The 57,671-nt window shown below is 62.3% G+C and carries 47 protein-coding genes and 1 tRNA gene (1 of these 48 running past the window's edge); 14 read left to right on the forward strand and 34 right to left on the reverse strand.

The genetic code is table 11. The annotated features are described in order from the left end of the window. Positions 1-225 precede the first annotated feature (225 nt). The 8 genes from KBC96_04280 to KBC96_04315 all read left to right on the forward strand — a co-directional run bounded on the left by KBC96_04280 (position 226) and on the right by KBC96_04315 (position 7,839). The gene (locus KBC96_04280) at positions 226-1,119 is read left to right on the forward strand and encodes a phosphate ABC transporter substrate-binding protein (GenBank protein ID MBP6963607.1); all 894 of its coding nucleotides are present in this window, start codon (positions 226-228) and stop codon (positions 1,117-1,119) included. 10 nt (positions 1,120-1,129) lie between these two features. Then, positions 1,130-1,567 (forward strand): arsenate reductase ArsC, encoded by a 438-nt coding sequence (locus tag KBC96_04285; GenBank protein MBP6963608.1) that lies wholly within the window; start codon positions 1,130-1,132, stop codon positions 1,565-1,567. Beyond that, the gene (gene pstC / locus KBC96_04290) at positions 1,567-2,463 is read left to right on the forward strand and encodes a phosphate ABC transporter permease subunit PstC (protein ID MBP6963609.1); all 897 of its coding nucleotides are present in this window, start codon (positions 1,567-1,569) and stop codon (positions 2,461-2,463) included. Before KBC96_04285 ends, pstC begins: the two co-directional genes overlap by 1 nt. Before the next feature lie 3 nt (positions 2,464-2,466). Beyond that, positions 2,467-3,303: a phosphate ABC transporter permease PstA gene (pstA, locus tag KBC96_04295; protein ID MBP6963610.1), complete on the forward strand. Its 837-nt coding sequence runs from the start codon at positions 2,467-2,469 to the stop codon at positions 3,301-3,303. 26 nt (positions 3,304-3,329) lie between these two features. Further along, complete coding sequence (pstB, locus tag KBC96_04300; GenBank protein MBP6963611.1) at positions 3,330-4,109, forward strand: phosphate ABC transporter ATP-binding protein; 780 nt, start codon at positions 3,330-3,332, stop codon at positions 4,107-4,109. Positions 4,110-4,121: 12 nt separating this feature from the next. Beyond that, complete coding sequence (gene phoU, locus KBC96_04305) at positions 4,122-4,787, forward strand: phosphate signaling complex protein PhoU (protein MBP6963612.1); 666 nt, start codon at positions 4,122-4,124, stop codon at positions 4,785-4,787. Positions 4,788-4,883: 96 nt separating this feature from the next. Next, a complete protein-coding gene (locus KBC96_04310; GenBank protein ID MBP6963613.1) occupies positions 4,884-6,524 on the forward strand; it encodes a family 10 glycosylhydrolase in 1,641 nt (546 codons plus the stop codon). 16 nt (positions 6,525-6,540) lie between these two features. After that, the gene (locus tag KBC96_04315) at positions 6,541-7,839 is read left to right on the forward strand and encodes an RICIN domain-containing protein (protein MBP6963614.1); all 1,299 of its coding nucleotides are present in this window, start codon (positions 6,541-6,543) and stop codon (positions 7,837-7,839) included. Between the two features lie 5 nt (positions 7,840-7,844). Here the strand turns inward: KBC96_04315 and KBC96_04320 are convergent, their stop codons facing one another. After that, positions 7,845-10,427 (reverse strand): hypothetical protein, encoded by a 2,583-nt coding sequence (locus tag KBC96_04320; GenBank protein MBP6963615.1) that lies wholly within the window; start codon positions 10,425-10,427, stop codon positions 7,845-7,847. A gap of 154 nt (positions 10,428-10,581) precedes the next feature. Here KBC96_04320 and KBC96_04325 point away from each other — a divergent pair, with 154 nt between their 5' ends. Beyond that, complete coding sequence (locus KBC96_04325) at positions 10,582-11,847, forward strand: metallophosphoesterase family protein (protein ID MBP6963616.1); 1,266 nt, start codon at positions 10,582-10,584, stop codon at positions 11,845-11,847. A gap of 49 nt (positions 11,848-11,896) precedes the next feature. After that, entirely contained in the window at positions 11,897-12,754 is an 858-nt protein-coding gene (locus KBC96_04330) for a family 43 glycosylhydrolase (GenBank protein ID MBP6963617.1), read from the forward strand. 18 nt (positions 12,755-12,772) lie between these two features. Here the strand turns inward: KBC96_04330 and KBC96_04335 are convergent, their stop codons facing one another. From KBC96_04335 to guaB, 29 genes are all read right to left on the reverse strand, one after another. Next, the gene (locus tag KBC96_04335; protein ID MBP6963618.1) at positions 12,773-13,984 is read right to left on the reverse strand and encodes a Gfo/Idh/MocA family oxidoreductase; all 1,212 of its coding nucleotides are present in this window, start codon (positions 13,982-13,984) and stop codon (positions 12,773-12,775) included. Between the two features lie 9 nt (positions 13,985-13,993). Beyond that, positions 13,994-15,658, reverse strand: a complete 1,665-nt coding sequence (locus KBC96_04340; GenBank protein ID MBP6963619.1) for an N-acetylmuramoyl-L-alanine amidase — start codon at positions 15,656-15,658, stop codon at positions 13,994-13,996. Beyond that, positions 15,655-18,015, reverse strand: coding sequence for a hypothetical protein (locus KBC96_04345; GenBank protein MBP6963620.1), 2,361 nt, complete (start codon positions 18,013-18,015; stop codon positions 15,655-15,657). Before KBC96_04345 ends, KBC96_04340 begins: the two co-directional genes overlap by 4 nt. 39 nt (positions 18,016-18,054) lie before the next feature. Continuing rightward, positions 18,055-19,119 (reverse strand): Gfo/Idh/MocA family oxidoreductase, encoded by a 1,065-nt coding sequence (locus KBC96_04350; GenBank protein ID MBP6963621.1) that lies wholly within the window; start codon positions 19,117-19,119, stop codon positions 18,055-18,057. A gap of 32 nt (positions 19,120-19,151) precedes the next feature. Further along, a complete protein-coding gene (locus KBC96_04355; protein ID MBP6963622.1) occupies positions 19,152-19,919 on the reverse strand; it encodes an amidohydrolase family protein in 768 nt (255 codons plus the stop codon). Next, the gene (locus KBC96_04360) at positions 19,916-20,650 is read right to left on the reverse strand and encodes an amidohydrolase family protein (GenBank protein MBP6963623.1); all 735 of its coding nucleotides are present in this window, start codon (positions 20,648-20,650) and stop codon (positions 19,916-19,918) included. The genes KBC96_04355 and KBC96_04360 overlap by 4 nt, the downstream gene beginning before the upstream one ends. 1 nt (position 20,651) lies before the next feature. Continuing rightward, entirely contained in the window at positions 20,652-21,833 is a 1,182-nt protein-coding gene (locus tag KBC96_04365; GenBank protein MBP6963624.1) for a DegT/DnrJ/EryC1/StrS family aminotransferase, read from the reverse strand. Position 21,834: 1 nt separating this feature from the next. Next, positions 21,835-22,626, reverse strand: coding sequence for a creatininase family protein (locus KBC96_04370; GenBank protein MBP6963625.1), 792 nt, complete (start codon positions 22,624-22,626; stop codon positions 21,835-21,837). Positions 22,627-22,714: 88 nt separating this feature from the next. After that, positions 22,715-23,725 (reverse strand): hydrogenase expression/formation protein HypE, encoded by a 1,011-nt coding sequence (hypE, locus tag KBC96_04375; GenBank protein ID MBP6963626.1) that lies wholly within the window; start codon positions 23,723-23,725, stop codon positions 22,715-22,717. Further along, the gene (hypD, locus tag KBC96_04380) at positions 23,722-24,822 is read right to left on the reverse strand and encodes a hydrogenase formation protein HypD (GenBank protein ID MBP6963627.1); all 1,101 of its coding nucleotides are present in this window, start codon (positions 24,820-24,822) and stop codon (positions 23,722-23,724) included. Before hypD ends, hypE begins: the two co-directional genes overlap by 4 nt. Then, complete coding sequence (locus tag KBC96_04385; GenBank protein MBP6963628.1) at positions 24,809-25,030, reverse strand: HypC/HybG/HupF family hydrogenase formation chaperone; 222 nt, start codon at positions 25,028-25,030, stop codon at positions 24,809-24,811. Before KBC96_04385 ends, hypD begins: the two co-directional genes overlap by 14 nt. Next, the gene (gene hypF, locus KBC96_04390) at positions 25,030-27,306 is read right to left on the reverse strand and encodes a carbamoyltransferase HypF (protein MBP6963629.1); all 2,277 of its coding nucleotides are present in this window, start codon (positions 27,304-27,306) and stop codon (positions 25,030-25,032) included. Before hypF ends, KBC96_04385 begins: the two co-directional genes overlap by 1 nt. Then, positions 27,258-27,926 (reverse strand): hydrogenase nickel incorporation protein HypB, encoded by a 669-nt coding sequence (gene hypB, locus KBC96_04395; GenBank protein ID MBP6963630.1) that lies wholly within the window; start codon positions 27,924-27,926, stop codon positions 27,258-27,260. Before hypB ends, hypF begins: the two co-directional genes overlap by 49 nt. Beyond that, on the reverse strand, positions 27,895-28,266 hold the full coding sequence (hypA, locus tag KBC96_04400; protein ID MBP6963631.1) for a hydrogenase maturation nickel metallochaperone HypA: 372 nt from the start codon (positions 28,264-28,266) through the stop codon (positions 27,895-27,897). The genes hypB and hypA overlap by 32 nt, the downstream gene beginning before the upstream one ends. Continuing rightward, on the reverse strand, positions 28,266-29,825 hold the full coding sequence (locus KBC96_04405; protein MBP6963632.1) for an oxidoreductase: 1,560 nt from the start codon (positions 29,823-29,825) through the stop codon (positions 28,266-28,268). The genes hypA and KBC96_04405 overlap by 1 nt, the downstream gene beginning before the upstream one ends. A gap of 39 nt (positions 29,826-29,864) precedes the next feature. Beyond that, positions 29,865-30,524 carry an NADH-quinone oxidoreductase subunit K gene (locus KBC96_04410; protein MBP6963633.1) on the reverse strand — a complete coding sequence of 220 codons (660 nt, stop codon included), beginning with the start codon at positions 30,522-30,524 and terminating at the stop codon, positions 29,865-29,867. 4 nt (positions 30,525-30,528) lie between these two features. Beyond that, entirely contained in the window at positions 30,529-31,425 is an 897-nt protein-coding gene (locus tag KBC96_04415) for an NADH-quinone oxidoreductase subunit H (GenBank protein ID MBP6963634.1), read from the reverse strand. 13 nt (positions 31,426-31,438) lie between these two features. Then, complete coding sequence (locus tag KBC96_04420) at positions 31,439-33,436, reverse strand: oxidoreductase (GenBank protein ID MBP6963635.1); 1,998 nt, start codon at positions 33,434-33,436, stop codon at positions 31,439-31,441. A 75-nt stretch (positions 33,437-33,511) separates the two neighbouring features. Continuing rightward, complete coding sequence (locus KBC96_04425; protein ID MBP6963636.1) at positions 33,512-34,996, reverse strand: hypothetical protein; 1,485 nt, start codon at positions 34,994-34,996, stop codon at positions 33,512-33,514. 63 nt (positions 34,997-35,059) lie between these two features. Further along, positions 35,060-35,581 carry an NADH-quinone oxidoreductase subunit B family protein gene (locus KBC96_04430; GenBank protein ID MBP6963637.1) on the reverse strand — a complete coding sequence of 174 codons (522 nt, stop codon included), beginning with the start codon at positions 35,579-35,581 and terminating at the stop codon, positions 35,060-35,062. After that, a complete protein-coding gene (locus tag KBC96_04435; GenBank protein MBP6963638.1) occupies positions 35,578-36,108 on the reverse strand; it encodes a 4Fe-4S dicluster domain-containing protein in 531 nt (176 codons plus the stop codon). Before KBC96_04435 ends, KBC96_04430 begins: the two co-directional genes overlap by 4 nt. Positions 36,109-36,123: 15 nt before the next feature. Continuing rightward, positions 36,124-37,797 (reverse strand): NADH-quinone oxidoreductase subunit C, encoded by a 1,674-nt coding sequence (locus tag KBC96_04440; protein MBP6963639.1) that lies wholly within the window; start codon positions 37,795-37,797, stop codon positions 36,124-36,126. Beyond that, on the reverse strand, positions 37,797-38,348 hold the full coding sequence (locus tag KBC96_04445) for a hydrogenase maturation protease (GenBank protein ID MBP6963640.1): 552 nt from the start codon (positions 38,346-38,348) through the stop codon (positions 37,797-37,799). Before KBC96_04445 ends, KBC96_04440 begins: the two co-directional genes overlap by 1 nt. A gap of 4 nt (positions 38,349-38,352) precedes the next feature. Beyond that, positions 38,353-39,207, reverse strand: a complete 855-nt coding sequence (locus tag KBC96_04450) for an FAD/NAD(P)-binding protein (GenBank protein MBP6963641.1) — start codon at positions 39,205-39,207, stop codon at positions 38,353-38,355. Positions 39,208-39,240: 33 nt separating this feature from the next. Then, complete coding sequence (locus KBC96_04455; protein MBP6963642.1) at positions 39,241-40,323, reverse strand: 4Fe-4S dicluster domain-containing protein; 1,083 nt, start codon at positions 40,321-40,323, stop codon at positions 39,241-39,243. Further along, positions 40,320-42,278: a molybdopterin-dependent oxidoreductase gene (locus KBC96_04460; protein MBP6963643.1), complete on the reverse strand. Its 1,959-nt coding sequence runs from the start codon at positions 42,276-42,278 to the stop codon at positions 40,320-40,322. The genes KBC96_04455 and KBC96_04460 overlap by 4 nt, the downstream gene beginning before the upstream one ends. Positions 42,279-42,597: 319 nt before the next feature. Further along, positions 42,598-42,671 (reverse strand) — tRNA-Gln (locus KBC96_04465). A 54-nt stretch (positions 42,672-42,725) separates the two neighbouring features. Further along, positions 42,726-43,400, reverse strand: a complete 675-nt coding sequence (locus tag KBC96_04470) for a carbohydrate-binding family 9-like protein (protein MBP6963644.1) — start codon at positions 43,398-43,400, stop codon at positions 42,726-42,728. 16 nt (positions 43,401-43,416) lie between these two features. Further along, complete coding sequence (guaB, locus tag KBC96_04475; GenBank protein MBP6963645.1) at positions 43,417-44,895, reverse strand: IMP dehydrogenase; 1,479 nt, start codon at positions 44,893-44,895, stop codon at positions 43,417-43,419. Between the two features lie 158 nt (positions 44,896-45,053). Here guaB and KBC96_04480 point away from each other — a divergent pair, with 158 nt between their 5' ends. Next, positions 45,054-47,234, forward strand: a complete 2,181-nt coding sequence (locus KBC96_04480) for a tetratricopeptide repeat protein (protein MBP6963646.1) — start codon at positions 45,054-45,056, stop codon at positions 47,232-47,234. Between the two features lie 185 nt (positions 47,235-47,419). Beyond that, a complete protein-coding gene (locus KBC96_04485) occupies positions 47,420-51,544 on the forward strand; it encodes a family 10 glycosylhydrolase (GenBank protein ID MBP6963647.1) in 4,125 nt (1,374 codons plus the stop codon). A gap of 78 nt (positions 51,545-51,622) precedes the next feature. On the opposite strand, the gene KBC96_04490 is transcribed toward KBC96_04485, so the two are convergent. From KBC96_04490 to KBC96_04505, 4 genes are all read right to left on the reverse strand, one after another. Beyond that, on the reverse strand, positions 51,623-52,588 hold the full coding sequence (locus KBC96_04490; GenBank protein MBP6963648.1) for a DNA-processing protein DprA: 966 nt from the start codon (positions 52,586-52,588) through the stop codon (positions 51,623-51,625). Positions 52,589-52,655: 67 nt separating this feature from the next. Further along, positions 52,656-52,868, reverse strand: a complete 213-nt coding sequence (locus KBC96_04495) for a hypothetical protein (protein MBP6963649.1) — start codon at positions 52,866-52,868, stop codon at positions 52,656-52,658. Between the two features lie 81 nt (positions 52,869-52,949). Further along, on the reverse strand, positions 52,950-53,786 hold the full coding sequence (locus KBC96_04500; GenBank protein ID MBP6963650.1) for a hypothetical protein: 837 nt from the start codon (positions 53,784-53,786) through the stop codon (positions 52,950-52,952). Positions 53,787-53,802: 16 nt separating this feature from the next. Then, complete coding sequence (locus KBC96_04505; protein ID MBP6963651.1) at positions 53,803-54,171, reverse strand: methylenetetrahydrofolate reductase C-terminal domain-containing protein; 369 nt, start codon at positions 54,169-54,171, stop codon at positions 53,803-53,805. A 167-nt stretch (positions 54,172-54,338) separates the two neighbouring features. Between KBC96_04505 and KBC96_04510 the strand changes: the two genes are divergently transcribed. Together KBC96_04510 and lysA are read left to right on the forward strand one after the other, a co-directional pair. Then, entirely contained in the window at positions 54,339-56,336 is a 1,998-nt protein-coding gene (locus tag KBC96_04510; protein MBP6963652.1) for a transketolase, read from the forward strand. Between the two features lie 108 nt (positions 56,337-56,444). Further along, positions 56,445-57,671, forward strand: partial view of a diaminopimelate decarboxylase gene (gene lysA / locus KBC96_04515; protein ID MBP6963653.1) — the 5' portion only. Its footprint extends 99 nt past the window's final position; 1,227 of the gene's 1,326 nt are visible here — the first part of the coding sequence; the start codon lies at positions 56,445-56,447; its stop codon lies off the right edge, out of view.

Here is a 57,671-nt window from a genome sequence, read left to right on the forward strand (position 1 = left end):
CTCGAAGAAACCTGCCATGCTGACCTCCATGATACGGTTTTCCTATCATTTCGAAGGCTTCAGGCGTAGGTTCCTTCAATATTGTACCTACCACTACTTCGGAGATGTCAAAATGCGTTCGCCCTGTAGGTTAAGCGCCATGTAAGCATTCTGTAATCTCGATCGGGTATATTGTGTGAGAGACAGGCAGATACCTGTCGAAATCGGATCCAGGAGGGGAAACAGATGCGTGCCAAGGCAAAGCCAATCGTGACTGTGCTGTTGTTCTCGGCGATTCTTGCTCTGACAGGATGCGCAAAGCCACCTGCAAAGAGTACAGGACCCAGTGCCAAGATGGTTCAGATCAAGGGGTCCGATACGATGGTGAATCTCGGCCAGGCATGGGCCGAGGCATACATGAACGCCAATCCCGGATCGAATGTGGCGGTGACCGGCGGCGGCTCGGGGACGGGCATAGCGGCGATGATAGACGGAACCACGGACATCGCCGAATGCTCGCGGCCGATGAAGGATGAAGAGATCGCATTGGCCAAGGAGCGCGGCGTTGATCCCATCGAGCATGAGGTTGCACTCGATGCTCTAAGCATCATCGTCCACCCCGCGAATCCGGTAAGCAAGTTGACCATTGAGCAGCTCTCGGACATCTTCACCGGAGAGATCACCAACTGGAAACAGGTAGGCGGCCGCGATGAGAAGATCGTGATTCTCTCCCGCGATAAGAGCAGTGGAAGTCATGTGTTCTTCCTCGAGCACGTCGTCAGAAAGGGCCATGACAAAGGTCCAGAGGAATATGCCAAAACAGCGCTCATGATGCCTTCATCCGAGGCGGTTGCGGCCCAGGTGGCAACCGACACGGCCGACATCGGCTACGTGGGGCTCGGGTACGTTGATCCCAAGAAACACAAAGCGGTGGCGGTCGCCAAGACCGTGGCGGGGCCGTTTGTTATGCCCAGCGTCGGCGCTGCCATAGACCGCACCTATCCGATCTCCCGCCCGCTATACTGGTATACCGACGGACAGCCCGAAGGCGAGATCAATAACCTGCTGGAGTTCGCGCTGAGCGAAGATGGTCAGAAGATAGTGGACAAGCTCGGGTTCGCGCCGATCAGGAAGATCTGACGTGAAGAAGGTGCTCTTCGTCTGCGTTCACAACTCGGGCCGCAGCCAGATGGCGGAGGCGTTCACGAGAAGACTCGGCAACGGTGTCATCGAGGCCGAGTCCGCCGGCACGCTGCCAGGAGACAGTTTGAACCCGGCGGTCGTACAGGCTATGCGGGAGATTGGATACGATATGAGCGGTCACCACCCCAAGGTCATGACCGACGAGATGGCTGATTCCGCCGATCTGGTGATCACTATGGGCTGCGGAGTGAGCCTCGAGGATGCCGCTGAGGGCGCGGTCTGCCCGGCAGCGCTTGTCCCCAGCGAGGACTGGGCGCTAGACGATCCCAACGGGCAGCCCATCGAGAAAGTGCGGGAGATCCGCGACGAGGTCGCGTCACGAGTCGAAGAACTGGTAGAACGCTTCAAGACCTCTGACCAAGTGAGTCAAGGAGAGCCGTCCTGATGCAGACTCCAGATTCAGCCAGGAGGAGTCTTGCCCGTATCCGCGAGTGGGCGATGGAGAGGATCATTCTCTTGTGCGGCGCGATGACGATCACGATCGTCGTGCTCATCTTCGCGTTTCTCCTGAGGGACGGGCTTCCGACGTTTCGCCATGTAACGGTTCCGGACTTTCTTCTCGGCAGAGACTGGTATCCGCTCTCGGACAAGTTCCAGATTCTGCCGCTCATACTCGGATCGCTCCTGGTAACGGCAGGGGCGATACTGATCGCCGTTCCCATAGGGATTGCGTCGGCGGTCTACCTCGCCGAGGTCGCCCCGCTACGCGTTCGAGAGGTTCTCAAGCCTACAGTCGAGGTGTTGGCGGGGATACCGTCCGTGGTCATCGGGTTTATCGGGATGGTCGTCCTCGGGCCGTACATCAAGAGCATCTTCGACCTTCCGACCGGCCTAACCGCCCTGACCGGCTCCGTGATGCTGGCGTTCATGGCGATGCCCACGATCATATCCATCTCCGAGGACGCGATCGTCGCCGTGCCCAGGGACTACGGGGCGGGTGCGCTCGCTCTGGGCGCGACTCCGTGGCAGGCCATATCCGGCGTGACGGTGCCGGCTGCGAAGAGCGGCATCATCGCCGCCGTCATGCTCGGAATAGGCCGTGCGATCGGAGAGACCATGACCGTGCTGATGGTCACCGGCAACGCCGCTGTGATCCCGCATTCGTTCCTTCAGCCGGTCCGGACAATGACGGCCACGATAGCCGCCGAGATGGGCGAGGTTGCACAGGGGACGCCGCACTATTACTCGCTGTTCGCCATCGGAATCGTGCTATTCGGCATGACATTCCTGATCAACCTGACTGCCGATCTCGCGCTTCAGAGATCGGGACGGAGTAGTTAGCAGATGCGGAAGCAGAGGCTCGTGTTCGCGCTGCTAAGTATGTCCACGGTCTTCGTGGTGGCCCCGGTACTGGCAGTGGTCTACTTGCTACTCTCGCGCGGGCTTCCGGCGATCAACTGGACGTTCATCTCGCAACCCCCGATTAACATGATGAGGGAAGGCGGCATCTTCCCGGCTATCGTCGGGACCGTATACCTCATCATCGGCACTATCATCTTCGCCCTGCCGATGGGAGTGCTCTCGGCCATATACCTCTCGGAATATGCGAGACCGGGAAAGTTCACGAGGCTTATTCGGCTCTCAATAGTGAACCTCGCGGGAGTCCCTTCGGTGGTCTACGGCCTCTTCGGGCTGGGGTTATTCGTGATGCTGTTCCATTTCGGCGCGTCACTGCTGTCAGGGTCACTGACGCTCGCGATCCTGACGCTGCCCGTGGTCATCACCGCGTCGGAGGAGGCACTGTCGTCGGTGCCGCAGTCGTTTCGGGAGGCCAGCCTGGCCCTCGGCGCAACTAAGTGGCAGACGACCGTGAGGGTGGTCCTGCCGAACGCCGTGTCAGGGATCATCACGGGGCTGATTCTCGGGGTGGGCCGAGCGGCGGGGGAGACCGCGCCCATTCTGTTCACGGTCGCAGCGTTCTACCAGCGGGACCTGCCGCGTTCGATCTACGATCAGGCGATGGCGCTTCCTTACCATCTCTACGTGATCTCGACCCAGGTCCCGAACGCTTCACCAAAGATCCAGTGGGGAACGGCGCTCGTGCTGCTCACACTGGTCCTGGGCATGAACCTGGTGGCGGCGTCACTCAGAACCAGATATCGGAGGGCGAGGAAGTGGTAAGCACGCTCGGCAGAGAAGAGGCAGCAATGGAAGTGACGACTGACGCGGAGCGGGAGAGCGCGATCTCCGTCCGCGATCTCAACGTCTGGTACGCCGATACCCACGCGCTCAAGCACGTCAGCATTGAGATACCGCTGCGTGAAATCACCGCTCTCATCGGACCCTCCGGGTGCGGCAAGTCTACTTTCCTGCGCGCGATCAACCGGATGAACGACCTGATCCCATGCGTCAGGACGACAGGCGAGATATTCATAGAGGGCCGCGATGTCAACTCGGCCGGCACAGACGTGGTGCAGCTTCGCAAAGACATCGGGATGGTATTCCAGCGTCCGAACCCATTCCCGAAGCCGATCTTCGACAACGTGGCTTACGGGCCGAGAGTTCACGGCATAACGGACCGCGGCGCTCTTCGCGAGATCGTCGAGAAGAGCCTGAAGCGGGCCGCGATCTGGGATGAGGTCAAGGACGCCCTGCACAAGTCGGCCTTCGATCTATCCGGCGGACAGCAGCAGAGGCTGTGCATCGCCCGGGCGCTGGCCGTCGAGCCGGAGATCATGCTGATGGACGAGCCCGCATCGGCGCTCGATCCGATCTCGACCCTCAAGATAGAGGAGTTGATGCACGACTTGAGCAAGGAGATCACCATAGTCATCGTCACGCACAACATGCAGCAGGCCGCGCGGGTCTCCGCATGCACGGGCTTCTTCCTCCTCGGGGAGTTGATTGAGTTCGACAGATCGAATAAGATGTTCACGACGCCGTCGGACAAGCGGACAGAGGACTACATCACCGGACGATTCGGCTAGGACGGAGGATTGATGGATACCGGACATACGAGAAGAAACTTCGACGAAGAGCTGCAGGAGATGAAACAGGATATCCTGAAGATGGGGAGCGTCGTCGAGGATATGCTGTCGGGGTCGGTCAAGGCTCTGCGCGAACGGAATACGGCGCTGGCGGAAGAGATCATTGCCAGGGATGACATCGTCGATGAGTACAACCTTACAATCGAGCAACGATGTCTGGACCTCCTTGCGCTTCAGCAGCCGATGGCCCGGGACCTGCGAACCATCGCCGCCGGACTCTACATCATCAAGGACGTCGAGCGGATGGGCGACTACGCCCTGGACATTGCCAAGGCAGCGAAGAAGCTCGCGCCGATGGAGCCGATCACTCCGCTGGTGAAGATACCTCGAATGGCCCAGATCGTGCAGAATATGCTGCACGGATCGCTTCAGGGATTCGTCAACCGTAACGTGGACACCCTCTCCGAAGTCGCCCGCGAGGACGATGAAGTCGATGCCCTGTACCGGGAGGTCCGCGATACGATGATCGTCATGATAGAGGAGAAGCCCGAGGTCGCCCTCCGCGCGGTGGAACTGATCCTCGTCGCCCGTTATCTGGAGAGAATCGCGGACCACATCACCAACGTCGGCGAGCGGATTGCCTACATGGAGACCGGCGAGTTCCGCGAACTGCACTAGCCCTCATAGAGAAGCCACGGCGCTGGGACGCTCAGGGAGGACAGTCGGCCCCTCACGCGGAAGGTTGAGGAGCGAATACCTTCAGAGGAGCTGACCATGAAGATCATTCTGCCTCTCCTCGTCCTCGCCGTCGCATCAGTCCCATGCTGGGCGATCAACGGCCTGTGGGTGCACCCAGAGAACGTGGTTGACAAGGCCACGGCGGATAGGATGCTCGACCAGGCGCAGCGGTCGGGCATAGACAACATCTACGTCCTCATCTTCTACCGCCAGCAGGCGTGGTTTCGGACCGAGTTCTGTCCGATGTCTCCCCAAGTGAAGGACGGCTTCGACCCGCTGGGCTACTGCATCACGGCCGGCCACAAGCGCGGCATGAAGGTCCATGCCTGGTACGTCAACGGCGAGCCGGGCGGCGATGACAAGGGCTACTTCATGACGAAGCATTCCGACTGGATGGCCACGGACGCGCAGGGGAACTTGGTGAGCTGGTTCGACTTCACGAACCCGGATGTCCGCCGCTTCCAACGCGACCTGATGGTCTCCGCGGTGAAGAACTATCCCCAGCTCGACGGCATTCACTTCGACTACATCCGCTATCCGGCTGTCTCACTCGGATACGGCAAGTCGGCCACCGAGAACTTCCGCAAAGAGACCGGCGAGGAGTTGATCACCCCACCGACCTGGACGAAGTTCCCGATCAGGATAGATGTGAGCGCGAACGCACTGCACGGCGTCACCACGGCAGAGACACTCGCCAAGTTCGGGACCGGGATACCGGCGATCGTCGAGAACCGGCTCGGGAATGGGCGAGCGCTCTTCTTCAACTGGCATGCCGAACAGAGCATCGCGCCCGTGCTCGATTCCTTCCTGGCATCGAGGCTGAAGGCATACGGATCGGAGACGAAGACCGTCCGGCTGCTTGTGTCGGAGCTGAACGAGAAGCGCTACGGCGACCGACTGCGGAGCGGGGCCGCCGAGTGGCTCGCCCGTATCGGCGTCAAGGCCATGGAGTCGAAGCTCGATCAGTGTGCGGCGAATGACATTCTGGTAGTGCCTTGCGTATACCTGTGGAGTGCCGAGGAAGCGTCCGCCCTGCGCAAGTTGGTCGACGCCGGTATGAACGTGGTGTGGATCGACGGACTGGCGGAGGGGAAGCCCGATCTGCTCGCGATCCTCGGCATGGATCGGCCGCATGGGTATTTCTACTCGAGGCTGACGATCAACCCCGTAACCGATGACCCCACGAGGCCGATGTCCGCCGATTCCAAGGCAGTCGAGGAGATGGAGAAGCAGGACCTCGCGTGGCGGCAGTGGCCGATGGACAAGGTGACCGATGTGGTGCGGGACGTCTACCGTTCGGCGAAGAAGGTCCGCCACTCGGTAGTAGTGTCCGCCGCGGTGTTCTATACGAAGGCATCGGGGGAGAGCGTCCTCCAGGAATGGCCTCGGTGGATTCGAGAAGGGATCATTGATTACGTGATCCCGATGGCGTATGTAGACGATCCGGCGCTCTCGGCCGCGTTCGATGAATGGACGAAGATCCCGGGCTGGAAGAGCAAGATCATTCCGGGACTCTCGATCTACAGGATGGTCGAGGGCAAGCCCGCCCCCAGGACGGCAGAGGTTGTGCAGCGCCAGATCGAGATGTGCGCTAAGCGAGGGTCGAACGGGCAGGTATACTTCTGCTGCCACTACATCAGCCCGGAGCTCGAACTAGTGCTGAGATCAGGGAAGTAGGCGTTTGGGAAGCGCAATGAAACGATGGCTGATCGGTTTGTGCCTGATGGGATTGATGGTCCCATGCCACGCGACGACTTACGCCACGTGGATCATGATATGGTACGGCCACGACCAGGCGTGGTGGAGCGAGAAGAACCCGGATGCGACTCGCAACCTCGTCAATGGCAAGTGGAAGACGCTCGACTGGTCGGATGAGAGTCAGTACGGCGCTCATCTCGACGGGATAAAGGCAGCGGGCGTCACCGTCGTGATCGCAGACCTGACGAACGGTTGGGGATGGCTGGACGGCCGCTCTCGACTCATCCAGAGGCTCTGCGCCGAGCGGGGCATGAAGTTCTGCGTCGCGGAGAACAGCGGTGGGAATACGGCTTCCTTCGAGAGCCATGCCGCGGACATCTGGAAGAACTTCGCCGGACCGGATGCGCCCCACCCCGAGACCTACTTCCAGTACCGGGGCAAGCCGTTGATCGTCTGCTATGCGGTCCGGGATTGGTACCGGGCTTACCTCGAGATGGCCCCTCGATACACGCCCAGAGGCGCACCAGGGGTAGTCGGGAAAGAGGAGACCTCGCGGTTCAGCCTGGTGTGGGCCTCCGGGGAGGATTCGTGCATCAACAAGTGGGGCTGGCAGCTCGAGCCGTGGATGGGAAGCATCCCGTCCGACGATTCGATGTACGTGACATCGGCGGTCCGGTGGAATCCCGCCGACGGAGTGATGTGGCGGAAGTCCATCGCCTGGCTCGACTACAACTTCGCTCTGGCAAGGAAGAGCAACCCGGACTACGTAATCGTCGGCTCGTACGACGATCCCACGGAGCGCAACCAGTGGTGCATCTCGGAAACATCTCACTGTGAACTCGGGCGGCAGATCCGCGACAAAACCGGCGCGCTGAATCCCCGTGCACTCTACGATAGGGTCAGGGAGTGGACATCGAGGAAGGTGTCGGTAGTTCCGGGAGGACTGCTTCGCGACGGAGCGTACCGGATCATCAGCCGCTCGGGTGGGCATCTCGGCATCGAGAAGGGAAAGGAGGGAGCACCGGGGGCACTACTGGTCAAACGCTCGACGGAACGGGCACCGAACGGATTGTTCTGGCTCTATCACGTGGGAAAGAACCGATACCGAATCATTGCGGTCCAGAGCGGACTAGCGATCGAGGCATCGGACGCAGGCATCGTCCAGAACTGGGACAGCACGGACTTCCGCCAGCGGTGGGCAATCTCACGTGAGAAAGACGGGTTCTTTCGCGTCAGCAACGAATCCACCGGCTGGACGGATGAGTGGGACCTTCGACCTTCGCTGGTGCTATAGTCGCTTCACCTCATCGTAACCAGAGAGCCGAGCATCCATGCGGGAGGGTCGGGAATCCTCGCCGGCTTTGACTCGGACGGCATGGCCACCGAGATGAAGTAGCTGCGGCCCTTGTGGAACACGCCGATGTTCCATGTCATCACACCCGTGTCCTTGTCCCAGTCGGCGATCTGCACGGCCTCGGCCATCCCGAACTTGACGCGTGCGCTCTGGGCGGAAGGACTGTCCTTCAGCATCTTGGCGGCGAAGTTGTTCAGCACGGTATCGGCGGTCTTGCTCCCGTTATCCGTGAAGTCGCGCGCGCAGATGACGGCCATCCCCTCATCCGACGGGAAGAGCGTATCGTAGCCGGCGTCCTTCTCATCAAAGAACTGCTTGGCGAATACCTTCCAGCCTGGGGAAACCTTGAACTTGTAGTCGCCCGAAGGATGAGTGTACCACTGCTCAGGCGACTTGGGCTTGTCCGGCTTGGTTGGCGGCGGCGTCTCTTTTGTCACAGGTATCTTCACGACTTCTCCGGGTCCCGGCGGGACGTTGTCCATACCCGGCGGTTCAGGTTCGGGCTGAGGCTCCTCGGCCACAAGCGTCGCATCGGCCTTCCCGGGAGAGGAGTCGGAGGCGATCGGCTCCCATACGTAGCGGAAGTCCACCTCTACGGTCATCGGGCTGCTGAGGGTCTTGAACCGGACGATCAGCTTGTCTCCGGGACGTCCTTCGGGTATCGGCATCTGAATCGTCTTGCTCTCGGTGGACTTGGTCTGGTCGAGAGAGGCTGATCCCCCGGACGAGTCCTTGCCTCCCGACGTAGGGTGATCGAACAACCCGAAGCTCACGTGTCCGGTAGGGGGCTCTACCCAGGCTTCCAGCGTGGTCCAAGGTCCGCCCATATCACCGTCCTGCGTCACGGTGATCGTCACCGGCACCTTCGTGTCGGGAGTCAGCGTCGTCCCGGGGTGCGTCCATGTGTGCACACGATGCCACTTCACTATCCTGGGCGGCCTACCGTCAATGTTCTGCTGCGCACTGATCTCGGCGGTAGTGTCATCCACGGCCGCATCGCCCGTGATGTTCTGGTTGCTGAGGAAGTCGTCGAACTTCTTACCCTTCACGACGCCGTCGAGCCGCCATGCCCCTTTGGGCGTCTTGGGAGCCGCGGCGGACGACGCACCGGGCGCGCTCGTCGCAGGCGGGGCAGGCACCGACGCCTTACCCGATCCGGTCACGTCCACGTAGTAGACCGCCTTCGACGAGAGATAGAACGGCGGCTTCTGCACACCATCCACCATCCGGGGATCGGGCTCGTACTGCACTGAGATGTGATAGCGCCTGACACCTCGGAAGCTCGACAACTTGTTTCGAACGAGCGTGACCCGAATCGTGCCGGTCCGCTTGAACCCGGCGAGGTCTATCTTTCCGGAAGCCCCGCTCCGCTTGATCGGCTTGCCGTCAACCGACAGCTCGATGGTCGTGTCTGCGTCGGCGTTGTCAAGCGCTATCAGTACCTTCCCGTGGTTGAGCGAATCACTGCGCTCCTTGATCCTGTAGTTCTCCATCACGCGCACATCGAAACCGAAACGGAGCAGGTCGCCGCTGATGTTCTTGCCCTCATTCAGATGCCCGACGATGACGGCGCTCTTCATCGGATCGGGGTTCATCACCCACTCCGGGACCTTGATCGGCTTGCCGTCGGCCGCCTTCAACCCGCCGTCCATATAGAACTTGATGATCTCCTCGACGAAGCCGATATGAACCCCGCATATCTGCTCATAGTCCTGTCGGAAATTCAGAGGAAGGGGAGCGACGTTCTTACCGGCCTGCTCCCAGGCGCGGCAGTAGGCGTCGTGCGCCTTGGCCCAACAGAAGTTCTCCACAGCGTAGCTGAGCGACTCGCCGCGCGCAGAGTACTGCTTCATCTGCTCGTATGCGTCTCGCGCGTGTTTCTCGAATCCCACGGCCGCGCCGCCGGTGAGGGCCGACCTATCATGAAGCAACAGGTCGAGCCACTCCACGGTGTACTCTGCGAGGCCCTCCATGTAGATATGCTCTTCGTTCCTGTTATCTCCGGGCTTGGCGTAGATCATCCACGGCGAGCGGGGAATCGCCACGGGTCTCCCGCTCCGCTCACTCGCAAGGACGATGACGTGCTGGAACTCGTGAAAGCACGTATCCGGGTGGCCGTCTATGTAAGCATCCGACGCGCCCTGGGGGAATATGATCTCCGCCGTGTCTTCCATCGTGCTGGGAGCGCCGACGGTCGCGAATGTGATCGTGGTGGTTCCCGTGCCGGTCGGCGGGGCAAGGAGCGTCTTGAAGAAGCCGCTCCAGTCGCCGAGGTTCACGATCTTGGGGGTGGCCTTCCCGATGGCCGTGTCATCCAGGACCTGCTGGTAGTGCCTGATCTTGCCCATGAACCACTGCTGGAGACGCGTTTGGCAGTCGGAATCTCTCTGCCGCCGATCAGGTAGCAGGGCGTCCACCTTCACCTGCCCCCAAGGGCTCGGCGGGGCGGCGGCCCCGAAGCAGAGTGCCGAAGCGAAACAGGCGAGAAAGACCGAGGTGACGGCGGTTGCGCGAAGTCTGAACTGCATGGGTGCTTCCTCCACGGATAGTCGGCGACTGTCGCCCTTCATGGTTATTCCATACGAAGAGGCCGAGTTACCTGCTTCTCGAAATCAAGGGCGCGAGAACTGCAGGAATACACCGGCACGGCAAGTAAGAGTGAGTGGAGATAAGGAGGCACACATGAAGCGCACATTCACGCGCCTGATGTTCGCGGCGGTCCTTGCCCTGGCACTGACTTCCCCGAATATCGGCCAGGACAAGTCAAACGGCGCGACGGCCGTTCCCGACCACGTCACGCTCACATGGACGGGCGACCCGGCAACGAGTATGACGATCACCTGGAGAACCGATCCTTCCGTGACGACGGGGCTCGTCCAGCTCCAGGTGGGATCGAGAGCGACGCAGGCTAACGCTACCGCCGCGGACTTCGATACCGACCTCGGAAAGTGCAGGCTATTCACTGCGGCACTAACCGGCCTGTCCGCGAGCACGAGATACTCATACCGAGTCGGGGACGGCGAGCATTGGAGCCCGTTCCGCCGTTTCACTACTGCGGCACCGAAACCGCGGGCGTTCAAGTTCCTCGTGTTCGGCGACAGCCAGAGCAGTACCTCCGGCGACAATCCGTATGGGCAGTGGCGGACGACCGTGCAGAACGCTTACAGGGCGAACCCGACCGCGAAGTTCATGGTGAACGTCGGCGACCTCGTCAACACCGGCCAGAGCGCCGAACATTGGAACTGCTGGTTCGCGGCTGCGACCGGAGTGATCGACGCGATCCCTGAGATGCCTGTCCTCGGAAACCATGAGTACGCCGGCGGGGGCGGACCTTCGTACGCGACCAGGCAGTTCCCCGTCCCGCAGAACGGTCCCGAGGGGCTGAAGAGCCGGGTTTACTCATACGACTACGGGCAGGCGCACTTCGTGGTGCTGGACACCGAGAAGGCCAAGGGTGACAGCCTGGATGCGACTCGGAAGTGGCTCGACTCCGACCTGTCGGCCTCCAAAGCAATCTGGAAGATCGCTTTCTTTCACAAGGCTCCCTGGGAGGTGAAGGACGGGCGCACGAACGAGGAACTGAGAGGGGCCTTCTCGCCCACGCTCGAACAGCACGGGGTTGACCTCGTGTTCAACGGCCACGATCACGGAATCGGACGTACCTGGCCGCTCCGGAATGGGATGAGGATGGAGAAGCCGTCCCAAGGGACGGTCTACTTCGTCACCGGACGAAGCGGCGAGAAGACCTACAAGAACCTCAGCAAGCGGGAATGGAACTCATTCTTCTTCAATCCGCTCGATCAGCCGAACTATCTCGTCGTCCGCGTCGCGAGCGACAGGCTCACGGTCACAACCGTCAAACAAGACGGGACGCTGATAGACGACTTCTGCATTGACAAGACGAATGACACGACCTCCGACCACCTGTCCTCGGGCGAGACAGACTAGAACAGCCGCGCTGGCCCTGATGCTGTGCATCGCCGCAGAGGCACAAGCCATGCTCAAGACGGAAGACATCGGGATTCGAGATCCTTTCGTCCTTCCTGTAGCGGAGGAAGGAAGATACTATTTGTACGGCACCACGCGCGCCATGCCGGACGGACAAGGCGGTCCGTGCTTCGAGGCATACACGAGCAGCGACTTGAAGGAGTGGGAAGGGCCGATCAGGGTCTTCGGGGCGAGCATGGGTTTCTGGGGAACGAAGACCTACTGGGCGCCGGAGGTCCACCGATACCGGGGTAAGTACCATCTATTCGGCACCTTCAGCTCCGATACGAGACGGCGAGCCTGCCACATACTCGTCTCGGACGGCCCCCGAGGCCCGTTCAAGCCTCTGACGAACCGGCCTATCACCCCGCACGGATGGCAGTGCCTCGACGGGACGCTCTTCGTGGACGACGACGGCAAACCGTGGATCCTCTTCTGCCGCGAGTGGGAGCAGGTCGGTGACGGTGAGATCTGCGCCCTGCGGCTGACCGACGGCCTGAAATATCCGCTCGGCAAACCGATCGTGCTCTTCCGGGCTTCGGAAGCTCAGTGGGTGAACAGAGGGGCGACATACGTTACCGACGGCCCGTTCCTGCATCGAGCGAATGAAGGAAGGCTCCTCATGCTCTGGTCGAGCTTCGGCATAGGCGGGTACACGCAAGGCGTGGCGCGCTCGGAATCCGGGCAGATCACCGGGCCGTGGAGACAGGAGGCGGACCCTCTCTTCGCAGAGGACGGCGGACACGGCATGGTCTTCCGCACCTTCGAAGGTGAACTGATGCTTGTTCTACACGCCCCAAACGGGGGACCGACGCGACCGAGGTTCATCTCCGTTCGCGAGACAGAGAACGGACTGGCGGCCGAATAGGATCGTCCACGCCGTCGTCTACCGATCGAAGCTAGGGACCTTCATCTGCTTGCCGCCCTCGACAGCCGACTTGTGCGCGATGGTCCCCGGCACGGTGTACGCCAGCGCCTCGTGGATGTCAATCGCAGGCTTCCGGTCGTTCACCAGCGCGTCTATGAACTCGTGCGTCAGGAACGGCTCGGCGCCCTCATGTCCGCCACCGACGCGCATCGGCTCGGGTAGAAGCTGTTCCGCCCAGTTCGGCACGGCATACGGCTCGAATGTCGCCTGCTGAACATCGTACCCCGCGCCATCCTTTGCGAACTCGTGCGTCGCCCTCCGGATGACCGGCCCGACGCCGTTCGGGTCCGGCTCGAAGAGGCTCATCCTGCTGCCATACCACTGCGCCCGTTCGCACCCTCCGAACGCGCCTCGCCAGTTGATCGAGACGCGGAAGGCGTTGCCTCGGTCGGTCTTGAAGAGCGCGGTTTCGTTCCAGAACCGGTTCTCGTACGGATTGCCGTCCATGATCGGGTCGCCGTCGCCCCAGCCGATGCATGAGACTTCCGTCAGCCGCTCACCGGTCAGCCCGACCAGGAACGAAGTGCAGTGGGTCGGGTAGAGCATCGGCGGGTAGGCCCAGCGCCAAGTGTGCCCGCGCTGTTCGTCCGTCCAGAGCACGTACTCCATCCCCGCATGGTGGTACTCGGCCTCTGTGTAGTAGATGTCTCCGAACTTGCCCTCTGCATAGAGCTTGCGGGCCGAGATGAAGACGGGATGATAGTAGCTGGTCTCGGCCATCATGTAGGTGAGGCCGGTCTTCTTCTGGGCGGCGAGCAGCTCCTCGGCCTGATCGAGAGAGATGCAGGCGGGAACGGCCGAAATCACGTGCTTGCCGGCGTTCATGCATGCGACGGCGTGCTTCACGTGGTCCGGCGCGCCGGTGAAGACCGCGACTGCATCAACGTCCTTGTCCTTGATCAGCTCTTCCAGGGAGCTGTAGGGCTTGTTGCAACGGTAGACGTCCTGGAGATGCTTGCGCCTGTCCTCCCTGAGATCGCTCACCGCCTCGACGACACAGTTCGGGTCGAGATGCCAGTGGAACGCGGCCCCGAATCCGCCGCCGACCACGCCGATCCTGATCTTCTTGTCCATGCGTCTCTCCTCCTCCGCGCCGACCAACTCAGTCGCCAGAGCGACTCCCGCGAGTGCGATTCCACTCCGCCTCAGAAACTCCCTTCTTGTATGCATGTCTTATCCTCACTGCGTGTTCGACGAGGTGTCGGGGGTCTCGCCGAGGGGATACCAACCGTCCCAGATGGTGCTCTTGCCCGGCTCGCGCTGGACGCGGTACTGCACACTACCATCCGCTCTCCGCGCGAAGATCACGATTCGGCCGTCTAGGTTGCGTCCGGCCGCGAGACCTCCCGCGAACGCTCCGCCCAGCGATCGCCAGTCGGTCCAGTTGCCGTCGGAATCCTCCGAGCTATGGGATACCGCGCCGCCCGAATCGACAGCGAACAACTCGACGCGCCCGTCGGTGCCGGTGACAGCGACCGGGCCGGATGCGAACGAGCCGCCGAGGTCGTCCCAGACTCCTCCGTTCTTAGCCAGCACTCGTCCGCCGGACCCGAGGCAGAAGACGATAACTCGGCCCTCTCGATCTCTCGCCAGGACAGGGTCGCTCGCGACCAGGTCGTCCTGATCGTTCGACACGACCCAATCGTCGCCAGACTGAGATGCTACAATGAGTCCGTGCCCTGGGGCCCGGCATGCGACCGTGAGTCGCCCGTCCGCGTCAGCGCAGACCGAGAGTCTGCCGACCACCTTACCACCGAGATCGCTCCAATCCTCCCACTGCAGCGCGCTCCTTACCGAACGCTGCATCCTGTACCGCAGATGCCCGTCCAAGCCCACGGCAAAGACGATGAGCCTTCGTTCGTCGTCAATCCCTACCACGGGATCGGAGCCCGCGCTCCCACCCAGATCGTACCAGCCATTCCAGCGATCGCTCCCGGCAGATGATTGAACTTTGTGCCGGATCCGCCCGTCACGGCCCCTGGCGAATGCCTGCAACCTGTCCTGCGGATTCCGAGCAATCACCGGCTCACCCTCGATCAAACCGCCAAGGTCGGTCCAAGTGTCCGGCCACGCGCCGCTGATGCCCGTCTGCCTGATCACACGCACATCACCCTTCGCGCCGCGAACCACTAGAGCGAGGTTGCCCGTCGAGTCGTTCGCTACCGGGCCGGCCGGATGGAGAATCGGCGCGTCCGGGTAGTAACTCCATCCGAAGTAATCGCAAACCGCCTCGTATACTCCCTGCGCGTAAGCGTCCCGACCCTCCTCGGTCTTCAGGACTGCGGTGTCGGCCTCGTTGTCGTGGAACAGACCTTCGACGAGCGTGCCGGGCATGTTCGTGCGGCGCAGGACGTAGAGGTTGAAGTTGAGGAACGGCAGGTCCGCTCGAACGCCAAATGGATGCCCGACGCCGTGAGTGATGTACTTCTCGACGCACTTGTCCATACAGCGCTGAGCAAGCTCAATGCTGATCGGATTGGGCTCGCCCTCTCGCGGCTGATAATAGAGGGTGAGCGTACCGCGCGGCGTCCCCCACCCCTCGCCCCCGCGAGCGTTCGTGTGCAGGGATATGAAGATGTCCGCAGGCCACGCGTTGGCGGCCTCGCACGATTCCCTCATCGTCGCGCCGTTCGAGTTGCGGACGCCGAAGCCCCTCGCGTTCAGCTTGCCTTCGAGACGGCGGGCAACGTCCTGCATGGCCTCAGCCTCATTGTACGTCCTGTCCGGGCTCCAATTGCCGGTCTGGTCGCTGGGGTTGAGATAGATCTTCGGAATCTCCTGGGCAGATGCCACGAGGCATGCGGACAGCACCGCGGCAAGAGTAAGCGTATGAGTCAGAATCACAATCGTACCTCCGATGTATGTCGGTCCCACTTGAGCGCATTGCCGTTCAGCATGATGCTCTTCAGGCCGGGGACCGGCGGGATGTGCAGAATCGTGGAACGTGGAGTGCGGAACGCGGAAGGAGGACGGGCGAAATATGACACCTGCAGTTGGTCTCCGGCGGGGTTGAGCCTGATGTGCAGATCAACCGGGCCGAAACGGGTCGGAATGTTCTCGAAGTTCGAGCCCTTCCCCTCGAGCCAGGCGAGCGGACAGAGGCGGAGGAGATGGAGCTTGCCTTCCTCGATCTCATCGTCAATCACCGCCAAGCGCGCGATTTGAAACCCTGGAATCCAGAAGATGCCCGACGTTATCCCGCCTCGGGATTCGCAGACGGTGTAGGTCTGCTGCGACATTGCGCCGGCGAACTGCGAATACAGCCCCTCCAGGAAGTGCCGGCGGTCGCCGAGCTGCCAGTTGTGATAGACGTTCCAGCTGTAGCAGCACTCCCAACTCGACATTTCGTACCTGAGCGACGGCACGTGGGTGAGATCGCCATACTCACGGTACATCTTCGACGGCGGGCCCTCGCGATACCATGCGACCGCATCTCTCATCAACGGGTCGGAGGCATCCATCAACTCCGAGAACACCAGGTGCATCGGCCCGGTGTCCAGGTAGAATAGGAATCGCCACTGCCAGTCCTGCTCCTTAGAGAGCGAGAACGGGACCATGTGGCGCACCTTCCCCTTGTCGTCGGTCCATGTCGCCGTCGTCTTCGCCTTCGCGCGGAACGCCTTCCGGAACGTCGCCTTGTACTCCCTCGCCTCGGCCTCGAACTCGGCGGCGCGCGGGTTGCCGGTCATCTTGAGGAAGTCGACGGCGGAGGTGAGCCCCTTGTAGATCCAGCCGTCGGTCCAGCAGTTCTGGATGTGCGACTCGTCGTCCGACGCCCCCGCCGGCGGCATGATACCCGGCACCGCGCCCTCGACGGCCGTCCGCCGGGCATCGCGGATCCACTCGCACGCCTTCACGATCACCGGCGTGTACTCCTCGATGAACTTCGCGTCGTGGGTGAGAAGCCCGTGCTCGGCCATCGTCCAGAGGATCGCGCCGTGATCGGGCAGCCAGTTGATGATCGCCGTCTCGGGGGGAACGCCGAGGTAGCCGGGATGCTGTTTCAGTCCGTCACCGGGGGGAATCACCCTGCCCTGGGCATCCTTGAACGGCTTGAGGTATTCCTCCACGACCGAGTGATATCCCAGAGGGTCCAGGAAGCGAACTATCGCCGTGCAGACCGGAGTGCCCCAGCAGGCGATCCCGTACCCAAACCCACCGGTCATGACGTAGGTCCCGGCGTCCGGCCACTTCTCGGAGGTGATGCGGCTGATCTGTGCGTTACGCCTGATCGCCTGGGTGATGTAGTCCTCGGCGACCTCGAACTTCGCGGCGGGCAATGTCTTCGTCCAGAAGGCCTCGGCTTCCTTCAAGGCGCCGTCGTATCCCAGGGCGAGTTCCTTGTCGAAGGTCACTCGGTCGGTCGGGAGCATCGGGACCAAGAGATCGACGCAGGATCCCTGCTTCGGTGGAAGCTGGACGTAGAGGAGACTGTCGTCCGCAGAGGGAGCCCCGGCTCTGAACTCGGCCTTGACGGCTGCTCCGGGCACGAGAGCGATCCGCACCCGTCCGTCGGGTTCGATCACATGAAATGTGTCATCGGCGGCGAGTTCGCGCGGATACTTCGGCTTGGCGTTGAGGGTGTTCAGGTTGTGCTTTACCTCCATCGAGGCATTGACGGCGAAGGAATTGATCCTGATGCCGAAGCCGGGCGTCTGCTCGAGCGGAAGCCCCTGGGAGGCGTAGTGGACCGAGAGCCGTACCCAAGCGAAGAGCGGCTCGTCGCCCCGAGTCAGCTCTTGCCCGCCGGGAACGTGGGCGAACACCTGCGAACGAAGGAGATACCCGTGCCACGCCCACTCGCTCCAGAGGACCGGCGTCTCGCAGTCGGCCCATCCCTGGACCACGTCGTGGTAGTCCTGGGCGATGTTATAGGCCGGCTTCGTGACCTCGCCAATGCTCCCGGCGGGGATGAATGCGAACTGGGCGAACGGCTCCTGAATATCCGGCCGCGAGCCCGAGCGAGCCGTCGCGTGGTGATGAAATGCGAAGTAGTTGGCCAGCGTCCCATCGTAGAAGACATTGAACCTAGTGCGGTGCTCCGGCCACCCGACGACGGTCCACTTCTTCTCCATGTCGTCCCACCACGTTTTGGCGATCTCGATGTTCGGCTCGACGGTATTCATCTTCCCCTCCTGTGCGCAGACTGCTCCGAAGCAGAGCATGATCAGCGCTCCGGCGAGCAGCGTTCTATTCGTCATTTCGGCTTCTCCTCGATCAAGAACATGAGTGCGGGGCGCTCACTCCCACGGATAGGATATCTTCGTGAGCTGCCCACCGGCGCGCGCGGACTCCAGCGCATAGAGTCCCGGAAGGCTCATGCGGATCGCTTCGCGCATATTGACTTCCGGCTGTTTGTCGCCGGCGACCGCCGCCAGGAAGTCGGCGATCATCAGGCCGTCGGCACCGCCGTGACCGCCCAAGCCGACTTCGTGCGCGTGCTCCGGGTGCTTCTCGGTAACCGGAAGCTCCGTCAGCCCGCGCATCCCGTAGACCTGATCGGTCGAGAGCAACACCTGGCACTCACCCCCGGCGAGAGGCTGGGTCTTCTCGAAGTAGCCCTTCGTCCCCTGGCAGACGTATCGGTGATACGGAACGGGATGGCGGTTCACGAAACAGGTCAGCAGCTTCACAACGATACCGGACCTGGTCCTGAAGATCGCGACCATCGCATCGTTGTCCTTCGGGTCCTTCCGAACGCGGCCGCCCGTGCTGAAGCACGATACCTCCGCCAGGTCCTCGTCAATCCACTTGAGCACCGGGCCGAGGGAGTGCGTGCAGTATCGTATCGGCTCGTAGTGCTTTCGCCACGGAGTCAACTCCGGGAGATTCCCGAGATCCGCAACGTACTCCGCCTCCAGGTAGAAAGGATCGCCCAGCAGGCCCTTCTTCTTCATGTCGAGGCAGGCGTCAACATAGGCCCAGAAGTTCGTGGTCGCGCCGAGCATGTAGACAGCGTGCGTCTTCCAGCCGGCGTCCCAGAGCATGCGAGCCTCTTCGATCGTATGAACCGCCGGGACATCGCTGAGGACGTGGATGCCCCTCTGCATCGCATCAATCGCGCAGGACGCATGCGTGGGAGGCGGCGATTCGATCAGAACCGCCTCGACTCTGCCGGAATCGAGCATAGCGCTGTGGTCGGCGAACGTCTCGACGCCGGGGTGATCTGCCGTCGCTCTCTTGAGGGCAGAAGGGCTGGTGTCGGCGATAGCGGCGAGTCGGACCTCCTTGAACTGCCCCAGGACCGCAATTAGCGAAGAACTCCGCAAGCCATAGCCAATGACGCCGACGTTTATTCTGGACATGTTGCACCTCCGTCTGCGATCTAACCCCAGGTTCAGGTCCCGCACCCCAAGATCCTGAGAGGTGTCGTTACCTCGATGATCCGCCGTGTCTCCTCACGAATCTCGACTGCGCGGAAACTCGCCCAGCGAAACCAGATCACGCAGTCGTCCGCGTTCGAGGCAAAGAAATCCGAGCCGACGCATATCTGCTCCGGCGGAATGGTCCCCACGATCTCGCGCATGGCAGCCTCGCGCGGGCCGCAGAGGCAGAGAATGAAGTCGGGGTATCTCTGCGCGGCGAGCATCGCTTCTCGCCAGAGGTCTCCCAGTCCCGAATGGCCGGAGATCACGGTCAGACCCGGAAAGTCCCTGCACAATCGCGCGAGCTGCAGGGGATGCGTGTACATAGGAGTGCCATCGTGGAACATGATCGCGATGCCCATACCCCTGCACAGGGCCGCAACGGAGTCCATCTCCGGCGAAGCGATCGGAAATCCCTGAAGCCAGGGGTGGAGCTTCAGCACCTTCACATCGTGCTCGGTCTTGCAGCGTCTGATCTCGGCGAGGGCGGCCTGTCCCATCAGAGGGTTGACGGTCATGGCGGCAAACAGACGTCCCGGCGCGCGGCTGCAGTACTTAAACACCCGGTCGTTCTCCGCCCCGTGGTCGGCGCATCCGGAGAAGAGCGCATTCAGAGGAGATATCAGCGCCCCGCTCACGCCGTGCCGAGCGAACAGATCGAGTATCCTCTCCGGTGAACCCTCAGGGTAAGGCTCCCCGCCCCAGTTCCCGTAGTGACAGTGGAAGTCAATCGCACTCATCTTCCGTCTCTAAGAATGCCGTCCAGGTTCAGGCCCAAGATGCGCTCCAGATCGCCGGCATCGTTCACATATCGGGTGATCTTCTCGATCTCGACTGCCATGTCCGCGCTCGGCGAGTCCGAGCCGTAGACGATACGGTCAGCCCCGACCCGGCTCACCAGATCGCGGATGAAGACCGGCAGGTGCAGGGAGGTCTCGACGTAGATGTTCCGCACCGCGCTCACAGAGGCGGCCACATCGTTCCAGTAGTCCGCGTAGGCCGCGTGTCCCATGATGAATGTCCCCTCCGGATACCGCAACGCAAGCTCGGTAAGCTGAAACGGCGACGAACTGACGGCGGTCCCGGTGTGGAAATAGACGGGCTTCCCCCGACTTACTGCCCGTTCCACAACGGGAAAACCAATCGCATCGGTGATCTGGAATCCCTGAATGGCGGGGTGCAGCTTCAGCCCCGATGCTCCCGAGTCCAATGCCCGATCCAGTTCGTAGAGGGCTTGCTCCCCGTACCAAGGGTTCACCGTGGCGAACGGGATGAAACGGTCCGGGCGTTCCCTGGCCGCTTGAAGAACCAGATCGTTCCCCTCACGATTGTAGACTGCCAGAAACCTGTCAACAGGAACGATCACGGCTGCCTCGACGCGATGCGCGTCCATTGTCCGAAGAAGATCCTCGGGCTCGTGCGAGCAGGTCAACCCCGCACCGATGTGGCAATGGGCGTCCAGTATCCTCATCTCAACTTCCGCCAAACTCCCGGATGACCGCATTCAGCTTCTCCGCCTCGCGTTTGGCGGACTCCTCGCTCTCTACGACGTATGCGAGCAGCAGCCGCGGGATGATGCGCTCGGCAAAGGGACACGTCCCCTCGTCGTATCGCCCGGAATGACCCGCGTTCTCGGGACAGTGGAAAGCATGAGCCCGACGCTCCTCGATCACCGGATGCTTGTATGCCGGTTTGCCGGTGTAGCCGACCGAAACCGAATCGAATCCGGCAGATTCGATCACCTTCCTGAACTCGGCCAGATCGCCATCGCCGCCCTGGAAGGTCGCCGCCCAGTGGTAGAACGAGTGATTCGACCCCTCGGGACCGCGCTGGAGAACGATCCACGGGCAGCCGGCCACCGCGTCGTCGTAGTGGCGCGCGTTTGCTCTCAGCCTCTGAATGAAGGCAGGCATGACCTCGAGTTGGGCAAGTCCCACCGCAGCGGTCGGCTCGTTCATCCGGTAGTTGAAGTCCAGGTCGTATGCGACGGACTTGAAGGTCGGCGCGCCCGCCTGCGAGGCGATCTTCGTCTGAAGCGCCTCACTATTCGCCGTAGCCATGCCTCCATCGCCGAGGGACAACTGCTTGCTCGCCTGGAAACTGAAGCATCCGATGTCTCCCCACGCGCCGGTGTATCTTACTTTGTAGTCGGCGAGGAGCGACTCCGCGCAGTCCTCGATCACGAGCAGTCCGCGACGATGTCCTATCTCGACGATGCGGTCCATCTCGGCGGGCAGTCCCCATGCGTGAGTGACAATGATCGCCTTCGTTCGCTCCGTGATCGCCGCCTCGATGCCATCGGGGTTCATGTTGTGCGTAACCGGGTCCAGGTCCACGTACACCGGTATGGCATTGTTGTACAGGACGGCCATCGAACCGAAGATGAACTCCGAATCGCAGATGACCTCGCTTCCAGGCCCGGCCCCGGCGCAGAGGACTCCCGCATGCAGGGCGCTCATGCACGTGTTGATGGCGACGGCATACTCTGCGCCGAGGAGCTCTGCAAATGCTTCCTCGAATCGCGGGACGAAGGCGCCGCCGTTGAGACTCGAGAGACGCCCGGATTCGAGCACCTCCCGGAGGTATACCATCTCATTGCCTCTGTACGTGCGCCCGGTTTGCTCCTCCTGTTCAAGCAGCTTGTCGTCTGCCATGCTATTCTCCCGTTGGCTCCAGTTCGGCGATGAGATCTGCCAGGCCGGCGATGCATTCGTCCGCTATCCTGTGCCCGAGTTCAGCGTTCGCGCCGTCGAAGAACCCCATGACGCCGACCTTGACCCTCGGGTCCTGCGCGATCCGCGGCACGACGAAGGCCGTATCAACGGACTTGAGCTTCCGGGCATAGGCATCGGGGTCCGCCCTCATCACGGTGAGAATCTCATCGTCGTCGTAGACGGCCTCGTCCATATTGACCAACTCCGGCTTCCAGAAGAGCATGAGCGAGGTCTCCGCCATGCCGGCGTGGTAGTCGCCCCGCGCGAACCATTCCATGTAGGTCGGCGAGAGTTCCCAGAACGGCACGACCGACACCGTTACGCCGGGCATCTCCGGGCGAAGACGCTGGAACTGTTCTGCGGCATCCTTGGCGGCGGCGACGCTCTCCGATCCGCCGTGGCCCAGCAGGATGATCAGTTGTCTGAAGCCCTGCAAGGTGAGGCTCTGAAGGATATCCATCAGGAGAATACCAAAGACCTGCGGGCTGATGTTGATCGTGCCGGGCAGCATCCCGCCCGAGAAGTTATACGGCAGCGGCGGCGCGACGAAGCACCCGGTCTTCTCCGAGGTCCTGTGCGCGATCTCGGAGGCATTGTGGAGGTCAACACTGACCGGGAGGTGGTAGCCATGCTGCTCGCATATCCCGACGGGCAGAACCACCGTCCGGGTCTGTTCGAGCCCTTCTCTGATCTCCTCCACGGTCATGTTCAGCATCGGTCTTGCGATTGTCATGCGTTACCCCCGGGGACTTAGTCCCTATGTCGCTCCCGCCCGAACGCCAGTATAGCACCCTGAATGGAAGGCCGTCCAAGCTCGGCGATCAGCATATCCTTGGCAGGAGATCGCCTGAGGGCATGTCGAGAATCCGCGCGACGCCCAGGGCGGTCCGCAGATGCACCCTGCGCGGCGGAGATCCAAGCACGCGCCCGATGATGCAGGCGCGCTCACCGTACGGATGACGGCGCATCGCCTCCAGTACCTTCTCCGCGCTCAGGGCCGGCACGACCGCCAGCATCTTTCCCTCGTTCGCCACATGAAGCGGGTCAATACCTAGGAGTTCGCACGCAACGCGGACACCGTCGTCCACCGGGATCGCCGGCTCGTCTATCTCGATGCACACGCCCGACTGCGCCGCGATCTCGCTCAGCGACGCGGCCAACCCACCCCTTGTCGGGTCGCGCAGACAGTGAATCTCCGGGCAGGCGTCCACCATCGAGGCGACGAGCACGCCCAGCGGCGCGCAGTCGCTTGCGATCTCGGAATCGAGCCTGATCCCCTCGCGGCAGGTCATAACCGCCATGCCGTGATCGCCGATCGTCCCGCTGACGATCACCGCATCGCCTAGCTTCGCCTTCTCCGGCGAGGGATGAGGCCCCTCGGGAAGCGCTCCGACACCCGAAGTGGTCACGAACACGCGATCGGCCGATCCCCTGGGCACGACCTTGGTATCGCCGGCGACGATTGAGACGCCAGCTTCGGCCGCGGCATCGGCCATGGATCCCACCACCCGCTCAAGGACGGATATCTCGAGCCCCTCCTCAAGAATGAATGCCGCGCTGAGTGCGATCGGTCGCGCGCCCGATGCCGCCAGATCGTTCACGGTGCCGCAGACTGCGAGCCTCCCGATGTCGCCGCCCGGGAAGAAGAGCGGGTCCACGACGAAAGAGTCGGTGGTGAAGGCCAGAACTCGGCCCGGAAACTCGATGACCGCCGAGTCGCCCATCAGGTCGAGCGCGGGATTGCCGAAATGGCGCAGGAACAGATCGCGTATCAGGTCGGCGCTCTTTCGCCCGCCCGCCCCGTGCGCGAGCAGGATCACATCGGCACTCACGGCGTCACCTCGACATCGGAGTACCTGTACTCGGCGGCGCAGGCCCCCTCGCTCGATACCATGCAAGGCCCGAGGGGACGCTCCGGCCTACACGGCTTTCCGAACGCCGCGCATTCGCGAGGCGACTTGAGACCCTTGAGGATCGCGCCGCACTCGCACTCACCGCTCCCGACCTGCCGATCAGCCGGGAGTTGCACTCCCGACCGCGAGGCATCGTATGCGGCGAACTCGGAACGCAGGCGGAGACCGCTCCCGGGGATCACACCCAGCCCGCGCCACTCGGCGTCGCACGGACGGAAGACCTCTCGGATGCACCGCAACGCCGCCGGATTGCCACCCCCGCTCACAGCCCGCGAGTACTGAACCTCGACCTCGGAGCGACCTTCCGCCGCCTGCCGGACAAGCATCAAGACGGCCTGCAGAATGTCGAGCGGCTCGAAGCCCGCGACGACGCAGGGGATGCCGCACTTACTAGCGATTGGCTCATACGCGCGACTGCCGATGACCGAGGTCACGTGGCCGGGGCAGATGAAACCGTCAACGGCGACCTCCGGGTCGGACGACAGCGCCGACATCGCCTGAGGGATCGTCTTGTGAGCCGCGAGCACGAGGTAGTTGTCTAGTCCCGCCTTGTCCGCCTCCAGAATCGAGAGAGCGACCGCGGGCGCGGTAGTCTCGAATCCGATGCCGAAAAACAAGACGCGCCGATCCGGATTTTCAGACGCGACGGTGACCGCGTCGAGCGGCGAGTAGACCACCCTCACGTCGGCACCCATCGCCCGAACTTGCTCCAGGGAGACGCGGCTTCCCGGGACGCGAATCATGTCTCCGAACGTGGCGAGGATGGTATCAGGCGACCGGCCCATCTCGATGAAGCGGTCAATCTCGGTCTGGGAAGTGACGCAGACGGGACAGCCCGGGCCGGACACGAGCCGCAGGGAGTCGGGGAGAAGCCGCCTGATGCCGGACCGTGCGATCGCCATCGTATGCGTGCCGCAGACCTCCATGAGCCGCATCGGGCGAGGAAGCGCGCGACGGATAGCATCAGCGAGGCGCAGGGCCGTGTCCGGATCGCGGAACTCCTCAACGTACTTCATCGCCGAGTGTCCTCATGAGTCGAAGCGTCTCCTCGGCTTCCTCGGGCCGGACGCGCTCGATGGCAATCCCGGCGTGGACGAGGACGTATTCGCCGACCACGACGCCTCCCAGGAGATCAACGCGAACGTTCCTGGACACGCCGTCCTGCTCAACGCGGGCCGTGTTATCCTCGATCCCTACGACCTTCATCGGGACTGCCAGACACATCAGCGCATGCACCTCCCGGCGGCCACGACCGCCTGTCCGAGCGAGAGCCCGCCGTCGTTGCAGGGGACGAGCCTGTGGATCAAGACCTCGAATCCTCGTTTTCGAAGCCGCTCCGCGACCATGCCGAGGAGCAGCACGTTCTGAAACACGCCGCCGCTCATGGCGACCCGGCTCAAGCCGGTCTGATCGCGCAGGGCGGAGCATACCCGTACGGTCATGTCGGCGATCGTCGAGTGGAACTTCGCGGAGATGCCCGCCACTTGCTTTCCGCGAGCAACCTCCTCGACGATCTCGCGGATCATCGGCCGAACGTCAACTCGGATCGGCCCGCCATCACGGGACAGGTCGTAACGATATACACCCTCGCTCGGGCCGGAGGCGGCGGCTTTGAGTTCCATAGCGGCCTGCCCCTCGTAGGTGACCTCTCTGCACACGCCGAGCAGCGCCGACACGGCATCGAACAGCCGTCCCATGCTGGAGGTGAGCGGGCAGTTGACCCCACGCTCGATCTGCGCCGCGACCACCCGGACCTCCTCGGGGGTCAGCAGTTGCACAGCCACATCCGGGCCGCAGGCCCTTAGCAGATAGGACAGAGCCATCCTTCCCGGCCTGCGGACCGCCGCATCGCCACCCGGAAGCGGGACATATTGCAGGTGCGCCGCGCGCCGGAAGTCGCGGCTGTCGGCGACAAGGAACTCCCCGCCCCAGATTCGGCCGTCCGCGCCGTATCCAGTACCGTCGAACGCGACCCCGATCACCGGGCCTTCGAGACCGTTCTCAGCCATGCAACTTGCGATGTGCGCGTGATGGTGCTGAACGGCAATCTGCCGGGCGATCCCCGAGGACTCCGCATACCGGGTCGAGTGGTAGTCGGGATGAAGATCGTGCGCGACAACCTCAGGCTCACAATCGAAGAACCGGCGGAAGTGGGCGACCATCCGCTCGTAATGGTCAAGGGTCGGCGCATTCTCCAGATCGCCCAGGTGCTGACTGAGCACCGCGAGACTGCCCTTCGTCAGGCAGAAGGTGCTCTTGAGGTCGCCGCCGCACGCAAGGATCTGCGGCATCTCGACTCCGAGATCGATCGGCCTAGGCACGAAGCCTCTCGCGCGGCGGATGGGCATCGGCGCGTCCTCGAACACCCTCATCACGGAGTCGTCACAGGGGACGTGGATCGGCCTGTCGTGGGCGAGGATGTGATCGGCTATGTGCCTCAGCCGCCGCGCGGCATCGCAATCCTCGTGGGCGATCGGCTCCTCGGAGAGGTTGCCGCTCGTCATCACGAGCGTCGGCGGGCCAGCCGAGAGAAGCAGGTGATGCAAGGGGGTGTACGGGAGCATGACGCCGAGGTCGGAGCTGCCTTCCACAACGAAATGGGATATCCCGTTTCCGTGTCGGGCGGGCATAAGGACAATCGGCCGCTCGGGGGAAAGCAGGAGCGCCTCCGATGGCGCGTCAACCACGCAGATTCTTCGCGCTTCAATATGATCAAGGCACATCAGCGCGAACGGCTTGCCGACGCGACCCTTTCGAGTCCGAAGCGCGCTCACGGCCTCGTCACTGCGGGCGTCGCAGGCGAGATGGAATCCCCCCAGGCCCTTGATCGCCAGAACGCTCCCCGCAAGGAGCAGGTCGGCAGCTTGTGCGACGACTTCCCTGTCTTCGGCTGACCTCACGCCATCCAGGATCAGATGCGGTCCGCAGACGGGACACGCGTTCGGCTGGGCGTGAAACCGGCGGTCGAGCGGGTCGCGATACTCCGTCTCGCAGTCCGGACACATCCGGAAGCCCGACATCGTGGTGCCCGCGCGGTCGTAGGGGATGCGCTCGATGATCGTGAAACGCGGGCCGCAGTTAGTGCAGTTCGTGAACGGATACGCGTACCGACGGTTTGCAGGCGATGTCATGTCCGAGAGGCAGTCGGGGCAGGTAGCGATGTCGGGAGGGACTATCGGGCGAATATCGGCGCCTTCGATGCTCTCACGGATCGCGAAGCCTGTGCCACCCTCGGCGGGAATCGTCACGACCGTCGAGTCGGATACGGACGCGAGCGTCGGGGCGTCAGTTCGCAAGACCTCGGCAAAAATGCGAAGCGCGCTTTCGTCGCCCTCCACCTCGATCAGCACGCCATCGGCGACGTTCCTGACCCAGCCGGAGAGCCCGTGCTGTCCGGCGAGGCGGTATACAAAAGGACGAAAGCCGACGCCCTGAACGGTACCCGCTACGGTTATCCGCAATCTCCGGCTTGCCCGTGACTCAGTTTCGACTCCAGCCATTCCAGCCACTTCCCGCAACCCGCGCCGGTCGAGCATGAGACTTCGATCAGTTCCGCGTCGGCGTTGACTTCCGCGAGGGTTCGCCTGAAGAGCGCCAGATCGAACTCCAGGTACTCCGCGAGGTCGAGCTTATTCAGCACGACACTGTCCGCGAGGCTGAACGTCCCCGGATACTTGGCGACCTTGTCGTCACCCTCGGGAAGACTGCAGACGACGGCCCGCACCGTCTCTCCGAGATCGAACTGCGCGGGACATACGAGATTCCCAACGTTCTCGATGAGCAGTACGTCGAGGGACGAGACGTCAAGGCACTCCAGCGCCTTGCCGATCATGCGGGCATCGAGGTGACACGCGCCGCCCGTGTTGATCTGAACCACCGGAGCGCCGAGCCGTGAGATGCGGTCTGCATCGAGAGAGGTGGCGATATCACCCTCGAGGACGCCGACCCTGAACCGACCGGCCACGCGCCGAATCGTCTCCTCGACCAGACTGGTCTTGCCCGCTCCCGGCGACCCCATGAGGTTGACGACGAGCAGCCCCGCGTCGGCGAAACGCTTCCGAAGCGCTTCGGCGGACCGATCGTTCTCGTCAAGTACTCGGCGCGCCAACGGTATCCGCATGCTCTACCTCAATGGAATCAACGTAGAATTCTCTTCCGCCGACGAGCTTTCCTTTGCCCGCCTGGCACTGAGGGCATGCGAACTGACCGTCGAGAGGTTCATACTCTATCTCACACTCGGCGCAGAGGTACCTGACCGGAAGCATCTGCACGTCTAGCCTGGCGCCTTCGGCCGCCGTGCCGCGCGACACGATACCGAAGTAGAACGCGATGGAATCCGGGTCGAATGTGGACCACTCACCGGACTTGATGCAGATTCTCGTGACTCTGCGCGCGCCGACTCGCCCGGCCTCCGCCACAGCGATATCCAGAATGCTCTTCGTTGCGGTCAGTTCGTGCATCAGGGCACAGCTCCCGATCCACCATGCATAGTCGCGGTCATGGCGGGCTGCCTGGAGCCGACGCTCTGCACTACCTCGGCCGCGGCCTTGAGAGGTTGATAGACAGCGCGAGGATATACCCCTATCAGGAGGCAGAGCAGCGCGAGTACGACCATCGAGACAGTCACGGACAGCGGGGATTCACGAACGGAGGCCGCCGAGACCGCCGCGCTCTCACCGCCCCAGAAGACCGATTTCGCCGCCTTGGCGAGGACGACCAGCGTCACCAGGCTGGCGGCGATCCCGATTATGACGGCCCACCAAGCGTGGATATCGGTGCCGGAGACAAAGAGAGCCAGCTTGCTCTGGAACCCGTTGAACGGAGGAATCCCCGACACCGCCAGCGCGCCGACAAGGAAGCAGAACCCGGTGATCGGCATCTTCTTCGCCACACCGCCGAGTTCGGATATCCTGCGTGCTCCCGTCGCGTAGATCACCGAACCCGCCGAGAGGAAGAGCAGGGCCTTTGCGATCGCGTGGTTCAGCATGTGGAACAACCCGGCGTAGATGCCTAGGTACGTACCGACGCCAAACCCCATCAGCACGTAGCCGATCTGGCTCACCGATGAGTAGGCAAGCATACGCTTGAGATCGTCCTGCGCGAGCGCCATCAGGTCGCCGATCACGAGGGTGAACACGCCCAGCGCGAGCAGGAATGAAGCGATCGGAGGAAACGCGGGGTAGAAGAGCGTTACAGTGCGGACCAGGGCGTATATCGCCACCTTTAGCATCACTCCCGACAGCAGTGCCGAGACGGGGGTCGGAGCTTCAGCATGGGCGTCCGGCAACCACGGGTGGAAAGGCGCAACCCCCGCTTTCGTCCCGAATCCCACGATCAGGAACGCCGAGGCAAGTACAACCGTAGCTCTCGGGAAGGAGCTGGCCGCCAGTTTCAACTGCGAGAGCATCAGGGCGCGGTGACCATCGAGCAGGCCCGCGCCCGTCGCATAGACCAGCACACAGCCGAAGAGGGAGAACGTGATGCCGACGGTCAGCAGCATAAGGTACTTGTAGCCCGCCTCGAGCGACCGCTTGTCCCAATAGAACGCGACTAGCAGTCCACTCGCGATCGTGCTTGCCTCTACGGCCACGTAGAGCATGATGATGTTGTTGGAGACACACGCCCAGAGCATCGTACCGATGAAGAGCATCATCCAGCCGTAATAGGCACTCAACCGCCCAACAGTCGTGGTGTGAGGAAGTCCGCCCTCCTGCACCTGGTGGCGCATATACTTCATGGAGTAGAGCACGGCGATGAAGCCTATGCCCGAGACGAGCACGACCAGCAGGGCGCTCAAAGCATCGGCGTACAACTGGCTGTTGACTGCAGTCAGCACCCCACCGTTCAGGACCCGGCTCCCGATCAGCAACGCGACGACCAGCGCAGCGGACGAGCCGATCAGTGCCAGCGCCTCCCGGAGCGCCGAGGAGAACCGCCCGAGCGCGAGTATAAGGACTCCGGCCGCCAACGGAAGCGCCAGCAGCCAGACAGGCAGGTTCGATGCTGTTTCAGCAGGCATATCGCACACCTCTCTATGACGAGACGACCCGTCCAGCGGCTACCAGTGCAGTTCGGAAAGCTGATGGGTGTCCGTCGAGCCGAACTTCTCCCTGATGCCGCCGATGATGTAGAGCAGCAGGTAGACGGTCACGACAACCTCGGTCGCAATGCCGGCCAGGGCAGTCTCCTCCATCGTCGGAGCGAGACTGACCAAGCTCAGATGCACACCGTTCTCCAGCAAGCACAGGCCGATTACCGTCTTGATCGCATCGCGCCTGGTGAGTATCGCGTAGATTCCGAGGATGAAGACGGTGAACGCAACGGCAAGGTTCGTCTGCGCGATCTCACCCAACTCCCCGCCGACGCCGATGAATACCCCGGCGTGCATATGGGTCAGCTTGTACATCACCGCGAGCAGAGCTATCAGTAGGACCGCCGACACACCGAATCCGATGATGGGCTTCGTCTCCTGCTCCGCCCCGGCAGTCGCGCGCCAGAGGAACCACGGGACGAGTACCGCCTTTGTAACGAGAGCCGTCGCCGCCCAATAGAGCAGAGCGGTGTTAAGCGGCGAGTACGCGGTCAGCAGCCCGCAGATCAGCAGCGCCTGGAAGAGGTAGGCGATCGTCGCGTGACGGAGGTTCCTTGCCTCCACGGCGGCGAAGCTCGTGAAGATCATTATCAGACTGAGTGCATGAACAAGATCAGGATTAACCATACGCTCACACTCCGATCGCGGCGAAGGCGAGGGCCGCCAGCGCCACAAACAGGACTCTGCTCATGTAGGTCATCGCGTGGTCAATGCGAAGCCTTGGGCTCACCGCCTCGACGACTGCAGCGAGGACGAACAGTACGATTACCTTCAGCAGAGCAATCAGAACCGCAAGAGGCCAGACAGCGACTGCGGGCCAAGGGACAAACAACTGCACCAGGATGAACGCATACACGAGCTGGCGTACGAGGAGAGCGATCTTCATGAGCGCGAGATTCGGACCGCTTACCTCCACCATCGGACCATCCACGATCTCGCTCTCGGCTTCGGCGATGTCGAAGGGAAGCCGGCCCATCGTCGCTTGGAGCGCGAGGAACAGCGCCACTCCTGCGCCCGCCATGGAGAGCGAAGGACCGTTGGCCGAGTTCCAGGCAGCCATCTCCCCAAGGCGCATCGAGCCGCTCTTTACTGCGGCGGTGATGAGCGCAGCCACGACGATCGGCTCGACCGAGAGGAGCATCATGATCTCGCGGGCCGCCCCTGTCTGGGCGAACGGGTTGCCGGAAGCCGCCGCCATGAGGATGACCGCCGCCGCACCCAGCGTCAGGAAGTATATCCAGGTGACCATGTCGCCCGGAGCCGCATCGGCACCCACACCCATCGGCGTGAGTACGGCCGCCACGAGAAACGCCGCCAGAGCCGCGGCGGGAGCGTACCTGAACACCAGGCTCGGCGTACAGCGGAGGTCTTCCTTCCCAAGCAGCTTGAAGATGTCAATGTAAGGCTGGACGATCGGCGGCCCCTTGCGCGAATGGATGACGGCCCTAACCTTCCGGGCCACTCCATCGAGCATTGGGGCGGCCAGCAGGGCTATCGCGCCGTTTATCACCAGTACTTGAACGGACATGGCATCCTCCGAACTACTTCACGAGCGCAAACAGCAGCGCCACAACGACTATCATCCCCGCGACCTGCCATATCATGTATATCTGCGGCACGCCAATGTGTGAGCGGCTGACCTTGTCCACGAACCTTCCGCTCCCGCGGAGCGCCGGGCCATACAGCCACTTGTCGAGATCGAGCGCGGCCCGAATCCGCCCGAGGCTTGGTAGGCGCGGGATCGCCAGGCGCGGGTAGACATGAGCGAAGGCCTCATTGAACGGCGAGTAGAACCCTTTCGCCCTGAAGCGTACCTCGTCGTCAAGGTGCTCCTCGCCGCCGTACCAGCTCGATACGACCCGCATAGACGCGCGGCCGGAAGCTCGGAGCACCTCGGCCAGCACGAAGAAGATCAGAAACAGACCAAACAGCACGATCGGGCTCCATATCGCGGACACCGCCCCGCCCGAGGCCACCGTCATCAGACCGCCGACTCTGCCGATTCCAAACATGTCTGCGGACGGGACGCTCATCGCGGAGGAGACAGCACCGATCGCCCTGAACGGCAGGAGACCGATCAGTATGCAGGCCAGCGCGGGCACGACCTGCGCGAACGTCATCGTGAGGGGTATGGGCACCGCCTTCCCCGAGGACGCGGCGGGTTTCCCCAGGAATGCAATGTTGAAATACTTGAGCGAATAGGCCAACGTGCTCAACCCTACGAAGAACGCGACCACCGCCGCGACGATCAGAGGTGACAGATTGATCCCTCCGGAAATGGATGCCTGGTAGATCAGCCACTTGGATGCGAATCCGTTCATGGGGGGAAGGCCCGACAGGCTCGCGACGCCCACGAGTCCGGCCGCCGCCGCAGCCGGCATCACCACCGCCAGCCCACCAACCTTGTTGATGTCGCGCGTGCCGGTAGAGTACAGGATCGAGCCGGCGTTCATGAAAAGCAGGGACTTGTAGATCGCATCGTTCAGGATGTGGAAACCGGCCGCCAGAAGGGCCAGCATGACGAGGAGCGACATGCCCGGCGTTACCGAGAATGCAACCGCGATTCCGAGCGCAAGGAAGATATAGCCCATCTGGCTGATGCTGGAGAATGCAAGAAGCCGTTTTGCATCGTTCTCCTTCATCGCGGTGACGCCTCCCACGAACGCCGAGAGGGTACCCAGGAAGACGATCACCAAACCCCAGGTCGTCAGTTCGGACGCGGTTCCGACTCCGGGCAGCACGTCCCAGAACACGCGGATGACTCCGTATGCGCCCAGCTTGATCATCACGCCGGAGAGAATCGCGGAGACTCCCGACGGCGCCGCGGGGTGAGCATCCGGCAGCCAGTCGCCCATTGGGAAGATGCCTGCCTTCGTGGAAAACGCGATCAGGTACAGCGCGAGGAGGAAGCCGCGCATCGCCACCGACAGCGCTCCGAGACCTTCGCCGTGCGCCTGGAACGACCACGACCCGGTCCCGCTCCAGAGAACAATCGCGGAAACGAGCAATCCTGCGGTGGCGACATGCGTCATGATGAAGTACTTGAACCCCGCCCGAACCGCTCGCGGGTCCGAGCGCTCGAACGTCACCAGAAAATACGAGGCGAGGGTCATCAGTTCCCATAGAACAATGAAGAAGAGCCAGTCCGCGACGGCGACGACACCGATCATCCCCGCGATGAAGAGTTGGAGCAGCGAGTAGAACCTGCGCGGACTCTCCTTCTTGTAGAACCCCATGTAACCGACGGAGTAGATGGTCGCGATCAGCGACACGGCGGTAATGACCATCAGGAAGCCGGCGCCGAGAGGATCGAGCATAACCGCCAGTTGGCTGCCGAAACCGGGTAGAGCGAACACGAAGCCCTCGACCGCGCGCCCATTCACAAGCACCTTCAAGCCATCAGCCCAGGCGAGAATCGTCGCGGTGGCGACGAACGCCGCCGCCACCCACCCGCCGGACCTCCACGAGCGGGCTGAGCCGACCGCCAGCGAACCCGCCAAAAGGACAAGGAACGCTAGTCCGACGTTAGTGTATATCATACGTCCACCTCATCAAGCCCCAATGTTGGGTCAGGAGTTGACCTCCTGTCCCGACACAGGAACTCGCCACGGTCATCACGGCACGCCAACGAGCCTGGCCACCATCGGCATCCCGGCGAACGGGGCGAGCAGTGTCAGCAGGACCATAGTCGCGAGCACCCAGTTCATGGCTGCGGAGGCATGAAGCTCCGATTCGGCCTCTGCCTCGTGGGTGACAGCCACCACCGCCTCTTTCGATCTGCCGAAAAAGACCTGCTGGCCGATCCAGAGGAACCATCCGAACGAGATCAGGCTTTCGATCAACACGAGCGTCAGGGCGATCGGGCCGAACGCTCCCGGCACCTGAAGAGCGCCCGCAAGGACATACATCTTGCTCCAGAAACAGGCCAAGGGGGGTATGCCGGTCAGCGCGAATGCTCCGACGAAGAAAGCGAGAGTTGCGAGAGGCATCCTGGACGCGAGGCCGGAGAGCTTCGATATGCTCCGTGTCCCTGTCGCGTAGGCGACCGTACCGACGGTCAGAAACAGCGTCGTCTTGGCGAAGGCATGCATGAATATGTGGAGCACCGCGCCCCGATACGCTATCGAGGCCCCGAGGGCCCCGATGCCTAGCCCGAGCAGGATATATGCAAGCTGAGCGATCGTAGAGTAAGCGAGCAACCGCTTGAGATCGTCCTGGAAGAAGTACAGGTAGAGCGCCGCGAACATCGTGATGAGCGCGCCTATCGAGAGAACCAATCCCATGCCGGCCGGAAGGTCCCATCCCGCCGAAAGAAGCCTGGCGATCAGAAAGACCCCCGCCTTGACCATCGCGGCGGCATGCAGGTACGCGCTGATGGGCGTCGGAGCGGCCATCGCATCCGGCAGCCAGGTGTGAAAAGGTATCTGCGCGCTCTTCGACCATGCCGCGATCATGAACAACGCGAACGCCCCGGCACGCACCTGGGGCATCATCAGCCCGAGCGCGTCGAACCCCATCGAGCCGGTCGCACCGAAGACCCAGACGAGCCCGCCGATGAAGAACAATCCTCCAAAGGATGTGAATATGAGCGCCTTCAATCCCGCCTTCAGGCTCTCCTCGTTGTCATAGAACGAGATCAGCGCCCACGAACAGAGCGTAGTCATCTCCCAGAAGATCAGAAGCTGCAGGAGCGTCGGCGAAACCGCGATCCCCGCCATCGAACCGATGAAGAGCATCAGCCAGAAGTAGTACCGCGCCTGGCCGCCGTGGACCGCGTGATCGCGGTTTCCGGGAGACAGGTACCCACCGGAGTACACGACGATGGCTACGCCGATCACAGTGGACGCGACCAGCATGACCAGCGCTAGAGGATCGAGCTGATAGCCGAACAGGCCCTTCGATGCGCCTTCACCGAGCCAGGGCATAGCCCCGAACAGACGGGTCTCGACCGGCAACCGCCACGCCAGCACCACCGCCGAAACCGCGGCGACCAGCGAGAAGACCGCAGCCGCGTATTTCGCCCCGCGGTCCCTGACGGCGATGCCGACCAGCGCTCCCAGAAATGGAACAGCCACCACAGCGATTGCCAAAGGTTGCATATCCGCTTCTTCCTTCTCTCGGCCCGGAGTGCGGTTCGGACGAAGCCTCGTCCTTGCGAAACGTCAACCGCGCGTCATGACAGGCCGGTCCTGCCAGACCCTCATGTGCTCCTCGAGATCGAAGCCCGGAGGCAGATGCGCCTCGTGACGCGGCTCGACCTTCTTGGGAACGAGGCCGAGGGCCAGCGCCGCGCCGTACACGATGGCTTCCGGCCTCGGAGGGCACCCCGGGATGTACACGTTCACCGGGATAACCGTATCGACGCCGCCGAGGATGTTGTACGTGTCGAACCAGATGTTGCCTCCGACGGCGCACGCCCCGACGGCGATGACGACCTTGGGATCTGGGGTCGCCTCATAGAGCCGCCTGAGCGCGGGAGCGACCTGCCTGCTGACGCCACCAGCGACGACAAGAGCATCGGCGTGCCTCGGGCTTCCGATCAGCTTCATTCCGAAACGCTCGACATCGTAGTACGGCGTGAGCACGTCTATCACCTCGATGTCGCATCCGTTGCACGATCCGCAGTTCGTGTGAAAGAGCCAGAGCGACTTGGGAAACATCCTTTTGCAGAACCCGCCGATCATGAGCCGTCCTCCTCACCCCGCACGAGCGGCCCGGCCGGAATGAAGTCAAGCGGCGGCTTGAGCGGGAACGTGCCACGCTCGTTTTCCGCGCCCGGCCCGCGTCCGCGCCACCGCTTGCTGTGGAACTTGTCTATCGCATTGTCAATCTCGAAACACCTGCCGCACCGCTGACAACTCGACATCCACAGAGTCATCTCGGACTCGAGGTCCGACTTGTCGGGCGTCGCGGTCTCGAACTGCTGGGTCGGCCAGATGGCCTGCTCCGGGCAGACCTCATAGCACCTCGCGCACTGGATGCACCTGTCGAGATGGAACGCGAGTCTGGAGACCTCGCCGATGTCCTCGATGACGATGCACCTCGGAGGGCAGACATTCGCACAGCCGCCACATCCGATGCACTTGCGGGCATCGAACTCGATCTTGCCACGAAACTTCGGCGGGGCGGCAGCCGGCTCGAACGGATACTTGAGAGTCACGCGGCCCGCGCCGAAACATATCACTGCTTCCTTGAGCTTCGCTTTGAACATATGAGCCTACTTCCTTCAGGGCCCACCGCGCCTAGACATCTCCTCGAGCTCTTCCCTGGAGTAGATCCTGATGCCGCCGGTGTTCACGTCGAGCGCCTCCACCCTCTCGGTGCAGGAGAAGCACGGATCGTAGCTGCCGATGCCGATCGGAACGTCGGCGAGCTGCTCGCCCTTGATCATGCAACCGACCGCCTGCAGGTTCTGGAACGTCGGCGCCCTGACGCGCCAGCGATACGGGCGGTTCTCGTCACCCGTGAGGACGTAATGGTGAGCCTCGCCCCGACCGGCTTCGACTGAGCAGAGGCCTACCTTGCCATAAGGCGGGCTAAGGTCAATCTCGGCCATGAGAGGTCCGGCGGGCATGTCGTCGAGCGCCTTCCGCACAAGCCGGATGGACTCAAATATTTCGAAAACTCTCACGAGAGTGCGCGCCCAGATATCGCACCCGTCCTGCACCTGAATCTGAACGCCGAGTTCGGCGTAGGCGGCGTACGGGTGGTCCAGGCGCGCATCAATAGGTATGTTAGAGCCACGCGCAACCGGTCCGACTACGGCAAGACTGCGGGCCTCCTCCTCGGTGAGGATTCCAACACCCTTCAATCTAGCCAGTATCGTGGTGTCAATGACTACGGCATCCACAACGGCCTTGAACTCCTGCTCCACCTTGTCGAGCACGCGCCTGGCATCGTCCGCCGCATCGGCGTCAATGTCGAATCGCACCCCGCCGACGAGATTCGACGAGTAGTGCTTGCGATTGCCGGTGACGCGCTCCATGAGCCACATGACCGGCTCTCGGATGCGCCAGGCCTGCATCAGTATGGTGTCGAACCCGATGATGTGTCCGGCAAGCCCGACCCAGAGCAGGTGGCTGTGCAGCCGTTCGAGTTCGAGGAGTATCGAGCGGATATACTTGGCCCTCATCGGCACGTCAATGCCGGCGGCGTCCTCGACGGCCTGGCAGTAGGCACACGAGTGAACCTGCCCGCATATCCCGCATATCTGCTGGGCGACAAACGGCACCTGGTTGTAGTTCAACTCGCTGTCGCCAAGCTTCTCGACGGCGCGGTGGTTGTAGAACCCTCGGTAGTCCGAACCGATGACCCGCTCGCCGTCGAGGAAGAGCCGGAAGTAAGCGGGCTCCTCCAGCGTCGGGTAGAATGGGCCGAGAGGAACGACGGTCGTCCCTTCTGGGGCCTCCTTTCTGGGGGGAGCGTTCCCAGGCTCTGACGGGAAGCGGTCGTTGTAGCCGAACTCCCGCCGCAGTGGATGGATGCCTTCGGGGAAGTCGTCCGGAAGGATGAGCCTGCGCGGGTCCGGGTGGTTCTCGGGCACGATCCCGAGCATGTCATACGCCTCCCGCTCTGACCAGTCGGCCGCCGGCACCTGCGGCGTGATGGAAGGAACCTTGAGGTCGTTCTCAGGTATCTCGGACTGCAGGATCAGGAACGTCTTGTCCTTGTCGAAGGAGAGGATGTACGAAACCCTGAAGGCGCCGCCCCGCGGGCGCATATCGGTGCCGACGCTGATCACGAACCGCGCTCCGAGCTGGTTCACCGCCCGCCTGACCACTATCGGCAGTTCGTCCCGGGGGATGGTCAGCACGTACTGATCCTTGACATGCTCATCTACATCCTGCATGACATCAGGAAAATGCGTGGCCAAATCCATCAGAAAACCGTGGCGTTCCATTAGCTTGCTCTCCAATCAGGAGATGAAGTGCCGTACCCGGGCCGGGGGAGAATCTCGACCCCTGCCTCACCGCGACTTGCTCGAACACCTGCATTCAGACACGAGACCAGGATGCCCGCAAGGTTGCCCGCCGAGTGCTCCACCTCCGCGCACATTGAAGCGCCTTCGCGCACGTCATGCGGCTGGACCGCCAGCAGACAGCACTCGCAGCCGAGTTCGTTCTCCAGATACTCCATCGTCAGCTTCAGCGGCGCACGGTGCGTGTCGAACCCTGTCGCTCGCAGGTCCGAGGGCAGAAGCAGAGCCGCCTCTCCCGGCTCTCCGCCGACATCGGCCGCATCTATGAAGAGCACGCTGTCCGGCTTGGATTCCCGCACCCTCCAGGTTTCGATCTCGGGCGACGGGCCGCCGTCAATCACATCCTCGACACCCGCCTCGGCAAGCAACCGGGCCATCATCGGACCGACGCCGTCATCACCCCGCCTGGAATCTCCGACTCCCACGACGACGACTCGCCCCTTCATCATCCTCCGCAGATCGTCTCTCAGCATCGGCTCAGATCCCCAGTTCCGGCAGGGCGCGCATCTGCCTGTAGGTGAATACCGGCCCCTCAGTGCAGAGATAAACGTGATTCACGCAACAATGGCCGCACTTGCCGACCCCGCACTTCATGTACCGCTCCAAGCTGGTCACTACCCGGTCCTCGGAGAAGCCCTTCTTGAGAAGCCCGAGGGTCACGAACTTGATCATTATCGGCGGACCGCATGTCAGGGCGACGGCGTTCGGGGCATCGAGCTCGAGTTGGTCGAAGAGGGTGGTCACCACCCCGACATGGCCCGTCCAGTGCTCGTCGGCGATGTCAACCGTCTCCATCAGATGCAGGTCATCTCTTTGAGCCCACGCCTCCAAGTCGTACTTGAAGTCGCGGTCGGCGGGAGTGCGCGCTCCGTAGAGCAGCCACACGTCGCCATACTCACTGCGGTCGGCCAGGATTTTCAGTATCGCAGGCCTAAGCGGGGCGAGGCCGCAGCCGCCGCTGACGATCAGGACGTCTCTGCCCTTCATCTCCTCGAGCGGCCAGCAGTTGCCGAGCGGTCCTCGGATGCCGACCTTGTCGTCCTCGCGAAGTGAGTGCATCGCACGGGTGACAGCACCGCGCTCCACGACCGTCAGCTCGAAGAACTCCTTCTCAAGCGGGCTCGAGGCGAACCCGATCGGGGCCTCGCCCGCGCCGAATACAGTGACCTGGACGAACTGTCCCGGCTCCCACGAGAACGACTTCGCGTACTGCGGATCCTCGAAAGCGAGCCTGAAGGTCTTTGTGTCTGGGGTCTCGTCCAGGATGGACTTCACTACGGCGACCATCGGGATGTACAGGTCGCCGCTCGGATTGTCGGTCACACCCCACATGTTCCTCGGCTTAGCTGCGGTGAGTTCCACTTACTACACCTCGACTTTCCCACTGCTCGGTAATAGATGCTCGTGCATCGCGCGCCTGATGCGCTTGACGACCTCCGGCAGACCAAGGTTCGTCAGGCAAGAGGTGATGCACCTGCCGCATCCGACGCATCCGTGCCGGCCATCCCGGGATATGTATTGATAGCTGGCCTTGTGGTAGAACCGACGCTGAACGCGGCTGCCGAACGTCGCCCGCGGGTTGTGCCCGCTCGCCTCGCGGGTGAACCCGGAATACTGGCAGGAGTCCCAGGATCTGCACCTTGCATACCAGCCGTCTTCGTGCCGCACATCGTCCACCGTGTAGCAGGTGCACACGGGGCAGAGGTTCGTGCAGGCGCCACACTTGTAGCACGTCGAACCGAGGTAGTCCCAGATCTCGGACGGCACTTCGTCCGCAGATATGTAGTTGACCGCCTTAGCGATGTAGGCGGTCGTATTGAAAAGACTGTCCGCCTGGAGCAGGAGCCTCGCCCGCTCGTCCAGATCGCGCGATTCGGCCTTGCCCAGCATATAGGCACCCGGTGCGGTGGCCTGCTCTCCCTTGTCGGATCCGATCTCATACAAAAAGCGGTCGCCGAGATCCGTGAGTTGCACGTCGAAGCCGGATTCAAGAGTAGGGCCCGCGTCGCAGCAGATGCAGAAACACTCCTCGCGGGGAGGTGTATTGCAGGCGAGGCTGAAGAGCGTCGTGTTGTCCAGCCGCTTCCTGTAGCACGGATCAACGATCTCGCCGCCGAAGAACTTCTCCTGGAACCGGACCGCCGAGACATCGCAGGAACGAATACCGACGATCGCCTGTTTGGGAGGCTCCCCGGCAGGCTCGATCTCAACCCGCGTCCCATTCCGGTAGCGAAACATGTCCTCGAACGGGGGAAGCAGGAATCGTTTCGGGGGCAGGATGTCGTGCCCGTAGTCCCAGACGATGTCCTTGGGCGAATCCAGAACGTCGAACATCGAGTCACCGCCGAAGAGATGCCTCGGCGCGATGAGCCTCATTTCTTTGGCGACCGCGGCGAAGAATATCACGGCATCGGACTTCTTGAGGATCGAAGGTTCTCTTTCGCTCATTTGACCGCCTCAACCTTGACCGGCCGCGCCTTGAATGCAGGCACGCCGGAGATGGGATCGCCTTCGTAACCGGCGAACGCATTTGGGGAGTCGCCGCCGAAGAAGTGCGGCACGTGGACGTGACCCGCCGGCACCGAATTACTGATAACGAGCGTGCGCACCAGCGACGCCGAATCCGTCGAGACCCTCACCGGCGCACCAGGCCTGAGCCCAAGTTTCTCGGCATCGGCTTCGCACAGTTCGACGTAGGACTCCGGGTACTCGCGGGCGAGCACCGAAGAGTGAGCGGACATCGTACCCGTCCGGTGGTGGTAGTTGACCCGACTTGCGATCAGCACAAACTCACGATCCTGCATCTGGCCAGAAGTCGGTTCGGCGTCTGGGACCGGGATCAACTTGGGCGACGCGGCGTTGAGAGGCCACGGCTCGCCCCAGCCTTGCTCCAGCATCTCATAGTTCACGCCCCCATAGCAGTCCACGTTCTTCGCGATCTCCGCCATGACCTTGCCCGAACTGCTCTCCAGATTACCTCCAAGCGCCGAGGCGAGACTGGAGAGAATCTCCAGATCCGGTCTGGACTCCCCGAGCGGTTCGATAACCTTGCGGACTCTCTGAACGCGCCGCTCGATGTTGGTAAATGTGCCGTCCTTCTCAAGGAAGGAGCACGCAGGGAATACGACGTCCGCCAGCCGCGCGGTCTCCGTCAGATACGGATCGCAGACAGCGAGGAACTCGACCTTGTCAAGGGCAGCCAGAGTGCGTTCGGTGTCAGGGGCGGAGAGCGCAAGGTTCTCGCCGAACACCAGCAGCGCCTTGAGGTCGCCCGTCTCACAGGCACGGATCATATCTACTGAGGACATCCCCGGCGACTCCGGGAGCCGACAAGCCCACGCGGATTCCCATTTCTCCCTCACCTCCGCATCGCCGATATCGCCGTATCCTGGGAGCAGTTCGCGCGCCAGACCCATATCGGACGCACCCTGCGCGTTGTTCTGAGCTCTTAGCGGCAGGACGTACCCACCCAGCAGAAGAGCCACGTCGGCGAGCGCGCCGACAGTCGGCGTGGACCGGGCCTGCTGAAGCACCCCGAGGCCGAACATGACTACGGATGGAGGAGCCGAGGCCAGGATGTCCGCGGTTCGCCTGACATCGTCACCGGACAGCCCACACGTACCGGCGGCCGCATCAACCGACAGGCCGTTCAGCGACACCCTGAGCTCCTCGAAACCCGGCATCCGGGGCGCGTCCTCGACGTACAACGAGCAGTCTATAATGGTCTTGAGCAGCGCTCGAATCCACACGAGGTCAGTCCCGGCGCGCGGACGGATGAACTGCTCGGCGTACGGTTCGAGGCGCGTCGTTCGCGAATCCACGACGACTACCCGGCACCCTCCCGCGGCGGCGGTCTCGATGCGCGAGCCGACGTGGGCAACCTGCTCCGTGACATTGGCTCCGACGATGAGCATCGAGCCGGCGTGCGCCACGGCGTCGAGTCCGACCTGGGCGGCGGGGATTCCAAGGGCCGGGGCCAGCCCGGAGATGATCGAGGCATCGTACAGCCGAGACGAGCCGTCGATGTTGGAGGTACCGAGGATGCTCCTCGCGAACTTGACGAGGGAGTAGCATTCCTCATTGGTGGTCTTCGCGGAGCCGATGACGCCGACGCTCTGAGGACCGCTGTCCGAGGAGATGCGTTTGAGGGCGGACGCCGTGAAAGAAACGGCCTCATCCCATGAGACGGGCTGCAACGAATCGCCGGTTCGCTTGAGGGGCAGGCGCAATCTACTCGTGCCGAGAACGGCAGGGATACCGTTCCACCCCTTCACGCAGAGTCTGCCATTCGCAACCGGGTGGTTGCCGCTGGGACAGAGGGTTGCTACGCGACCGTTACTCTGCTCTACATAGACCCCACATCCGCAACTGCAGAACCCGCAGGTCGTGAGAACTACACTCATGAAGCCCTCCCTTGCGCCGAACGCCGAATCTCAACGTAGACTCGTCAACCGAGGGTATGTGAAGCGTTTTCTCTTGTGTCCATCGGGTCAGATGAAGCAGCTATCTTTCCCTCGCCCATCAAGCGGAGGAGCATCTACGGACAGGTTCGCCATTCCGTGATTCGCTGGGGAATATGTGAATTCCTTCACACGTTTTCGCGACGCGAGGGGATTTTTCGGGAAGCGCCTGGGAGGGCGCCTGACATGATACCCGAAAGACGGCCAGACACGAGTTCCATGCGAGAGGTGACGGTGCTGATCTTGTCCAGTACGTAGAGGTTGGCTCCGGGGCCAGGATTCGAACCTGGATACCGGGCTCCAAAGGCCCGTGTCCTGCCGTTGGACGACCCCGGAATGACCTGGAACATTATAGGCCGAAGGCGGGATTCGGTCAAGCCGGACTGCGGGCTACTTACGAAATACTATCTTTCCAAATCTCGACGGGACATGGAAGTTCGCGGGAATCTCCATGGTCGGCGACCAGCAGCCATACTCGTCGGCCGGGGTGCGGTCTATGCGGTAGAAGTTGACGCGCCAGACATCGCCGTCTTCCGGGGGGACGTGCGGCGCCTCGCCGAGCGATGCAAAGGGTATGGCCCACTCGACGGTCCACCCCCTGTCCACATCGTTCCGGTTGTCGAGAGTGCCGTCCACCCGGACTGCCACGCGCCATCCTTCGCAGTCCCAGGAGGTATCGCATGTCATGTTCACGCGGAGGCCGGTCGGGTTGTGAATGATGGCGTCGAAGAGAGTACCGCGCGGACTGGTCTGAAACTCGAAGTAGCGAACGAGGTCGGAATCGGGGTCAATAAACGCCTCGACGACCTCCTCCTCGTAGATCGGCTGGTCTCGCTCTAAGAGGGTGCCCCAGATATCCGGATCGTCGCAGTCAAAGGCGATATAGATGCTATCGTCGTCCCAGCACATGCGGGCGCGCGTCTGGCGCGTGGCGAGACCGGAGCCGTCGGAGAGCGTGAAATCGCCGACGGCGGGGACACCGATCCAGTCGCCGAGATCGCCGTCTACGGCGATGCTGCCGTTTGCGACCTTCCTGCACTCGTATGTCGGGATTTCGGAAGTCATGGTCATCTTGTCGACGCTAGTCCTGATCCACTATCGGGAAGCTGTAGTTCGGTGCTTCCTTGGTGATGAGGATGTCGTGCGGGTGGCTCTCGCGCAGACTCGATCCGGTGATACGCACGAAGCGGGCGCGAGCCTGAAGTTCGGCAATCGTCCCGGCTCCACAGTAGCCCATGCCCGAGCGGACGCCGCCTACCAACTGGAGCACCGTATCCGAAAGCGGGCCCTTGTAGGGCACGCGTCCCTCGATGCCCTCGGGAACGTGCTTGGCATCGCCCACGACCATGTACCGGTCGCTGCTGCCCTCTTTCATGGCTGCGATAGAGCCCATGCCCCGGTAGACCTTGTAGCTCCTGTTGCGGAATATCTCGATATCGCCGGGACTCTCGTCCGTTCCCGCGAAGAGGTTGCCTATCATACAGCAGTCGGCCCCGGCGGCCAACGCCTTGGTGATGTCGCCAGAAAGCCGGACGCCGCCGTCCGCGATGATCGGAACGCCGTGCTTCTTGGCCTCCCTGGCGCACTCCATGATGGCGGTAATCTGCGGGACCCCGACGCCGGCGACGACCCGCGTGGTGCATATCGAGCCGGGTCCCAGGCCCACTCGCACACCATCCGCGCCCGCCTCGATCAGGTCCCTAGTGCCCTCGGCCGTTGCCACATTGCCCGCGATGACCGGAAGGTCAGGGAATGCCTCCTTGACGGCTCTGAGCGCGTTGAGGACGCCGACGGAGTGACCGTGCGCCGCGTCAATCACGATGACATCCACGCCCGCGCGGACAAGGATTTCCGTCCGCCGGACTGGATTGCTGAGCGGGCCGATCGCCGCGCCGACGCAGAGACGACCGCTAGCGTCCTTGGTAGCGTTCGGGTACTGGCGGATTTTCTCGATATCCTTGATGGTGATCAGCCCTTTGAGGTTGCCCTCGTCGTCCACGATAGGAAGCTTCTCGATCTTATGCTTCTGCAGGGTCGCCTTAGCCTGATCGAGGGTCGTCCCTTCCGATGCCGTTACCAGATTCTCTTTGGTCATCACCTCGGAAATCTTCCGGCTGTAGTTCTCCTCGAACCTAATGTCCCTGTTCGTGAGTATGCCCACCAGCTTGCTGCCGGTGGTGATCGGCACCCCTGAGATATGGTAGTGCTGCATGATCTTCAGCGCGTCTTCTATCGTGTTGTCCGGGGCGAGGAAAAATGGATTGAGTATAATACCGTGCTCCGTACGCTTGACCTTGTCCACCTCGACGGCCTGGTCTTCCGCCGTCATGTTCCTGTGCAGAATCCCCAGACCGCCCTCGCGAGCTATGCCGATCGCCATACGCGCCTCGGTGACGGTATCCATCGGAGAACTGACAAGAGGGATGTAGAGTTCGATGCCGCGGGCGATCAAAGTGGAGGTGTCGCATTCGTGCGGAAGGACTTCAGTCCTCTGCGGCCAGAGAAGAACATCGTCAAAACTCAGGCCTTCGGCGAGCACGCGGCGATCATCGGGTGACATAGGGCGCTTTCCTTTCAGCCAACGAACGGACTCGAAGAACGTTATCGGGTATTATAGGACAGGCAACCTTCTGTGTCAAGGAGTTGCGATGAGCGCGCTGCAATCTCGTTGACAGTTGTCGTCGCCTCGTGATACGCTGGCTTCCAGGGGGAATGAACTTGCTGCGCGACATGAGTGACTCACGCCTGCGCCTGCTGATAGCGGTGGGGCTGCTCATCATAACCACCGCCGCCTACGCTCCAGTCCTGTGGAACGACTTCATCAATTTCGACGACGACAGGTACACGTACGACAACCCCCAGGTAATGGACGGCCTCTCCCTGAGCGGCCTCAGATGGGCATTCACCAGCACCTGGAACGCGAACTGGCACCCGCTGACGTGGATCTCGCATATGTTAGACTGCGAAATCTACGGTCTCAAGCCCTGGGGGCATCATCTCACCAGCCTGCTGATACATCTCGCCAATGTGGTGTTGCTTTTTGTTCTGCTGACCCGACTGACCGGCCTGCCCTGGCGGAGCGCGTTCGTCGCCGCGCTCTTCGGAGTCCACCCCCTGCACGTCGAATCAGTCGCGTGGGTGGCTGAGCGAAAGGACGTGCTGAGCACGTTATTCTTCATGCTCACGCTCATCGCATACGCGCGCTACGTGGAACGACGAGGCATCAAGGCTTACCTGCTGGTATTCGGAGCATTCGCATTGGGGCTGATGGCTAAACCGATGCTGGTGACCCTGCCGATCGTGCTGCTGTTGCTCGACATCTGGCCGCTTCGCCGGCTGGAACCCGCCGCTGAAGGCAAGGTGAAAGGGAGGGTCGCCCGGGTATCGTTCTGGACGCTGGTGCCCGAGAAGTTGCCGCTTCTCGCCCTGAGCGTCGGCTCCTCGGTCATCACCGTGATCGCTCAGAGCAAGGCATCAGCCGTGAAGCCTCTGGGGGACGCGGGGGTGCACCTCGCCAACATCGCCGCCGGGTATGCCGCGTACATCGGCAAGATGCTCTGGCCGCTGAAACTCGGGGTGATCTACCCACGCCCCGGTCCGAATCTCCCCGCATGGCAAGTGGCGGGGTCGGCAGTTCTTCTGCTCGCGATCACGACGGCGGTCTTCGTCTTCAGAAGGAGCCGGCCGTACCTCGTGTTCGGATGGCTCTGGTTCCTGATTACGATGGTGCCGGTGATCGGCGTCGTACAGGTAGGCGCTCAGTTCATCGCCGATCGCTACACCTATATCCCACTGATCGGACTGTTCATCGCCATCACGTGGGGAGCAGCGGACTTGGGACCGGATTGGCAGCGGGGGCAGAGGGGAGACAGGGCAGCGTCTCCGCAGCACTCATTCGCCCAATCTCCCATTCTACTCGTCCCGATACTGATCGTGCTCGTGTTCAGCGGCCTCACTTTCCGACAGGTCGGCTTCTGGAGAGACAGCATGACCCTCTTCACGCACACTCTCCGGGTGACGGCGCCGAGCGCGACCGCCCACACGAATCTCGGAGTCTCGTATTCCGGGAGGGGCGAACTCGACGAGGCGATCCGCCATTACGAGAAGGCGCTGGAGATCAATCCCACGCACGTCAACGCTCTGTATAACAGGGGCAACGCTTATCTGCGGAAGAGGATGTATGATGAGGCGATCCAAGACTATGTCGCTGCGTTGGAGACAAAGCCGGACTCTCCGGAGGCACTCACCAACCTCGGCAAGGCATACTCAGACATGAGGCGTTACGAGGAGTCCGAGGCATCCTACCGCAGGGCGCTCGAGTCGAACTCCGAGTACGTCCCGGCGCTGACCGGTCTCGGAGAACTCTACAAGAACACCGGCCGATTCCCCGAGGCCGAGCGGACCTATCGAGAAGTACTCAGGCTGCTTCCGAACAACGCGGAATCTTACAGCAGCCTTGGCGTCGCGCTGGCGGCGCAGGGGCTGATGGAAGAAGGGGTGGCATGCTTCCGGCGCGCGCTGAGGATTGACCCGAGACACACCGGAGCGCACGTCAACATGGCGAACGTTCACGCGTCGAGCGGGGAGTACGCGGAGGCTGAGAGGGAGTACCGACTGGCGATCAAGCTCGACCCTGAGATGATGCAGGCTCATCACAATCTCGGCCTGATGCTGAAACGCAAGGGGGACCTTCAGGGAGCGATAGCTGAGCTTCGAAAGGCGGTCGAGATGGAGCCGGACATGCCGGTCCCGCACATCAGCCTGGCGACCGCGCTGTATCAGGCAGGCGACTACGCCGGGGCGTGGAAACACGTGCATCTCTGCAGAGCGAACAGGGGACGACCTCCGCAGAAGTTCGTGGAGATGCTCTCGGCGAAGATGCCCGACCCGGGACCGTGAACGCCAGTACTATTACCTGTATTTCCCCGTATACCTTGACATTGCGGCGTTTCCACCGGATAATCAAGGAGGGGACTGACATATAGAATGCAGGGAATGATCCGTATCGCGCTCTGACAGCAACCGCTTCCAGAACGTCAAAACCGCGCAGTACACCCTCAAAGCCGCACCCGAAGGAGACCGATGTGAAGAAAGTATTCCTCCCGGCGCTCGCTGTCTGCCTGATGCTGGCAGTCGGGCCGTGCCGGTCGCAGACCTCCGAGTTTCGCTCAATGGAGGCCACGGCCTGGGGTTCGGGTTTCGAGAGCCCTACCGCTACCACCACGATGGTGAACTACATGCGGTCGTGCAACCTGAACTGCGTGATCCCGGAGATCCGCCTGCGGTCGGATGCCTACTACAATTCTACCATCGAACCGAGAGGCACAGGGGTAGCCCCTAGTCCCGGCTACGACTCTCTCGCCGACCTCGTCACCAAGGCGCATGCCGTAGGGATGGAGGTGCATCCCTGGGTCGTGACTTTCCGCATATGGACTACCGACTCGGGCCCCGCGCACATGACGCCCGAACACATCTGGTACACGCACGGCCCCGGAAACACGGACCCGTCGCAGGACTGGTGCATGAGAAGCGACACCGGCGCATGGTCTTACGGCGGAACATCAAACCTGGATCCCGGACATCCGGATGTGGAGAGCTATCTCATCTCGGTCTTCATGGAGATCGTCAACAACTACGACGTGGACGGCCTCAACCTGGACTACATCCGCTACCCCTCGACCAACTGGGGCTACAACGCAGTATCGGTCGCTCGGTTCAACGCGGAGTACGGGCGGACCGGCAATCCGTCAGCGAGTGACAGCACCTGGCAGAACTGGCGGCGCGACCAGATAACCAATCTCGTGAAGCGGCTGTACCTCGAGATCAAGGCAGTCAAACCATGGGTAAAACTGAGTCCTGACGGATGGAACTCCTCAAGCACCGGCAACGCGAGCTACTTCCAGGATTGGGACAAGTGGACAACCAACCATTGGGTAGATTTCGTTCATCCCATGTCCTACACGTCGAACAACACCACTTTTCACGGCTGGTTGGATACCTACCTGACCAACCAGCACGGACGGCACGTGTACCCGCTTGTGGATGTTTCGAATGATATCAATGGCAATGCGCTTCCACAGATAGACCTCATCAGGCAGCACGGCTTCCAAGGCCTGGGGCTCTACTCATACCAGTCGATCCCCGACCGGACGGCCCTGCAGAGCGCTCTCGTCAGCGGTCCTTTCCCGACATTCGTCAGCCCTGCCGGCATGTCCTGGCTCGACAGCCCGACCAAGGGTTACATCAAGGGTTTCGTTAAGAACAGCGGTGGAGTCGGCATCTACCCGGCGACGGTCACCATTGTGAGCACCGGGGCTTCGACGAAGGATACCGGCACGGGCTTCTACGGCTTCGTGGACATCACCCCGGGGACCTACAGCGTCACGGCGGCGGCGGCGGGCTACAACTCACAGACCAAATCGGTGACCGTGACTGCGGGGCAGGTCGCGAACCTGAACTTCACTCTGTCATCGGAGTCGAGTCCGCCTGTGATAAGTAACGTAAGGGCCTCAAGCATCCAAGCTACCAATGCGCAGATACTCTGGGACACGGACGAGGCATCGACGAGTCAGGTGGACTATGGTCTGACGGCCGCCTACGGCACTACGACGGTGGAGGACACCCTTGCGGTGACCGGCCATACCGTGCAGCTTGTCGGCCTCAATCCAAGCACTACGTATCACTACCGCGTGCGGTCCTGGGATGCCGCCAGAAACATGTCCGTCTCCGGCGACTACACATTTACGACAGCAGCCGGCGATCAGCCGGACGACATCATCATAGACAACACCGACGTGAAGTGCGTCACCAGCGGATCGTGGTTCACGAGCACCAGCGCGGCCACGAAATACGGCACGAACTACTTCTACTGCTCGAACGCCGGCGGCACCAAGACCGCCACGTGGACGCCAAGCATTCTGACAGCGGGAAACTACGACGTGTACGGATGGTGGCCCGCAGGCACCAACAGAAGCGCAATCTCACCCTTTACCATCCAATGGAACGGCGGCAGCCAGACGATCGCGGTGAACCAGCAGGACACGGCAAACGACAACACTTGGCGGCTTCTGAGAGCAAACACCCCGTTTGCAGTCGGGACCGCGGGCTACGTTCGGCTCAGCAACACCGGCATTGAGGACAGCAGAAACGTCATAGCCGACGCGATCAAGTTCGTCTACGCGCCGGGAGCGGACACTACTCCGCCAAGCGCGCCTACCAATCTGGCGGCGACGGCATCGGCACTCGGCCAGATTTCGCTCACGTGGACGGCCTCCACCGACAATATCGGTGTGACCGGCTACCGGGTCTACCGAAACGGCTCTTTGATCGGATCGCCGACCGGCACGTCGTATATCAGTACCGGCCTCGCGGCGAACACGCAGTACAGCTATTACGTCACCGCTCGTGACGCGGCAGACAACGTATCGGCGCCCAGTGCCACGGTGGCCAGGTACTCGCTCTCCGTCGCGCCGGGGGCAAGCAGCATCACCTGCGACAAGGCGATCAACACTTGGCAATCCTCGCCTACGTTCACTTTCACCGCCACCGGCGGATTTGGGGCCGGCACGCTACAGTACTACCGCTACGCCTGGACACAGAACTCCACTTACACGTTCACCGGCCTGGAGGGGCAATGGACCGCCGGCAACATTACGCCGCAGGCATCGGCGACAGGCTCCTGGTATCTCCATGTCAAAGGCTACAACGGCGACGGAGTGGCCAATGGGACTTACTCCTACGGGCCCTACAAGTACGATGGAACTCCGCCGACGGCGCCGACGGGCCTGACCGCATCGGCAACAGCAACCGACCAGGTGTCTCTATCGTGGACTGCCTCGACGGACGACGTCGGCGTGACCGGCTACCGGGTCTACCGCGACGGCTCGCTGGTCGGATCCCCGACCGCAACGTCGTACGCCAGCACCGGCCTCGCCGCGAACACGCAGTACAGCTACCACGTGACTGCGCTGGATGCGTTGGACAACGAGTCCGAGGCCAGCATCGCGACAGCGAAATACACCCTGTCGGCCGCCCCCGGATCGGGGAGCGTCACCTGCGACAAGGCCGTGAATACCTGGCAGTCTACCTCGGCCTTCACGTTCACCGCCGTCGGAGGGTTTGGCGCGGGGAAGGTGCAGTACTACCGATACGCGTGGACCCAGAGCAGTTCGTATTCGTGGACGGGCGGCGAGGACCAGTGGGCGTCCGGCACTCTGGTCCGGCAGGCTTCGGCCAACGGGCTTTGGTATCTCCATGTGCAGGGCAACAACGGAGACGGGGTGCCAAATGGCACCTTCACCTACGGCCCTTACAGGTACGATGCTACCGCGCCCACCGTCTCCGGCCTCAGCGACGGCAAGTACGCCGCCGTCGGGGGTTCGCTGCAAGCATCCTGGTCAGGGAGCGATGCGGAGTCGGGCATTGCGGAGTACCAGTATGCCATAGGGACGAGTGCGGACAACATCGGGTCTGTGGCGGCGTGGACTTCGACCGGGACGTCGACTTCGATTACCAGGAGCGGACTGAACCTGGTCGCGAACCAGAAGTACTACTTCGGCGTGAAGGCAAGGAACGGCGCCGGCGCATGGAGCACTCCGGTCGTCTCCGACGGCGTCACCGCGGCCGCGGTCCTATCGTCTATCAGGGCGGCGAAGGGCCGTGCGGACGGCGACGCTATCATGCTGAGCGACAAGATCGTAAGCGCCAACTACGCGACGTTCTTCTATATCTGCGAGGACAGGACGAGCAAGCGAGTCTCAGGCATACGGGTCGCAGGCAACTCACCAACACAGGGATACTTCGCGGACGTTGCGGGGATTCTGGCAACCGTCAACGGCGAACGGGTGATCACCGCGCCTGACACGATGACAGAGACGGGACCCGGAGCGCCTGACCCGTTGTTCATGAACAACCGAAGCGTGGGAGGAGAGGCGCTCAACGTGTACACCCCCGGCGTAACAGGCGGCCTCGGAACTCATAATATCGGCATGCTGGTGACCATCGCGGGCAGGGTCGTTGAGTCTGCGACGGGATGCTTCGATTTGACTGACGGCGCACGAGCGGTGAGAGTCAGCACGGCCAGGCTGACGTCGGTGCCAGGCATCGGTTCGTTAGTCAAGGTTACCGGCATAGTCTCGACGGAGCAGTCAGGAGACACGATTACGGCAGTCGTTCTGCCGCGAGGCAACTCGGACGTGTCCCAGTTCTGACATATGCGATGTGAAGGGGCGGCTCACCGAAGCGGGCCGCCCCGATTTTCTGCCCAAGTTCTTGGCGGTGTGGCGGATTCAGAAAGCCTCTTCACTGCCTTCGATCGGGAGGTCCAGGGTCGCAAGCATCGAGTGCTCCCAGCCCACGGGAATCGGGGCGCAGCCTCTGGAAAGAAGCGACGCGTTGCCGCCGGGAAGCGGGCCGTCGGACGACTCGCAGACGTAGACTTCGCGCCCCAGCCTGAGAGCGCGCAGGCACTCGGCTTCCATCACGCCGCCAGCCCGAATCTCCACCGCTACAACGACATCGGCCAGAGCGAAGACCATCCGGTCGCGCTCGCGGCCGTTCGCCCCGATCCACCGGTCGTAGAGCCTGAACGGCGAGACCACGAGATCGCGCTCGGGGTCGAACCTCAGGTTCCAGATGCGGGCCTGAGCGACCGGCTCCCATCCGAGGCCCTGGGGGAACGCGCTCAGGATGCCTCTATCCAGCACCAGAAGGATCGGCGCGTTCCTCGACTTCGCGGCAAGTCCGACGATCTGGTAGCCCTGCGTGTTGTGGCTGGTGACGGCGGCTAGACCCTCGGCGGCCAGAGTGCTCGCGATGTCGCGGGTAGCCTCGATGCTCCTTCCGCCGATCTTCGCGGAGTTGACGACCGCATACTTCCGATCCCGCAGCAGGCCGAGGTTGCCGTGCGCGTAGACGATCGGCGGCGCGTCGGCCTGATAGTCGCGGAGCATCGAGGGGTAGTCGGCGTCCTGCTCGGTAAGCGTCCTGATGCGGAGGCCCTCGGCGGCGGAGGCGATCTTCGCGCTCGAAGAGAGAAGCTCGTCCTTGCGAAGCGCGATACAGTGGGCGGCCTCGGCGTGGAGCTTGTACTCCGACTGCAGGGCATCAGGGGACATCCGCCACGCCCGAACGGCCGGGAGGCACACTTCAGCGTCGGGCGTCTCGCGGAGTATGCGAGCGATCCCCCTCGGCCCGAGGTGCGGGACTGAGTGGAGCATCAGGGCGAACTGGGCGCGGGGGACGGCATCGGTCATAGTATCTCACGGATCAGTGCAGTGCTCTAGTATTGGGGGCACATCGCTACACGACTCCGGTGTTTGTCTACAATCCCCCCAGAAGCCGCCGGGCATCATCGAGGGCATCGGACTCCGTGCTCTTGCGCTTCTTGACCGTCTCGACGTCCTGGAGATCAATCTCGATCTTCGTGACACCCTCGAGTTCGACGTTGCCGATATCGAGGACGAGCCAGCCCTGCTCGGACTTCTCGCCCTTGTAGCTGGAGGTGAAACTCATCTTTTCCTTGGGGAACTGCATGTCAGTCTCCTCTCGGTCCTATCAGTCTGGTATCTCCTACAGATTCCACGGGACGTACGAGACGGATGGGACCTACGGGACTCAGAGCCCCTTCCGGCCGGATTCGGCCTCGGTGCGGAGCGAATCCGCGATCTGGACACGGGCCTCGTCTATGATGTCCTGCACGTCTGCAGTTTGAAACACCCTCTGCTCGAAAGTGCGGTTCTTGAGAGTGTCGAGGAATCCTTCGAACTCACTGAAGTAGGAGCCGTAGATATGGAAGGAGTCCGCAATGTGAGTGTACTGCCCCACCCTGATCTCGCGGCCCAAGCGCTCGGAGAGATTCTCGGCCACCGCACGCTGGAGGTCGGTGAACCCGTACATGTTCATGAACGCCGCCTTGAACGCATCGTTGGACCGCATGTGGGCGTTCAACACAAGCTCGTCATCGAAGACCCTGAACCAGAGCCGCTGCAGACACGCAGGGTCGTGGATGCCGGCGTCCTCCCAGGGCTTCCAGGTGATCGCCTGGGCGCGGCGGGTATGAGGGGCGTCGGCCAACTGGTTGATGACGTACTCCATCTGGTCAATCGGTCTCTCCATGCCCGGAACGGAATACGCCGTCAGCCGCTCGTGGTAAGTGTACTCCCACTTTCCGGCGGTCGGGTCCACCCAGTGATCGTGGATGCCGTCCACGACCTCCTGACGGTATGCCTCCAACTCGACTATGCCGCCGGGGAACGCCCGGTGGATGCGCGGCTCGGACATCGGATCGGTGACGGTAACGACCGCGATGGCGTCGCGACTCGGAGGGTCGCCGGGCTTGTCGTACTGGGTGGCGATGGGCGCACCCTGCTCCCAGGCGGCGATGACGGCGTTCTCCCATGCCTCAGGAAGGCTATTCGCGGTGATATGCACGACGGGCAGGGTCAGTGACATGCTGACAGGCGCCTTTCTAGAGACTCGGCGGCTTGATCTTGCCTTGGAAGAGGTTGATCCAGGCCGACGTTCCCTCGAGCGACCAGTCCACGCACTCCTGGATTTCCTCGATCTTGCGCAGGCGGCCGACGGCCTTCGCGCGGCGATGTATCTTGTTCCAGACGCACGCGCGCTTCGGGTATACCTCGCACTTGCCGTTGGGGCGGGTGCCGCCGCAGGGACCGTTGCGAATCTTCTTCGGGCAGTTCATCGGGCAGGTAAGCGCCGTGTAGCTGAGTATGCACTGCCCGCACATGTGGCACCCGAACATCGCTTTCTTGAAAACGACCTCGCCGACGAGCACAGGGTAGTAGATCGCAGGGTTGCTGAGCCACTCTCTGGCCATGGACCTCTTACGCTCCTTCCAGGTGAATCCGGCAGTCATTGTAGCCCCCCGTCGGCGGGTGTGTCAAGGTTGACAATCGGCCATTCGCGTGGTACAGTATCGGCGGTTTGCCCCGTCGTTTCCGACCGACCGAACCGATTCCCACCCACCTAGGAGGACTACTGGCTATGCAGGATACAGGCACGACCGGCACCGATCAGGAGATCGCGCGGCTGGAGAAGATCGCCCGGGAGCTTCGCACGCTCGACCTAGCCTCGATATACGCTTCGACCACCGGGCACCCCGGCGGGACGCTCTCTATCATAGACATCGAGACGGTGCTCTACTTCCACACGATGAACCACAAGCCGGAAGACCCCAACTGGGAGGGCCGCGACCGGCTCTTCTGGTCCGCAGGCCACAAGGCGCCAGCGATATACGTTGCGCTCGCAAAGGCGGGCTACTTCCCGATGGAGGAAGCGATGTGCCTCCGCCAGCTCGGAAGCCCTTGTCAGGGACACCCGAACTGGCGTGATCTGCCCGGTATCGAGATGTCGAGCGGCTCGCTCGGCCAGGGACTTGGAGTCTCGGTCGGGGCCGCCATTGCGGCCAAGCTGGACGGCGAAACGCACCGGGTCTACTGCATCATGGGCGACGGCGAGCAGCAGGAAGGCAGCGTCTGGGAGGCTGCGATGTCCGCGAGCCACTTCAGACTCGACAACCTCTGCGCGATCGTGGACAACAACCGCCTGCAGATTGACGGCCGGACAGAGGATGTCATGAACGTCGAGCCGATTGCCGACAAGTACAGGGCATTCGGCTGGAACGTCATTGAGATAGACGGGCACAACATCAAGCAGATCATGCGCGCCTTCGAGGAAGCCAGCACCGTCAAGGGCAAACCGACAGTGATCATCGCGGCGACGATCAAGGGCAAGGGCGTCTCCTTCATGGAGGACCAGGTCGGTTGGCACGGGCTGGCGCCGAAGAAGGAGCAGTTCGAGGCCGCCATGGCAGAACTGCTGCCCGATACCATCGGTCACGAGAGGCTGCAGAAGCTGCTCGACTACGCCGCCGGACGCGCCGCCGAGGCCAGCAGGAAGGTCGGCGCGAAGATGCCGAAGTTCTCGCGCGACTACTGGTGGAACGCGGGAGATGACATGAAGGTTGACATGGACCCGACCCGCATGGGATTCGGCCGAAGCCTCTGCATGTGCGGGACCGACGATCGGGTCGTCACACTGCACGCGGACATCTCGAACTCGATCTGCATCACCGATTTCGAGAAGCAGAACCCCGAACGCGTTGACCGCGTCATCAGCGTCGGTATCGCCGAGCAGAACATGATGGTGGTGGCGGCCGGTCTTGCGAAAGAGGGCAAGATACCGATCACCGGGACGTACGGCGTCTTCGCCGCGGGGCGCGCGTGGGACCAGATACGAACTACTCTATGCTACGCGAACCTGAACGTCAAGATCGCAGGCGCACACGGCGGCATCTCCGTGGGACCGGACGGCGCGACTCACCAGGCGCTGGAGGAGATCAGCCTGATGGCGATACTCCCGAACATGCATCTCTTCGTCCCGGCGGACAGCATCGAGACCCAGAAGGCGACATGCGCGGCGATTCACGACATAGTCGGGCCGGTCTACCTCCGATACGCCCGCGAGGCCACACCGATCATCTCGACGGACACGACGCCGTTCGTCTTCGGCAAGGCGAACGTAATCCGCTATCGGGGCGCGAAGGAACACTTCATTGACGCCTTCGAAACCGTTCTCGCATCGGGCTACGAGAGCGAGGGCGAGACCCTGGCGATCATAGCCTGCGGGCCGATGGTTCCGGAGGCGATGCGGGCGGCGTACATCCTCAAGGAGGACTTCGGAATCGAGACGCGGGTGCTGAACGTCCACACCGTCAAGCCTCTCGACGTCGAGGCGATTGTGAGGGCCGCTCGGGACTGCGGGGCCGTCGTGACTGCCGAGGAGCATCAGGTCGGCGGATTCGGCAACATCATCGCGAGCGCGATACTGAAGAACGCGAAGAAGCCGGTTGCCTTCGACATGATCGGCGTGCAGGACCGCTTCGGCGAGTCCGGACAACCCTGGGAACTGATGCAGGAGTTCGGCCTGACTGCGGAGCATATCGCCACAAAGGCACGGGAGGTCATCTCCGGGAGGATTTGACATTCGGCCAGAACTCTGATAGATTATGCGCGAACCAGCATGGGTGCTGCGCCCGCTGGTTCGCTTTTTTTGGAGTGCGGGACGCGACCCGCCACGAGGGACAGGAACATGTTTTTCGGAACGCAGACGATAAACTCAAAGGGCCATCTCGAGATCGGCGGCTGCGACACGGTCGAACTGGCGCAGAGCTTCGGCACGCCTCTGTACGTCATGGACGAGGCGCTGATCCGGCAGAACTGCCGGGACTACATCGGGGGTTTCCGGTCGCGATACGCTGACACGGAGATCGCGTTCGCCGGCAAGGCATTCCTGACCGCAGCCATGTGCCGCATCCTGGAGCAGGAGGGTATGTCGCTCGACGTCGTGTCAGCGGGCGAGATGTACACGGCGCTCAAGGCGGGCTTCCCGGTGGAGCGGCTCTTCTTCCACGGAAATAACAAGTCTCCAGGCGAGCTCTCGATGGCCCTCGAACACGGAGTCGGCCGGATCGTCGTGGACAATCTGCGGGAACTCGAGATACTGAACTCGCTGGCGGTCGAATCGGGGAGAACGGCGGACATCCTCCTGCGGTTGACGCCGGGCATTGACCCGCACACCCACCAGCTGATCCGCACCGGTCAGGCAGACACCAAGTTCGGCATGAACATCAAGGACGGCACGGCGATGCAGGCCGTCAGGCGCGCGCTCGAGTGCGAGGGCATTTCGTTGAGGGGTATCCACTGCCACGTCGGCAGCCAGTTGTTCGACCTCGAGGCTCACAGGGGCGCGGTGCGGGTGTTCGTCGAGTTCCTGAAGGACGCGCAAGCGGAGACCGGCGCCGTTCTCCAGGAAATGAACACAGGCGGAGGACTCGGCATAGCATACACGAAGGATGACGAGCCCCCGACGATCGACCGTTTCGCCGAGACGATCGTAAGCGAGTTCACGGCGGCTATCGAGGAATCCGGACTCGGTTTCAATCCGAGACTGATCCAGGAGCCAGGGCGCTCGATCGTCGGAACAGCCGGAACGACGCTGTACACGGTCGGCACGATCAAGAGGGTTCCGATCCAGGAGGAGCCGGGCTACCGGACATACATCGCGGTTGACGGCGGCATCACGGACAACCCCCGGCCGGCACTCTATCAAGCGGTGTACACTCCGATCGTAGCCAACAAGGCGAACGCGGAGGCGTCCGAGGTCGTCACCATATCTGGGAAGCACTGCGAAACGGACACGCTGATCAGCGGCGCGGAGATCGCCCCGGTCGAGCCGGGAGACATCGTCGCGGTGCTGAGTACCGGCGCCTACAACTACGCCATGGCGAGCAACTACAACCGCTTCCCCCGGCCGGCG

Source organism: Armatimonadota bacterium (assembly GCA_017993055.1).
In the GTDB taxonomy this organism is placed as follows: Bacteria; Armatimonadota; UBA5829; order DTJY01; family DTJY01; genus JAGONM01.

Bases quoted from the DNA above. Each gene is read 5' to 3' on its own strand.
- KBC96_04280 (MBP6963607.1), top strand. From the start codon at position 226: ATGCGTGCCAAGGCAAAGCCAATCGTGACTGTGCTGTTGTTCTCGGCG.
- pstC (MBP6963609.1), top strand. From the start codon at position 1,567: ATGCAGACTCCAGATTCAGCCAGGAGGAGTCTTGCCCGTATCCGCGAG.
- pstA (MBP6963610.1), top strand. From the start codon at position 2,467: ATGCGGAAGCAGAGGCTCGTGTTCGCGCTGCTAAGTATGTCCACGGTC.
- pstB (MBP6963611.1), top strand. From the start codon at position 3,330: ATGGAAGTGACGACTGACGCGGAGCGGGAGAGCGCGATCTCCGTCCGC.
- phoU (MBP6963612.1), top strand. From the start codon at position 4,122: ATGGATACCGGACATACGAGAAGAAACTTCGACGAAGAGCTGCAGGAG.
- KBC96_04310 (MBP6963613.1), top strand. From the start codon at position 4,884: ATGAAGATCATTCTGCCTCTCCTCGTCCTCGCCGTCGCATCAGTCCCA.
- KBC96_04315 (MBP6963614.1), top strand. From the start codon at position 6,541: ATGAAACGATGGCTGATCGGTTTGTGCCTGATGGGATTGATGGTCCCA.
- KBC96_04320 (MBP6963615.1), bottom strand. From the start codon at position 10,427: ATGCAGTTCAGACTTCGCGCAACCGCCGTCACCTCGGTCTTTCTCGCC.
- KBC96_04325 (MBP6963616.1), top strand. From the start codon at position 10,582: ATGAAGCGCACATTCACGCGCCTGATGTTCGCGGCGGTCCTTGCCCTG.
- KBC96_04330 (MBP6963617.1), top strand. From the start codon at position 11,897: ATGCTCAAGACGGAAGACATCGGGATTCGAGATCCTTTCGTCCTTCCT.
- KBC96_04335 (MBP6963618.1), bottom strand. From the start codon at position 13,984: ATGCATACAAGAAGGGAGTTTCTGAGGCGGAGTGGAATCGCACTCGCG.
- KBC96_04345 (MBP6963620.1), bottom strand. From the start codon at position 18,015: ATGACGAATAGAACGCTGCTCGCCGGAGCGCTGATCATGCTCTGCTTC.
- KBC96_04350 (MBP6963621.1), bottom strand. From the start codon at position 19,119: ATGTCCAGAATAAACGTCGGCGTCATTGGCTATGGCTTGCGGAGTTCT.
- KBC96_04355 (MBP6963622.1), bottom strand. From the start codon at position 19,919: ATGAGTGCGATTGACTTCCACTGTCACTACGGGAACTGGGGCGGGGAG.
- KBC96_04360 (MBP6963623.1), bottom strand. From the start codon at position 20,650: ATGAGGATACTGGACGCCCATTGCCACATCGGTGCGGGGTTGACCTGC.
- KBC96_04365 (MBP6963624.1), bottom strand. From the start codon at position 21,833: ATGGCAGACGACAAGCTGCTTGAACAGGAGGAGCAAACCGGGCGCACG.
- KBC96_04370 (MBP6963625.1), bottom strand. From the start codon at position 22,626: ATGACAATCGCAAGACCGATGCTGAACATGACCGTGGAGGAGATCAGA.
- hypD (MBP6963627.1), bottom strand. From the start codon at position 24,822: ATGAAGTACGTTGAGGAGTTCCGCGATCCGGACACGGCCCTGCGCCTC.
- KBC96_04385 (MBP6963628.1), bottom strand. From the start codon at position 25,030: ATGTGTCTGGCAGTCCCGATGAAGGTCGTAGGGATCGAGGATAACACG.
- hypF (MBP6963629.1), bottom strand. From the start codon at position 27,306: ATGGCTGGAGTCGAAACTGAGTCACGGGCAAGCCGGAGATTGCGGATA.
- hypB (MBP6963630.1), bottom strand. From the start codon at position 27,926: ATGCGGATACCGTTGGCGCGCCGAGTACTTGACGAGAACGATCGGTCC.
- hypA (MBP6963631.1), bottom strand. From the start codon at position 28,266: ATGCACGAACTGACCGCAACGAAGAGCATTCTGGATATCGCTGTGGCG.
- KBC96_04405 (MBP6963632.1), bottom strand. From the start codon at position 29,825: ATGCCTGCTGAAACAGCATCGAACCTGCCTGTCTGGCTGCTGGCGCTT.
- KBC96_04410 (MBP6963633.1), bottom strand. From the start codon at position 30,524: ATGGTTAATCCTGATCTTGTTCATGCACTCAGTCTGATAATGATCTTC.
- KBC96_04415 (MBP6963634.1), bottom strand. From the start codon at position 31,425: ATGTCCGTTCAAGTACTGGTGATAAACGGCGCGATAGCCCTGCTGGCC.
- KBC96_04420 (MBP6963635.1), bottom strand. From the start codon at position 33,436: ATGATATACACTAACGTCGGACTAGCGTTCCTTGTCCTTTTGGCGGGT.
- KBC96_04425 (MBP6963636.1), bottom strand. From the start codon at position 34,996: ATGCAACCTTTGGCAATCGCTGTGGTGGCTGTTCCATTTCTGGGAGCG.
- KBC96_04430 (MBP6963637.1), bottom strand. From the start codon at position 35,581: ATGATCGGCGGGTTCTGCAAAAGGATGTTTCCCAAGTCGCTCTGGCTC.
- KBC96_04435 (MBP6963638.1), bottom strand. From the start codon at position 36,108: ATGTTCAAAGCGAAGCTCAAGGAAGCAGTGATATGTTTCGGCGCGGGC.
- KBC96_04440 (MBP6963639.1), bottom strand. From the start codon at position 37,797: ATGGAACGCCACGGTTTTCTGATGGATTTGGCCACGCATTTTCCTGAT.
- KBC96_04445 (MBP6963640.1), bottom strand. From the start codon at position 38,348: ATGCTGAGAGACGATCTGCGGAGGATGATGAAGGGGCGAGTCGTCGTC.
- KBC96_04450 (MBP6963641.1), bottom strand. From the start codon at position 39,207: ATGTGGGGTGTGACCGACAATCCGAGCGGCGACCTGTACATCCCGATG.
- KBC96_04455 (MBP6963642.1), bottom strand. From the start codon at position 40,323: ATGAGCGAAAGAGAACCTTCGATCCTCAAGAAGTCCGATGCCGTGATA.
- KBC96_04460 (MBP6963643.1), bottom strand. From the start codon at position 42,278: ATGAGTGTAGTTCTCACGACCTGCGGGTTCTGCAGTTGCGGATGTGGG.
- KBC96_04470 (MBP6963644.1), bottom strand. From the start codon at position 43,400: ATGACTTCCGAAATCCCGACATACGAGTGCAGGAAGGTCGCAAACGGC.
- guaB (MBP6963645.1), bottom strand. From the start codon at position 44,895: ATGTCACCCGATGATCGCCGCGTGCTCGCCGAAGGCCTGAGTTTTGAC.
- KBC96_04490 (MBP6963648.1), bottom strand. From the start codon at position 52,588: ATGACCGATGCCGTCCCCCGCGCCCAGTTCGCCCTGATGCTCCACTCA.
- KBC96_04495 (MBP6963649.1), bottom strand. From the start codon at position 52,868: ATGCAGTTCCCCAAGGAAAAGATGAGTTTCACCTCCAGCTACAAGGGC.
- KBC96_04500 (MBP6963650.1), bottom strand. From the start codon at position 53,786: ATGTCACTGACCCTGCCCGTCGTGCATATCACCGCGAATAGCCTTCCT.
- KBC96_04505 (MBP6963651.1), bottom strand. From the start codon at position 54,171: ATGGCCAGAGAGTGGCTCAGCAACCCTGCGATCTACTACCCTGTGCTC.
- KBC96_04510 (MBP6963652.1), top strand. From the start codon at position 54,339: ATGCAGGATACAGGCACGACCGGCACCGATCAGGAGATCGCGCGGCTG.